Annotated in this window: 41 protein-coding genes and 1 pseudogene (2 of these 42 cut by a window edge); 15 read left to right on the top strand and 27 right to left on the bottom strand. The window is 70.3% G+C overall.

The features are described from left to right. Window positions 1-4,117: the 3' portion of a sacsin N-terminal ATP-binding-like domain-containing protein gene (locus CP978_RS25450; RefSeq protein ID WP_150478309.1), read on the top strand. It extends 1,289 nt beyond the left edge of the window; 4,117 of the gene's 5,406 nt are visible here — the last part of the coding sequence; the start codon falls outside the window, past its left edge; the stop codon is at window positions 4,115-4,117. Window positions 4,118-4,525: 408 nt separating this feature from the next. Here the strand turns inward: CP978_RS25450 and CP978_RS25445 are convergent, their stop codons facing one another. Then, a complete protein-coding gene (locus CP978_RS25445; RefSeq protein ID WP_207312877.1) occupies window positions 4,526-5,809 on the bottom strand; it encodes a hypothetical protein in 1,284 nt (427 codons plus the stop codon). A gap of 623 nt (window positions 5,810-6,432) precedes the next feature. Between CP978_RS25445 and CP978_RS25440 the strand changes: the two genes are divergently transcribed. Continuing rightward, window positions 6,433-9,621 (top strand): hypothetical protein, encoded by a 3,189-nt coding sequence (locus CP978_RS25440; RefSeq protein WP_052454270.1) that lies wholly within the window; start codon window positions 6,433-6,435, stop codon window positions 9,619-9,621. A gap of 111 nt (window positions 9,622-9,732) precedes the next feature. Here the strand turns inward: CP978_RS25440 and CP978_RS25435 are convergent, their stop codons facing one another. Further along, window positions 9,733-11,862: a hypothetical protein gene (locus CP978_RS25435; protein ID WP_144401485.1), complete on the bottom strand. Its 2,130-nt coding sequence runs from the start codon at window positions 11,860-11,862 to the stop codon at window positions 9,733-9,735. Window positions 11,863-12,525: 663 nt separating this feature from the next. Between CP978_RS25435 and CP978_RS25425 the strand changes: the two genes are divergently transcribed. Together CP978_RS25425 and CP978_RS35800 are read left to right on the top strand one after the other, a co-directional pair. Then, window positions 12,526-12,996 (top strand): hypothetical protein, encoded by a 471-nt coding sequence (locus CP978_RS25425; protein WP_043444638.1) that lies wholly within the window; start codon window positions 12,526-12,528, stop codon window positions 12,994-12,996. A gap of 620 nt (window positions 12,997-13,616) precedes the next feature. Then, a complete protein-coding gene (locus CP978_RS35800; RefSeq protein WP_242647102.1) occupies window positions 13,617-14,699 on the top strand; it encodes a hypothetical protein in 1,083 nt (360 codons plus the stop codon). A 3-nt stretch (window positions 14,700-14,702) separates the two neighbouring features. Here CP978_RS35800 and CP978_RS36240 read toward each other — a convergent pair. Beyond that, window positions 14,703-14,899: pseudogene (locus CP978_RS36240) on the bottom strand (VapC toxin family PIN domain ribonuclease); the annotation flags it as partial. A 261-nt stretch (window positions 14,900-15,160) separates the two neighbouring features. Between CP978_RS36240 and CP978_RS25410 the strand changes: the two are divergent. Then, complete coding sequence (locus tag CP978_RS25410) at window positions 15,161-18,538, top strand: type ISP restriction/modification enzyme (protein ID WP_052454268.1); 3,378 nt, start codon at window positions 15,161-15,163, stop codon at window positions 18,536-18,538. 648 nt (window positions 18,539-19,186) lie between these two features. On the opposite strand, the gene CP978_RS25405 is transcribed toward CP978_RS25410, so the two are convergent. Further along, window positions 19,187-20,515 (bottom strand): class I SAM-dependent RNA methyltransferase, encoded by a 1,329-nt coding sequence (locus tag CP978_RS25405; RefSeq protein WP_043444633.1) that lies wholly within the window; start codon window positions 20,513-20,515, stop codon window positions 19,187-19,189. A 134-nt stretch (window positions 20,516-20,649) separates the two neighbouring features. Further along, the gene (locus tag CP978_RS25400) at window positions 20,650-22,701 is read right to left on the bottom strand and encodes an APC family permease (protein ID WP_043444631.1); all 2,052 of its coding nucleotides are present in this window, start codon (window positions 22,699-22,701) and stop codon (window positions 20,650-20,652) included. 395 nt (window positions 22,702-23,096) lie between these two features. On the opposite strand from CP978_RS25400, the gene CP978_RS25395 reads away from it, so the two are divergent. Beyond that, entirely contained in the window at window positions 23,097-23,768 is a 672-nt protein-coding gene (locus CP978_RS25395; protein WP_043444629.1) for a potassium channel family protein, read from the top strand. Beyond that, window positions 23,768-24,439: a potassium channel family protein gene (locus tag CP978_RS25390; RefSeq protein WP_043444627.1), complete on the top strand. Its 672-nt coding sequence runs from the start codon at window positions 23,768-23,770 to the stop codon at window positions 24,437-24,439. Before CP978_RS25395 ends, CP978_RS25390 begins: the two co-directional genes overlap by 1 nt. Window positions 24,440-24,541: 102 nt before the next feature. On the opposite strand, the gene CP978_RS25385 is transcribed toward CP978_RS25390, so the two are convergent. The 7 genes from CP978_RS25385 to CP978_RS25355 all read right to left on the bottom strand — a co-directional run bounded on the left by CP978_RS25385 (window position 24,542) and on the right by CP978_RS25355 (window position 31,160). After that, window positions 24,542-25,288, bottom strand: coding sequence for a DUF3159 domain-containing protein (locus CP978_RS25385; protein WP_043444624.1), 747 nt, complete (start codon window positions 25,286-25,288; stop codon window positions 24,542-24,544). 3 nt (window positions 25,289-25,291) lie between these two features. After that, window positions 25,292-25,690 carry an OB-fold nucleic acid binding domain-containing protein gene (locus CP978_RS25380; protein WP_079162309.1) on the bottom strand — a complete coding sequence of 133 codons (399 nt, stop codon included), beginning with the start codon at window positions 25,688-25,690 and terminating at the stop codon, window positions 25,292-25,294. 97 nt (window positions 25,691-25,787) lie between these two features. After that, on the bottom strand, window positions 25,788-26,474 hold the full coding sequence (locus tag CP978_RS25375) for a response regulator (RefSeq protein WP_043444620.1): 687 nt from the start codon (window positions 26,472-26,474) through the stop codon (window positions 25,788-25,790). Next, entirely contained in the window at window positions 26,471-29,014 is a 2,544-nt protein-coding gene (locus tag CP978_RS25370) for a sensor histidine kinase (RefSeq protein WP_043444618.1), read from the bottom strand. Before CP978_RS25370 ends, CP978_RS25375 begins: the two co-directional genes overlap by 4 nt. Window positions 29,015-29,297: 283 nt before the next feature. Continuing rightward, window positions 29,298-30,062, bottom strand: a complete 765-nt coding sequence (locus CP978_RS25365) for a DUF3710 domain-containing protein (protein WP_043444616.1) — start codon at window positions 30,060-30,062, stop codon at window positions 29,298-29,300. Window position 30,063: 1 nt separating this feature from the next. Further along, on the bottom strand, window positions 30,064-30,579 hold the full coding sequence (gene dut / locus CP978_RS25360) for a dUTP diphosphatase (RefSeq protein ID WP_043444614.1): 516 nt from the start codon (window positions 30,577-30,579) through the stop codon (window positions 30,064-30,066). Continuing rightward, window positions 30,576-31,160, bottom strand: a complete 585-nt coding sequence (locus tag CP978_RS25355) for a PaaI family thioesterase (protein ID WP_043444611.1) — start codon at window positions 31,158-31,160, stop codon at window positions 30,576-30,578. The genes dut and CP978_RS25355 overlap by 4 nt, the downstream gene beginning before the upstream one ends. A gap of 58 nt (window positions 31,161-31,218) precedes the next feature. On the opposite strand from CP978_RS25355, the gene CP978_RS25350 reads away from it, so the two are divergent. After that, window positions 31,219-31,701 (top strand): DUF3093 domain-containing protein, encoded by a 483-nt coding sequence (locus tag CP978_RS25350; RefSeq protein WP_043444609.1) that lies wholly within the window; start codon window positions 31,219-31,221, stop codon window positions 31,699-31,701. 84 nt (window positions 31,702-31,785) lie between these two features. Here the strand turns inward: CP978_RS25350 and CP978_RS25345 are convergent, their stop codons facing one another. From CP978_RS25345 to CP978_RS25330, 4 genes are all read right to left on the bottom strand, one after another. Further along, window positions 31,786-32,709 (bottom strand): hypothetical protein, encoded by a 924-nt coding sequence (locus tag CP978_RS25345; protein WP_079162308.1) that lies wholly within the window; start codon window positions 32,707-32,709, stop codon window positions 31,786-31,788. A 13-nt stretch (window positions 32,710-32,722) separates the two neighbouring features. Beyond that, on the bottom strand, window positions 32,723-33,019 hold the full coding sequence (locus CP978_RS25340; protein WP_003993510.1) for a DUF4193 domain-containing protein: 297 nt from the start codon (window positions 33,017-33,019) through the stop codon (window positions 32,723-32,725). Window positions 33,020-33,413: 394 nt separating this feature from the next. Continuing rightward, complete coding sequence (locus CP978_RS25335; protein ID WP_043444607.1) at window positions 33,414-34,646, bottom strand: sensor histidine kinase; 1,233 nt, start codon at window positions 34,644-34,646, stop codon at window positions 33,414-33,416. Window positions 34,647-34,650: 4 nt separating this feature from the next. Next, window positions 34,651-35,304 (bottom strand): response regulator transcription factor, encoded by a 654-nt coding sequence (locus tag CP978_RS25330; RefSeq protein ID WP_043444605.1) that lies wholly within the window; start codon window positions 35,302-35,304, stop codon window positions 34,651-34,653. Window positions 35,305-35,719: 415 nt separating this feature from the next. Here CP978_RS25330 and CP978_RS34980 point away from each other — a divergent pair, with 415 nt between their 5' ends. Continuing rightward, the gene (locus tag CP978_RS34980) at window positions 35,720-35,893 is read left to right on the top strand and encodes a hypothetical protein (RefSeq protein ID WP_167748018.1); all 174 of its coding nucleotides are present in this window, start codon (window positions 35,720-35,722) and stop codon (window positions 35,891-35,893) included. Between the two features lie 230 nt (window positions 35,894-36,123). Here the strand turns inward: CP978_RS34980 and CP978_RS25325 are convergent, their stop codons facing one another. Then, entirely contained in the window at window positions 36,124-36,954 is an 831-nt protein-coding gene (locus CP978_RS25325; RefSeq protein ID WP_107070448.1) for an inositol monophosphatase family protein, read from the bottom strand. Further along, window positions 36,951-38,078 carry a ferrochelatase gene (locus CP978_RS25320; RefSeq protein ID WP_043444601.1) on the bottom strand — a complete coding sequence of 376 codons (1,128 nt, stop codon included), beginning with the start codon at window positions 38,076-38,078 and terminating at the stop codon, window positions 36,951-36,953. The genes CP978_RS25325 and CP978_RS25320 overlap by 4 nt, the downstream gene beginning before the upstream one ends. 238 nt (window positions 38,079-38,316) lie before the next feature. Between CP978_RS25320 and CP978_RS25315 the strand changes: the two genes are divergently transcribed. The 3 genes from CP978_RS25315 (at window position 38,317) to sepH (ending at window position 42,319) form a co-directional block, all read left to right on the top strand. Next, window positions 38,317-39,555, top strand: coding sequence for an MFS transporter (locus tag CP978_RS25315; protein ID WP_043444600.1), 1,239 nt, complete (start codon window positions 38,317-38,319; stop codon window positions 39,553-39,555). Beyond that, window positions 39,515-40,834 (top strand): D-arabinono-1,4-lactone oxidase, encoded by a 1,320-nt coding sequence (locus CP978_RS25310; RefSeq protein WP_043444599.1) that lies wholly within the window; start codon window positions 39,515-39,517, stop codon window positions 40,832-40,834. The genes CP978_RS25315 and CP978_RS25310 overlap by 41 nt, the downstream gene beginning before the upstream one ends. Window positions 40,835-41,287: 453 nt before the next feature. After that, window positions 41,288-42,319: a septation protein SepH gene (sepH, locus tag CP978_RS25305; protein ID WP_043444597.1), complete on the top strand. Its 1,032-nt coding sequence runs from the start codon at window positions 41,288-41,290 to the stop codon at window positions 42,317-42,319. Between the two features lie 69 nt (window positions 42,320-42,388). On the opposite strand, the gene CP978_RS25300 is transcribed toward sepH, so the two are convergent. After that, a complete protein-coding gene (locus CP978_RS25300; protein WP_043444595.1) occupies window positions 42,389-43,240 on the bottom strand; it encodes a sulfurtransferase in 852 nt (283 codons plus the stop codon). Between the two features lie 303 nt (window positions 43,241-43,543). Between CP978_RS25300 and CP978_RS25295 the strand changes: the two genes are divergently transcribed. Beyond that, complete coding sequence (locus CP978_RS25295) at window positions 43,544-44,347, top strand: VOC family protein (protein WP_043444593.1); 804 nt, start codon at window positions 43,544-43,546, stop codon at window positions 44,345-44,347. Between the two features lie 43 nt (window positions 44,348-44,390). Here CP978_RS25295 and CP978_RS25290 read toward each other — a convergent pair whose 3' ends face one another. The 4 genes from CP978_RS25290 to CP978_RS25275 form a co-directional block, all read right to left on the bottom strand. Further along, window positions 44,391-45,041: a thymidine kinase gene (locus CP978_RS25290; RefSeq protein WP_043444592.1), complete on the bottom strand. Its 651-nt coding sequence runs from the start codon at window positions 45,039-45,041 to the stop codon at window positions 44,391-44,393. A 73-nt stretch (window positions 45,042-45,114) separates the two neighbouring features. Next, window positions 45,115-46,305: an alkaline phosphatase family protein gene (locus CP978_RS25285; protein ID WP_043444590.1), complete on the bottom strand. Its 1,191-nt coding sequence runs from the start codon at window positions 46,303-46,305 to the stop codon at window positions 45,115-45,117. Further along, the gene (locus tag CP978_RS25280; RefSeq protein WP_043444589.1) at window positions 46,305-46,901 is read right to left on the bottom strand and encodes a DUF5998 family protein; all 597 of its coding nucleotides are present in this window, start codon (window positions 46,899-46,901) and stop codon (window positions 46,305-46,307) included. Before CP978_RS25280 ends, CP978_RS25285 begins: the two co-directional genes overlap by 1 nt. A 40-nt stretch (window positions 46,902-46,941) precedes the next feature. Then, on the bottom strand, window positions 46,942-49,749 hold the full coding sequence (locus tag CP978_RS25275; protein ID WP_043444587.1) for a bifunctional acetate--CoA ligase family protein/GNAT family N-acetyltransferase: 2,808 nt from the start codon (window positions 49,747-49,749) through the stop codon (window positions 46,942-46,944). 157 nt (window positions 49,750-49,906) lie between these two features. Between CP978_RS25275 and CP978_RS25265 the strand changes: the two genes are divergently transcribed. Beyond that, on the top strand, window positions 49,907-50,188 hold the full coding sequence (locus CP978_RS25265; protein WP_043444585.1) for an HPr family phosphocarrier protein: 282 nt from the start codon (window positions 49,907-49,909) through the stop codon (window positions 50,186-50,188). A 170-nt stretch (window positions 50,189-50,358) separates the two neighbouring features. Here CP978_RS25265 and CP978_RS25260 read toward each other — a convergent pair whose 3' ends face one another. From CP978_RS25260 to CP978_RS25245, 4 genes are all read right to left on the bottom strand, one after another. After that, window positions 50,359-51,069 (bottom strand): GntR family transcriptional regulator, encoded by a 711-nt coding sequence (locus CP978_RS25260; protein WP_043444582.1) that lies wholly within the window; start codon window positions 51,067-51,069, stop codon window positions 50,359-50,361. 157 nt (window positions 51,070-51,226) lie between these two features. Continuing rightward, complete coding sequence (locus CP978_RS25255) at window positions 51,227-52,000, bottom strand: M23 family metallopeptidase (RefSeq protein ID WP_043444580.1); 774 nt, start codon at window positions 51,998-52,000, stop codon at window positions 51,227-51,229. Window positions 52,001-52,470: 470 nt separating this feature from the next. Continuing rightward, complete coding sequence (locus CP978_RS25250) at window positions 52,471-53,859, bottom strand: M16 family metallopeptidase (protein WP_043444578.1); 1,389 nt, start codon at window positions 53,857-53,859, stop codon at window positions 52,471-52,473. Then, window positions 53,856-55,214, bottom strand: coding sequence for a M16 family metallopeptidase (locus CP978_RS25245; RefSeq protein ID WP_079162307.1), 1,359 nt, complete (start codon window positions 55,212-55,214; stop codon window positions 53,856-53,858). Before CP978_RS25245 ends, CP978_RS25250 begins: the two co-directional genes overlap by 4 nt. A 334-nt stretch (window positions 55,215-55,548) precedes the next feature. Here CP978_RS25245 and CP978_RS25240 point away from each other — a divergent pair, with 334 nt between their 5' ends. Next, window positions 55,549-57,671, top strand: partial view of a DNA gyrase/topoisomerase IV subunit A gene (locus CP978_RS25240; RefSeq protein WP_043444574.1) — the 5' portion only. The gene runs 337 nt beyond the window's last position; only the first 2,123 of its 2,460 coding nucleotides appear in the window; the start codon lies at window positions 55,549-55,551; its stop codon lies off the right edge, out of view.

Below are 57,671 nucleotides of genomic sequence, written 5' to 3'. Positions count from 1 at the left end.
CGCGGCAGCCCGGCGAGTACACGGCAGCGATCTCGACGACGTGCCACTCGTTCCTGTTCTCGCCGCCGATGACGCCGAGCGGGAGGCGGCCTGGGCATCACCCCGGAGTGCGATCCTCTGGCCTGACCCCGAGCTGACCGTCCTCACAGCGCACCGCGCCCACGCGGCAGGAGTCGTGGTGGCGGACCCGGCCGTGGGCGGCGAGCGCCTGCATCGGCTGGCGGCTACGTGCAAATCCCTCGCGCGCCCACTGGAGCCGGACCGGGAGACACTCGCCGGGCATGTGGAGCGGATGGTCGCAACCCTCCCCCGTCCGACCTCCCACCCCGCTCGTTCATCCCCTGCCGCACCCCGTCCCCGTTCCGCGCCCCGTCCCGACGCGGTCCTCGACCAGTGGAGCGAGCTGTACGAGGATCTGACCGTGCTCTTCCAAGACGACGGGCACGTCCTGCGCGGCAGGAAGTTGCTGCTTGCGGAGGACGGAACGCTGCGCCACGCCAACCACCCTGCGGCCAGGGCAGGTTCACCGCGCAAGGTGAGTGGTCGGGGAGCCCGGCGCGAGGCATTCTTCCAACCGGTGCGCGCGGACATGAACCTCGCAGAGGCACCCTCCGTCCCTGCCCTGCTCGGCAAGCGGCTCTTCTCCCTGCATCCCGGGCTGGTCTGGAACGACCACAGCAAGCGTGGGCGGAGGCTACCGGCCCGCACGTTCCTCGAGGACGCGGGGCTTGTCCGGCCGTTCGACATGAGGGGCCTGCTGGACCACGTCCGGCAGGCGCTCGGTGCGAGCACCGACCACCGGCTCCGGCAGCAGACCCTGCGGTTCGTCTTCCGGCTGTGGCAGCCGCGGCGCTCGTTGGGCGGCACGACTGTCTCGTCGCTGGGGCTGTACGTACCGTCCGTGGACGGCAGGCTGATCAAGGCGAGCGACGGTGTGTTCGGCAAGGGCTGGGGCCGTGGCTCCGTCGGCGAGGACCTGGCAACGGTGGTCGCTGCTGGGCAGGATGTGTCAAAGAGTCTCAAGGTGATCGCTGAACACCTCATCGCCGCGCCGGATGAGTTCGTGAAGCGGGGCGATACCGCGGACGAGTGGCGGGCATTCCTGACGGAGTCAGGGGTGGCCGACGGACTCGTGCCAGTTTCCTCCCCGGATGCCCAAACGTGGGCGGACGGCCAGGAGCTCACCACCCGGCGGTTGGTCCGCATGGCCAAGGTGGGCTTAACGGTGCGGGAGCAGTGGGAACCGCATATCGACCGCCCTTGGTCCAATGCTTCCTACCCTCGGACGTCCTACCGAGGTTCCCCCGCCTATCAGCTTCCCGGTCAGGACGTCGTCGAACGGCTCGGCCACAGTGCCCGGCTGGCCTACGCGCGCCTGGTTCTGCATGGCCTGGTGCACTGGGAAGACATGTATTTCACCAGCACCTGGACGAGTGCGGGGAGCCGAAGCACGGACAGGGAACGGGCGCTGACCCCTCTCGCCGCCTTCGTTCGGGAGCAGCCATGGCTTCCGGTGCGGGGGCGTGACCGCGCCGTCAGATTCGTACGGCCGGCCGACGTGTGGCACTGCCCGCCCGGGCTGGAGGAGGAGCCCGCCTATGCGCCAACCGTCGACCACCGAGTGCGCCATCTGCTAGAGTGGGACAAGGCCCGTGACCGGCTGCGTGAGATGAGGATGCCGACCTGGGACGACCCCCGCGACAGCGCTCGCGCCCTTGCCGCGCTGGGTCTGCTCGCGTCGGAGGGCGCGCTGGGGGCCGAGGACCGGCCTGCCGCGCAACGCGCCAACGAACGCGCCTGGAAGCACCTGGTACAGCAGCCACGCCCGGCACTGCCCAGCGACACGACTCTGCTCGTCGAGTCCGGGGAACAGCTCATCGGCATGCCGTTGTCCGCCCTGGACGACGGGCGGACCGTGCTCTACATCAGTGACCAGCGCGATGGCCTGACCGCGCTGCTGGTACGCGAAATGGCGTGCCCCTTGCTCGTCGTTCCCGGTGTCGCGGCGAAGGCTGCCGGACTGCTGGCACCTGGCCGTCCCGAGACTGTCCGTCACACCGACGACGTGACGTTCACCGTGACCGTGGACGGCCAGCAGGTAGACCCCATCACCATGGGAGAGCCACTGGTCGATCAACTGCCCTGGCTCGCCCTGGCGGTGGGTGTCCTCGCCGATCACCTGGCCCGCGGCCCCCGGGCGAGTGAGGCGGAACTGAACGAGCTGACCTCTGCGGTGAAGAGCATGCGCCTGCACCGCTACCGCTCGTGGAAAATCGAGCTGGACGGCCAGCCCGTGACCTTGCCGGCCCGTCTCGGCGGAGTGCTGCCGCTGCCGGATCCGAAGCACCCCCTTCTCCTCGCCCCGGAGTCCGAACCGAGCTGGCACGAGACGACCCGCATGGTGGAGGCAACGGCCGAGTTATTGAAAAGGCGGGAGTTCGGCATCCGGCTCCGCCTGGCCACCCACGTCCTCGCCGCCCGCCATGCCAACCTGACCGACCCCGGACAGGACGAGCTCGCCGATGCCCTGGAAGTCACCGTCCACCAGATCGAGGAGACGAGCCGGCGCATCGACGGGGCCATCGGCGTGGTTGTGGAGCGCTGCCGCCCCTTCCTCGTCCACCTGCTCGGCGCGACGACAGCTGACACTCTGCTCGTGCCGCCACCGGCCGACACGCGGGAGCTCCAGGCCGGCCTGGAGAAGCATGCCGCTCAACTCTCGCTTGCAGCCTCGGAGTTCATAGCCCAAGCCCGTGCGGCCCGCAGCACGGACGAGCTGCGGCACGCTCTGGGCGTCGGCTTCGCCGAGCTGAACGACACTCTGCGTTCCATGGCACCGCCCATGGAACCGATCAGCCACGCGGAGGAGCACCAGGAGGCGCTCCACACCTACCTGGACCTCCACAGGAAGGATCTCGTGAACCGGCTGCGCTGGGCGGCACTGAAAGATTTCGACGCCCGGCGCCCGATGCCCCACTGGCCGTTGCTGACGACCCTAAAGTGGATCAGCGTACCTGCGGCGTGGTCCTACACCGTGGATACGGCCGACACCGAGCGCCTGGAGAGGCACGTCGAGGAGGAGCTGACACGAGAGCTGGGCCGCCCGGCACCCCGCGCAGGTGAACGCCTACCCGCCCTCGACCAGGTCCGCAGCACGAACCTCCGTACGATCACCGACCTGGCCGCCGACCTCGCGATCCTGGTCAAGGCCGCCCGGCACCCACGGCCACCAGCACTGGCCGGCGCCGAGCCCGCCACCGAGGTCATGGCACGACTGGAAGCGGCGGGCGCCCTGGACTTCCGCCCGCTGGCTGCCGACGATGTCGTCGCCTGGCTGGCCGTCCTCGGTCAGTGGCCCGCCGGGATGCCTCCCACAACGGATCTCGACCGGCACAGGTTGACCGAGTTCGACCTGGACCGGGTACGCGACGCCGCCGAATACGCCCGCCGCGAACAGGAGTGTCAACGGCGGTCGATCTCCGTCGGCGGCCGAGCCTTCGACGTGCATGACGGCGACTTCACCACCCTGACCCGCGAACTCCAGCGCGTCCTCGAAAACGGAGCCATACCGGGAGTCGCCGCCGGGCCGCTCCGCTTCACCGATCCCCAGACACTGACCGGCGCCCGGCGGGCATCCTCTGCCGGTCGTCCGCGCGGCGGGCGATGCGGCGGCAGCGCGGACAGCGGACTAACCACGGCTCAGCGGGAAGCCATCGGGTACCTAGGTGAGTGGTATGCCTACCACTGGCTGTGCGCGCACTACCCCGACAGCATGGACGCGACCAGCTGGGTGTCGACGAACCGCCGCAAGGCTTTCCCCGGCCCGCCCGGCGACGACGGCCTCGGCTACGACTTCCGGATCGGCTCCGGTCGGCGGCCCTACATGTACGAAGTAAAGGCGACCCAGGGCGACGGCGGGCGCTTCGAGCTGGGAGAAAGCGAGGTACGCGCGGCACAGCAACACGCGGGCAACGACCGCTGGCGCCTCCTCATGGTCACCCACGCCCTTGCTCCGGGCCGGATGGACATCCACATGCTCCCCAACCCCTTCGGAAAACGCGGACGCGGACGCTACCGGGAGGAAGGCGGCGCGCTGCGCTTCTCGTACCGGCTTTGAGCCCCACGGTCCCGATGGCGTACACGTCATGCAACGGGGCCTGAGCCACGACGCAACCGAGGGTGTCACCGTGCAGACTCGTATCGACGTTAAGAGGGCAGTCGCACAGGCGATCGCCGCGCGGATTCTGTCGAGCGACTCGTCCAGTTCGTTGCTCAGGCAAAGAAGTTCCGCGAGCTGGAGCGAACAACCGTAGGTTCGGGCTGGGTGGACGCCGCACTCCGTCGGAGCCCGCTCCGTGCAGAATCTCCGTCGGGATGGTTCCCGACGGAGATTCGCCGTATCACCAGCTATCACACCACCTGTCACGAACTGGGCGGACCCTCCCGAACGAGAAGGCCCTGACCTGCTGTTTCATGCCCGCGATGGAATAGCTGGACGCCCGTGGACGGTCGTTACAACCTGCCGCTACTGGTGCCGTCCGCCGCTCCACCACCGGCGCCGCTGAGCGGCTAGCGGTTGCGGCGGGTTCACTGGCGTCGCCGACTGTGCGGTCGCGGCCGCGTCTCCCAGCATGGCCGTGCGGATCGCCGTCCAGTCGGCGGCGCGCCACCAGTTGAACAGCTCCACCGTGCTGATGACCGTCACCGGTAGTGAGTCGAGCGAGGCGACGAACTCGGGCCGCGCGTACACCGCTGCCGCCCGCTCCGACGGGTGCAGCTTGTGCTGGTGGTTGACGATCAGTACGCCGTCGGAGACCGGTTCGTCGGGCCGCAGCTGCGGCCAGGTCTCCAGATGCCGCTGGAGATGCCCGACGAGATGCTCCTGTGCAGGACCGGATGCGCCCTTGACCTCGACCAGGCGCGATGCCACACCGTCGGCGCCGACGAGCAGGTCGGCTGACTTCGTCCCGCCGAGCTCCTCGTCCAGGTCCACGGTGTGCATTCCCGCCGCGGTCAGCACCCGCGCGACCGCATGGACCAGGTCGGTTCCGCTGCCGTACAGCAGCCCGTACCGCACCGGCTCCGCAGTCTCCTTGGCCTGTCGCAGTTCATCCTCCAGGCGCTGCTTCTCGACCGCGTACCGCGCCTTCAGGTCCTCCAGCGCGTCGCGAGCGCTCTGCTCACCGACGGTCTGCAGATCGGGGTCGATGAAGAACGGTGACCGGGCCCGGCGCAACACTGCGGGCACGTACTCCGGCAGTGCCCGGTGCACCAGCCAGCCCAGGACGCTCTCCCAGCGAGTGGCATCGGGGATCAGGTACCACCGCTGGTCGCCCTCCGACGACGTCCAAGCGGCGACCACCGGTTCCCCGAGCGAGTCGACGAGGATGGGATGCAGCTCGCCCACAGGGGGCTGGTCCACCCTGCCGGAACCGTCGCCGTTGTACGACTGAGAGCCGTACAACTCCAGGCTCCACCACGGCGCACCCTCGGGGCGGGTCAGCAGCCGGATCGCCAGATCACGGTCGGCGCCCTCCAGACCCGGCGCGATCGCGGGCCGCATCCCCTTGGGCAGGCGCCGACCACCGGCGCTGGTGGACTGGTCACCGAGGTGCACGGAGGCGTCCACCGACGAGAACACGTTACGGGGACGGTCCCCTTCGGCGTGGCCGATGACGGCGAAGATCAGAGCGACCTCGCCGCGCTGCCGTGCACCGCCGAGGAAGCGCTGGAACTCCTCACGGCCCTGCCCGAGAAGAAGCCCGGCTCCACGGCCACCGGACAGTCGCTGCTCTCCATGCCCCACCATCGCGGCACGAGGCCGTGCTGCTGCCAGGGCACGTCGCCGGGGACACGCAGCGGCTCTGGCGGGCCCATCCGGTTCAGAGCTCGCTCCCTGCGAAGCAGCAGCCCTTGCTCTTCTTCGGAGCCGGGCTCAGGCTGGCCAATGTGCACCGGCACCAGGCCGGTGGTTGAGCTGCTCATCGCCGCAGGCTAGCACCCTGTTGACACCCGGTCGGCGTACGACCGGCTCATCAGGCAGCCCGCCTGAGATCAGCTGATGAGTAGCCAAACCAAAAGGAGTTCACCGCTCGAAAACCCTCAGTCGGCTACGCGGGCGCGCGCCGGATCACGAACACACTCTCCAGACGTTCGGGGTCGACGACACGGTCGGCGGGCTGACTGCCTGTAGCTGGTTGCTTCCTACGCCATGGGGGCTGCGAGTACGCCGATCATCGCTGTTCCTTGCTGCATGGATATGGCTGTGCTCCTCTTGCGACAGATAATCTCATCGGGCGGCCCAAGATGTCGCTGCACCGTCGGGACGTGTGTGACTGCGCAGGCGCAAGGGGTGCTCCGGGGCACGGTGTCCGCGCCGGGTGTGTGTCTCCTTGGGTGGGTGGGTTCTGACTGTTTTCGGAGGAACTGCTGGTGGCGCAGATCGACTTCCGTCTCGTCCAGACGGCGGTCATGGGAGGCCGGGATTCGGACCAGCCGGTCATCCTACCCGAGGAGCCGCACAATCTGGATGAGTTCCGCCGCCAGTTCGACAAGGACGACTTCTGGTGCGGGACGCTGCTCGGTGGCTGCGGCGAGCGGCTAATGACCAAGCGCTACGAAACGAAGGTCTGTCACTTCTCCCATTTCCCGGACCGCGACGGAAGCCGGGCGGCTTGTCATCGCACGGCCAACGGCGTCGACAGTGCAGATCACCTGTTCGTCAAGGCGCACGTGACGCAGTGGCTGGCGAGCCAGGGGCACGCGGCGCAGGCCGAGTTGTGCAGCCTCGGGCACGGGCCCGGGGATGCCGTGGACTTCGTGCTGCGTGCCACGAATCAACGCTTGCGCTTCGAGCTGCGGCCCAACGACTACCGCAGCTGGCGTGGAACGGCGGACAGCCTGGCCGCCAAGGAAGGGCATGTCGAGTGGGTCTTCGGGCTGGAGAGCGCCATCACCCGGGATATGACGGCCCGCTACGGCTATGCCCTGCGGGTGCGGTGCGAAACCGACGGCAACAGCCGTCGGGTTCTGATCGGCACCGTCACCGAGAACCGCCCCGTCGCCTGGTCCCCGCTCGAGCGGTGCCGGATGACCGGCGACGGCCTCATCACCCCCGACCTCGACGAACTGCGTAACCGCGGGCTGATCCGCGAGGGCGCCGCGCGCTACGACGCTGTGGCCGGCAGCCTGCCGCTGCCCGGCGCCGAGATCGTCTTCGCGATCGACGGCGAGGCGCGGCCGGACACCGACTCGCCCCTCGTGGAGGGCGGCCGGTACCTGATGTCCGGCTTCATCAAACCGGCCGGACACCGGATCCTCAGGGCCCAGCTCTCCTTGCCCCACGACACACCTCGCCCCACCGAACAGTACGTGTACCGGCTGGCGGGCGCGGTGCGCCTGCTGGTCACCGAAGCCGACCGGCCGGGTGAGAACACCCGCTGGGCGGTGCGCGCGGACAGCCTCATCCAGCTCAAGGGCCTGGACGCGGAACGTACCGGCCTGTGGCGTCCCCCTGTCGCCCTGGACGAGCCCCTGCCCACGCCGAAGCCCGCCACGCGGACCGCTCCGGCCCCCACCGTTCCGGTGCAGTCCCAGGGCAGCGGCACCGCCACACTGTTGCGGCGGGCTCTCGAAGACGTGGCGCGGGAGGGGGCCACCACCACGTGGCATCAGCTGGCCGAGCGGGTCGGCCTGGATCTCGCGCACCTGCCTGATCCCAAGCGCCGGGACCTCCTCGTGGAGGTCGACAAGCCGCAAGATGGGAACCGGTCGCTGTTGTGCGTCCTGGTCCGCGCGCCCTCCGGCCGTCCCCTGCCCTATCTCGCCACCGCGCTGCGCCTGCTCCAAGTCACCGCCCCGGCCTCGGAGTCCGCGCTGTACCGGTGGAGCGACGAGCAGATCCGCGCTGCGCATACGGCGTACGGCCACCGCACTCCTCCCCCACCGGCATCGGCTGCCATTGCGGAGGCGCCCCGCCCCGCGGAACCGCGGGGCGCCCAGGAACAACTGACCCTCCTCAAGGCCCAGTTGGCCGTGGGCCGTGCCACGTTGCCCCGCGCCACCGGCCGCCGCGCCGCCCGCCTGGCCACCACGGTCAAGGACGGCGAACAGCACCAACGGCTCTACGAGAGTGTCTGGGAGCGCAGGCAGGAACTGCGCGCGTGGCAACGCGAGTGCGAGCGGCTCCTGGACGACCTCGCCCGCCTCATTGGCCACCCTCTGCCGGCGTCTGCTCCCCCGAAGAAGAGCATGCCCGCCGTCCCGCCCGTCGCCGCGAAGAGCCCCGTCTCGCCGGGGAAGGACAAGCGTACGTTCCAGGCACAGGCAACGGCAGACATTGCCCGTCTCACGCAGCTGTTCAAGCAGGCCCGTGATGCCGACGACCTGAACGAGGCCAGACGGATCCGCAAGGAGGTCTCACGGATCGCCACGGATCGCCTGTCCGGTGAGCCACGGCAGAACCTCCTACTGCTCCGCACCGACCTGCAGACCTGGATCAACAGCCGTGAAGCAGCAGCCGCCCACGCGGCGCTGCGTACCTTGTTCACCGACCTCGCGACGGCCGACCCCGGCCCCACGCCTCTCGCCCTGCGCAGTGCCCTGGCCCACTCGAAGATTCTCAAACGACGCTGCCCCGGCCCCCTGCCGCAGGACCTCCACACGGCGCTCACCCGCCTGGAAGACCAGGTCAACGGCGAATCGGTGACTCCAGACGGCGAAGCCCCTCTGCCGGCGACCCACCCGTCACCCAGCGACGCGCCGCCTTCCGGATCTGCCGCTTTCGTAGAAGCCCGAGCGGAGTTCGCCTGGCTCGTGAAGGAGATCCGTACCGCGCAGGAGGCCGGCGACCTGGCTGCGGTCCAGACCGCGCGCCACTTGGCCGGACCTATCTACGGCCAGCGTCTGTCGCCCGAAGACCGCGCCGCCTACACGCCGTTGATGCGCGAGGTGAAGGCGTGGTGCCAGGAACAGGATCCGAACACGGACCCGATCCTGCGCCGTATCCGTCAAGTCCTCGCCGAACTCGGCCGTGCCGACAACGGCCTGGCCACCGAGCAACTCGCCGCATTCCTCGACGAGATCAGCTCGCTGCGCCGTCAGTTGGGCCGGCGCCTACCAGTGCTCGAAGAGGTTCAGGTCAAGCGGTGGAAGCGCCAGCTCAAGGCCCGCACCTGGAGCGCGCCGCGTCGTGCCGCACCGCGCGCGGCGGACCCGGTCACGGCCGTCCCCGGTCCCAAGGCCACCGCACCGTCTCCCCCGGACCGTCTGCCGATCGAGACCATCGACAAGCTGGCCGCCATCGCCCGGGACGTCCTCAAGGACGCGGCGCGCAGCGGCGGCTCACTTCTGACGTGGGGTGACCTGCGGCTGCGGATGGCGGGCGGGCTGCCGCACCTGCACCCGGACGACCAAGGTGAACTCCTGGTCGCCGTCGACCGGGAGACACCGGTCGGTGAACCGCTGCTGTCCACACTCGTCGCGAGCTCGGACGCCTCGCTGCACTGGCTCTACCGCCACGTCCGCTTCAGCCTCGGCCGCGAACGCATACCCGAACCAGACCTTCCCGCCCACTGGGCCACCGAAGTCCTGCGCCTGCGCCAAACCTGGCGCCACCGCTGACCTGGCGCACTCAGCTCACGGCGTCCGGGCCCGGCCCACCCGCCGTTCAGCTCGGTCGCGGACACCCGCCGGCCCCGGCTCGCTGCACCGGTCCGCCACGACTGCTCGCGGCTACGGGTAAACACCGAGCTCGTAGTGGCGCACCCCGGCGTACACGGTCACGGTGCCGTCGTCGTGCATCTCGCCCCAGGGGCGCTCCGGGAGTGAGATGTCCAGGCAGCTGCCGGAGCAGCCCTCGCAACAGTCGAAATGGTCCTGCCACGCTGTCACGTCCGCTTCGGTGCGAGGGTTGCGCATCGTATGGACGTCGTGACCGCTGCACTCGTCGTTCGGGCACGGTGCGCCGTGGCCACAGTCCGCGGTGCCGCACGGGCAGGGACGGTCGCACCCGGCCGGTTCCCAGTCCTGGGTGATCACGGCGCGTTCTCGGGGTGACCTTCGATTCGCTGTCAGGGCTGCCACGACGTCCTGCCGGGACGCCCCGGTCGCCTTCTGCACGGCGTCCGTGAGCGCGACCACGTTGCCGAGGCCGGGATCAGTGCCTGAAAGCCATACGGTCGGTGAGCCGGACGAGTCGGCCTCGTTGCGGTACAGCCTCGCGAAGAACGAACGCGTCCCCGTGTCGTATCCCCAGTCGCTGCCCCGCTCCCAGCCGCGAAGCGGCAGAGCGAGGGTGAAGTCCTCGACGATTCGCTGCCCTTGTGGCACATAGAGCGCGGTCATACGGTGCCAGCGGCAATGCGCCAGATCGCCGTGGGCGATGGCGGTGCAGGCGTCGTTGAGGGCCGGATTCCCTCGGCAGCGCCGCTTGGTGCGATGGGCACGGCAATACGTCTGCGTGGCCTCGATGAGCTGGTCGCACTGCCGTCCCCCCGTGTCGCTGGGTGCCATACAGCGCTGGCGGTGCGCGGCAGCGGGGTGGCGATTGGCCAGCGTGCCGTCGGCCCGCTGCTGTTCGATCTCGCGGTGGATCCGGGCCACGCTCTCATTGCGCGCCGCGCCCTGCAGCGGGTAGACGGTGCCTTTCGTCGTCAGCAGGTTCGTGAAGGTGTCCGGGGCGAGTTGCGGCTCCAGCAGCAGCCGCAGACCGTCCTCGCCGACCGGGTACTCCACCGCTTCACCCGACAGGAGGACGCTGCGCAGGCGCCGGCTGGTGACCAGTTCGAGCCACAGTTCCAGCATCAGTTCGCAGTCATCAGAAATGGGCTGGAAGAACCAGCGCTCCTCCGCGTCACGGATGACGCGGATGCCGCGGTGGGCCTCGGTCCGGGACGCTGTCTTCGCCCGTTCCCGCAGTCCCTGGGCGCCCGCCAGCGTGGTGAGGTCCAGACGCACCGCACGAGATGCGCCGCCGCCGGCCACATGACGGGCGGCATACAGCGTGTCCACCGTCTTCGCGGCCAACACGCCGACGTCCACCACGTCGCCGTAGGTCCGCAGGCATCGGTAGTCGCCGTCGAAGAGATTGTGGCCGATGATCAGGTCGACGTCTCCGGCCACGGCACGGAGGTCCGAAAGATTCTGATCTCGGAACGTGTGAAAGGCTACTTGCCGCCAGTATTCCTGTCCCGGCATGTCGGTGGCGTCCTGTCGTTCCATCACCAAAAAGCCGACGCCGTCGATATCCCAGCGCTCGGGCAGACTCCGGCCCGCTACCCGCGCATAGTCCACATCCAGCACCCCCACCGTGCGGGGAGATCCCGAAGGCAGGCGCCGTACCGCAGGCGTGCGATAAACGGGCGCGTGGCCATACCTGTCGGCGTCCACGACGCTCGGGTCCGGCGCCACAATCGGAGTCCACGCCTCCAAGTCCTCCGCGCTGGCATAGGCGCTGTCACTTCCTCCATGCGTACACACCGAGTGCGCCGCATAGAAGGCAAACCCTCGTCGCCGCAGATCCAACGCACCTGGATCATCGGCGAGTTGACTCTCGGAAAACACCGACAGGTAGACCGGTACAGCCAGGTCGGACCGCAGGTACCACCCCGCCTGGAGCGGCGCCCGAGGGGAATCAACCTGCGGGACGAAATCGGACGAGTACCCGTCGGGAGGCTGCGCCGTGAACTCCAAGAGCGGCTGGCCGGACTCCCGCCCCGCGTCGATCAACGCCTGAAAGGTCCACCCGCGCGACGGCACCCGCGGGCCACCGAGCTTGATCACGGAGGGCAGTTGCTCGTGCGGGGCAACCTCGCCGGTGCGCCGGGCCCGCGACGACGGCTTCTTCTTCCTCTTCTTCGGCATGCGCCGGTACAGTAGCCACCCCCTCTGACAACGGCCGCGCCCTAAAGGCGACCTACCCGACGGCCTGTTGATCTTCCCGGCGTCGGACGAGGACCACGATCATCTCGGTGACAGCTTTCGGCAGCCCGGTGAGTCGAGTGCGCAGTCGTGTCATAGAAAACATCGTCGGGGCACGGCGCGGCCGGGGCATGAGTCGCGGTACTCAGCTGTGGTGCGCAGGAACCCATGGGGCCGATGGGTTCCGAGTCCTGACCGCGCACCGGTCAGACGACCCGGCGCTGGGCCTGTCCGTCCCAGAACTCGACACCGGCGTACCGGGTCTCCCGGGCCGGGACCTTCGCCGCGAACCCGGCAGCCGGTAGCGCTGGCTGTCCCAGTCCGACGCCTTCGGGCTGGCATCCATGCCACCAACAGGATCCGGAAAGTCTGTGTGACGCCGCCTCCAGTTGCTTACAGCAGCACGACCGCGAATCCGATCAACCAACCATGACTCTATGGAGGGCAGCCCCCTGGTCCCGTACGCACCCCGGCGGTCACTCATGGGCAGTATCCGCAAGTTGGCTGACAAGACCATTCTTCTCCACGGCCGCGCGGACACCGCTTCTACGCTGGCCCTCATGCGCGAAGTCGAATACCGGAACAGTGGCGTTCCGTTGGAAGAATATGAACTCACTCGCGGGAACCACCGCCGTCAGAAGCAGAGCGAGGAGGTCGGTTCGGCGTCAGGTCGAGGAGGACAACGCCAAATGCCGGGCAGACCCGGCGAGGGCGGAGCGTCGCCGCCAGGCGTTCGAGAATGTCGCGGAGCTGATGCAGTCCTTCAAGAAGGCAGACCACGAGATCATGCGGTGGCGTGTCCGGTTGTACTGCGGCCACATCATCGAGACCGAGGCGCACTACACGTACACCGACCCCCTCTCCGCCGGGTCATACGGCAGGCGATGCTCTGAGTGCGGGGAAGACCGGCAAACAATCGTGGCCTTCGAACCCATCGGGCTGCGTGGCGAGCCACCGGAACCAACAGAATCCACACCTCCGCCGCCCCCGAAGAAGCCGACACGAGCCGACCTCGAACGACGCGTTAAGACCCTGGAGAAGGAGAACGAACGCTTGCGCACGAAGCTCACTGGCTGAAGGCCCCGACCGCAGCCACGGGCTGACTCGCAGCAGCTCACGGAGGCCGAGCTGACGGCAACGGCGAAGATCGCCGCCGCACGGACACCCAGTTCGCCCGCACGATGGCAGCTCATCGCTGCCTTGGGCGAAGACCCGGCCGGGCACCGGTCGGCGATACGCGCCATCGCCGCCTAGACACGGTCCACGTCAGCCTTCGCTCGTTCGAGCGAAATGGTTTCGAGCCATCTTCCGCCGGCGAACGGAACTGACACCATGCCGCCGTCGCACGTCAACCTCGAGTCGAAGGCGGGCCATTGGAACGGCAGGTCAATGAGCGGCAACTCTCGGTGCTGAAATGGGTGGAAGACAGGTGCCCTGCCGGCGTTTGGGAGACCAGCTCCTACAAGACCACCTGTCAGGCACTGCAGAACCGCGGCCTGGTCCTGGTCTCCCGGAAGGGTGGGCAATGGAACGTCGCCCTGACAAGCGCCGGCCGGCACTACCTGGCGCACGGCACATACCCTCCCCCTGGATCGCGCCCGCGGAAGACCCAGGCCGCCGCTCCGCAACCCCCGTCCCCCCGAGCACAGGAAACTCCGGCCTCCGCGCGAAAACCAAGCCCTCCTCCACAGCGCCGCGTGACATTCACGGAACAGCTGCTGCAAGAGCTCGCGGAGGCAGGCGGCCAGATCGTCAAGCCCGGCAGCGGTCCGGACTCCGAGAAGTGGCCGTCCCGCATCGCCGCGGCGCGCAGATCCGGAAGGATTCCGCAGACGAAGGAGCTGTACGGGGGTTGGTGCCGTGGCGGGTACGAGATCAAGCTCGTCGACATCCCCGCCTGGCGCCTTGCCGTCCTCGAACCCGTCCCCGTGCCCGCCCGGCTCACCCGCCCGCACACCGTGGTCCGGGCCATGCAGAACGAACAGCAGCCGCTGGGCCTAACCAGGCCCGTCCAAGGACGTGCTCTCCGGCTCATCCAGGCGCTGATCACCGCTGCCGAGGCCGAAGGACACTCCAGTTCGGCGGGAGCGACCGGCTTCGCGCCACCGTCTCATCGCCGCCGCAGAGCATCTCCCCACTTCACCATCACCGCACAGGGCCAGACCGTGGGGTTCCTCGTCCTCCAGGAACAGGACCGGACCGAGCACGTCGCCACCGAGAAGGAACTCGCCGACGCCAAGAAGCACTCCTGGATCAGGATCCCCCGCTTCGACTACACCCCATCCGAACGCCTCCGCTTCGTCCTCAGCGGCGGCCAACCGCACCGGGCAAGCGAATGGTCCGACGCCCCCGGCCACCCCCTCGAAGGCCAGCTCGCCGAGATCGCGCAGGAGATCACCCTCCGCGGCGAAGCCGCCGAACGCAGACGTCTCGACGAGATCGAAGCCGCACGCCAAAAGCGCATCCGCTGGGAAGCCGCCATGCAAGACGCCCGCATCCAGTACGCCGAGGCGTACCGCTTCAGACACTTTGAAGCGCAGGAAGCGGCATGGCGCCACGCCACCGGACTCACGGAGTACGTGAGCGCCGTACGCACGCGAGTCGAGGCCATGCCCCCGGGGCAGGCCAGAACCGAAGCCGAAGCATGGATCAGCTGGGCAGCATCCAGCGTCGAGCGCCTCGACCCATTGCACACACCACCCCGACTGCCCGACATCCCCGAACCACGAGCCGACGACCTCAGGCCCTTTCTCGGGCACTGGAGCCCCTACGGCCCCTGAGTCGCGATAGCGGGCGCGCACCGACTGGGTGACACCCAGATGATCACCCGTGATCTCGGACAGAACGACACGGCATCGTCGCACCCAATGTCGGATGTCGTCGACCGCGCTGAGCGCCGCTTCACGCCGAGCTCGCGCGTGGCCACGCGGTCGATCTCCGAGAGCAGCAACGGGGACATCACCAGGAGCCCCGCAGCCATGATGGCTTCGTTTGACGCACGCAGCTCCCCGCGATCGCCCCCAGCGTGCCTGCAAGATCGCCGTGCCGTCCACCGATTGCGCTCCGCACGCTGACGCACGCCCGGGATGCACTCCCGGCTCACGCTCCAACCCACCTCCGTCCGCGAGTCTTTGGCGACATATCACCAATCAACCTACATCCACTGGCGTTTGCTGCTTGGGATGTCATGGGCATTCTGTATGGGTCTGATCGTCGGCATGGGTGCAACCTTGGGGGGCCGATGGCAAGAGGGGACGTCTGGGCGGGAAAGGGCACGACCGGATCGGTCGCGAACCTCGTCGCCCAGTTCGGCGAGGAGGTCAGGACCAAGCTGCAAGGTCCCGCAGGGGCGGTCAGCAGTAAGGAGGACAGCCTGACCGCGCCGGTGGAGCATCTGCTGCGCGGCATGGCCTCGCGGCAACGCCTCAAGCTCATCGTCCACGGTCAGAGTCGCATCAAGGAACTCGGGATCCGGCCCGACTTCGCCATCGCCTGCGGCGGCAGGACCATAGGGCACGTCGAGCTGAAGCAGCCGGGCTCGGGGGCCGACCCGGAGAAGTGGTCGGTGAAGAGCCACGACCGCAAGCAGTGGGAGAAGATCAAGGCACTCCACAATGTGCTGTACACCGACGGATACCAGTGGGCGGTCTACCGTTTCGGCGTACAGGTCGGCCCCACCGGAATCCTGGTCGGAGACCTTGATTCCGGTAGCCGGCAACTCGTCGTCGCGGACACCGGGTTCGAGCGCGCCCTCACGCACTTCTTCCTGCCGGCGCCCATCGTCCACGACAGCATCAACGAACTGGTCAAGCGCATCGCGGGAATCTGCGCCCTGCTGCGTGACGAGGTCACCGAACGCCTCACCCGCGAGGAGCACGGGGAGGCTGACGCTGCGTTCTCGATCCTGGCCGACAACTGGAAGGACCTGCTCTTTCCCGATGCTCGCCCGGAGGAGTTCGCGGACCAATACAGTCAGACGCTGACGTTTGCCATGCTGCTGGCTCGTCTTGAGCACATTGATCTGGGCAGGCTCACGCTTCCCGAGGTCGCCATCCGACTGGGCAAGCGGCATTCCTTGATGGGCAAGGCGCTGGCGGTGCTGACTGACGACGCCCTCGACGATCTGCGGGGCATCATCGACCCACTGATCGACGTCTTATCGGCCGTCGACCCCGAGATGTTCAAGGACGAGACCGGAGACGCCTACCTCCACCTGTACGAGGGCTTTCTGAGCGCCTACGACCCGGAACTGCGACGGCGGACGGGTACTTACTACACGGCTGGCGAGGTCGTCCGCTTCATGGTCGGCTTCACCGACGAGGTGCTGCGTGACCGGCTCGGCCAGGAGGACGGCTACGGAAGCGAGGACGTCACCGTCGTCGATCCGGCCATGGGCACCGGGACCTTCCTCATCAACATCATCGACCACGTCGCCAAGTCCCTGTCAGTGAAGTACGGCAGCACGCTCAAGTCCGGGCTTCTCCGGGAGCTCTCCGGCCGACTGGTCGGGCTGGAGAAACAGACCGGGCCGTACGCCGTCGCCGAACTCCGTGTGCACCACGCCTTCCGGTCCCACGATGCCGACATCACGCGCCGCCCGCCGAGGCTTCTGGTGGCCGACACACTCGACGATCCCGCCGTCGAGCACCACCTGGGCTTCATGTACGAGGCGATCGCCCGCCACCGCCGAATGGCGAACAAGATCAAGGCGGACGAGAAGGTCATGGTGGTCATCGGCAACCCGCCCTACCTGCGGGGTGCGAGACAGTCGGGCGTCGGACGCTGGGTCACCGAGGGCAACCCGAACGGCCAGGGCCCGATCCTCGCCCGCTTCCACCCAGAGGACAACGGACGCGTCGGATACGCCCTCGACAACCTCTACGTCTACTTCTGGGCGTGGTCCACCTGGAAGGTCTTCGACCAGTTGACCGCCTCGGGAGCACCGAAGGCCCCCAGCGGGATCGTCGCCCTCATCACCAACTCCGGATACCTGGACAGCGAGGGCTCGGCCGGCATGCGCCACTACCTGCGCGAGGTCGCCGACGAGGGCTGGGTCATCGGTCTCTCCCCCGAGGGCGCCTACTCCGACACGCGCACCCGTGTCTTCCAGGATGTCAAGCGGGAGATCTGCATCGCCGTCTTCGTCCGCCATGGCGCCCCGGACACGGGTACACCGGCGCGGGTCTGGCGACTCGACGTCCCCGCGGGCACACGCGAGGAAAAGTTCGACTGGCTGGAAGGGCTTGGCCTCGACGGCCATCGCGGAGGGACCTCCTGGCAGCTCTGCCCCACACAGTGGACCGCGCCCTTTCACGTCACGTCCGACTCCGAGTGGTCGGCAATGCCACCGGTGGACGCCCTGCTGCCCTGGACGAGCTCCGGCAACAAGAACAACCGCAACTGGCCCGTCTCACCCAGCCGGGACGTCCTGGAGAGGCGCTGGCACAGGCTCGTCCAGGCTCCGGCAGACGCCAAAGCGGAGTTGATGAAGAGCACCGGAGACCGCCGTCCGGACAAGCTGGAACCACCACTGCCCGGCCAGCAGGAGACGGGCAGTCTTGCCGCAGAAAATGAGAGGATTCCGGTCATCGTCAAGTACGGACGGATGACGTTCGACCGGCAGTACATCATCGCGGACCGAAGAGTGATCGACCGACCGCGGCCGGCCTTGTGGTTCGCCCACAACGACCAGCGTCAGATCTACCTGTCCGAACTCCACACAGAATCAGGCCGTCCGGGGCCGGCGGTGAGTTTCACCGCCCTTCTGCCCGACATTCATCACTTCAAAGGCACCGAAGGCGGCCGCGTCGCCCCTCTTTACCGCCACCCCCACCAGGCTGAACCAAACGTCACCCCTGGCCTGCTGCGGCTGCTCACCAAGACGCACGGCGTGACGGTCACCGCCGAGGACCTCTTCGCGTACATCGCGGGGACAGCCGGCCACAGCGGCTACACCCGCCGCTTCGCCGCGAACCTCGCCGAGCGCGGTGCCCGTATCCCTATAACACGCGACCCGGCTCTATGGGCGGAGCTCGTGGAAGTGGGTAGGCGCACGGTGTGGATCCACACGTACGGCCAGCGCTTCGCCTCCCACCACGACAGTTCACCTGGCTCGTCCCCGAGGCTTCCCCCGGAGGAACAACCGGAATGCGTCGTCGTGATCGGAGAGGACGACGGGTTACCTGAGGACATCTCCTACGACGCGTCAACACGAACCCTCACAGTGGGCACGGGCTGCATACGTCCGGTGGCGCCAGAAGTCTGGGACTATCGGATCGGCGGGGTGCAGGTGATCCGCAAGTGGTTCAGCTTCCGCAAGCGCAAGCCAGACGTGGAACGACAGACCCCGTTGAACGACATCCTGCCCCCGACCTGGCCTGCCCGGTGGACCGTTGACCTGCTTGACCTCATCAACGCGCTCGGGCTCCTCGTAGCCCTCGAACCCCGACAGGCCCGGCTGCTGGACGCCGTGAGCAGCGGCCCGCTCATCACCACCGACGACCTACGAGGCGAGGGCATCCTGCCCGTACCTGTCTACGCAACCAAGGAACCGAAACCGCCGCGGAAGTCTCGACGCACCCCCGGCCCTGGTCAGCAGAGCCTCGACCTCTTGGACTGACACCCGCCCGGCCTGAGTGCCTGACGCCCGCAACATCAACGGAATATCTGCACGACGACGCCCCGCCGCAGCAAGCTGGCGGGGGCCCCGCATCAGCTCCCCGTGTACGCAGGCCCCCGCCGGAGCAAGCCGAAGAGGGACCCTCACCTGTCACGAGCGAACACAAACGATCACGGGCGGGTCACCAACCCCGCGGACGTACTCACGCCACAGGGCTCTGACCTGGACTTACGCACTCACCCTGGACCGACTGGACGCCCGTGGACGGCTTCTACGACATGTGCCATGTAGTACCGCACACAAAGCCACGAGACAGGAAAGATCCGGACCATAGGCGGACCAACCGAGCCGCAACGGCCACCTCCTACACCATCACTGCAGTTCAGGGGCTCGCAAGCGCTGTACCACCAGCAGACCAAGAACCTGCTGGGCGCTCTGCCGATGTGGCTGAGCATGACTGTTTGACACCGGAAATCTCCGGCGCCCCTGCCTCGCGGACTTCCCCATCAGGCCAGCTGACCAGCGACGCAACACACCTGACACACCATCAGAACGAGCGTCAAATGAGCGTCACGAGCGTCATTTCAGCGTCAAGATATCGCCCGTAACGCCCACACCGCACATAATGCGCACGTGAAAATCCGCAGGTCAGGAGCCCTTCCCGGCCGGTTCGAGGATCGCCACGCACTCCACATGATGCGTCATCGGAAACAGATCGAACGCCCGCAGCGTCCGCACCCGGTAGCCGCCCTCCCGGAAGTACGCCAGGTCCCGGGCCAGGGCGGCCGGGTCGCAGGCCACGTAGGCGATGCGGCGGGCGGCCAGGGACGCGAGGTGGGCCACCGTCCTGCGGCCCGCCCCCGCGCGCGGCGGGTCGAGGACGATCAGGTCGACCTCGGTGATGCCGGTGCGCGGCAGGACCGATTCGACCTTGCCCTGTTCGATGCGGACACGGTCGAAGTCGGCCAGGTTGTGCCGGGCGTCCTCCACCGCGCGCTTGCCGGACTCGATGCCGAGGACCGCGCCCTGGTCGCCGACCCGGTCGGCGAGGGCGCCCGCGAAGAGGCCGACGCCGCAGTACAGGTCGAGCGCCATCTCGCCCTTGCGCGGCAGCAGCCCCTGCATCACCGCCTTCATCAGCGTGTCCGCCGCCATCGGGTGGACCTGCCAGAAGCCGCCGGCGCCCACGCGGTAGGTACGGCCGTCGGCACGTTCGCGGACGAAGGGGCGGCCGTGGACCCGGTGGACCCCGCCGGACCGCTCGTCGACCCGCAGCACCGACACCGGCCGGTCCAGTTCGACCAGGGGGAGCCGCGCGCCGGGCTTCGGCGTCAGGATGACCTGGCGGTCCCCCGATCCCGACGCGGCGATGGCCTCGACGGAGTCCATGCCCGTCCAGTCCCGCTTCTCGATGCCCAGCTCGCTGACGCCCTCCGCGGCGATCATGCAGTGGTCGACCGACTCCACCTCGTGCGAGCGGTGTCGGCGCAGCCCCGCCCGGCCGGACGGGTCCACCGCGTACTGCACCCGCGAACGCCACTTCGGGACGTCGCCGGCCGGCAGCTTGTCGCCCTCGGCCGGCATCACCGTGCCGTCCCAGCCCGCCTCCTCGGGGGTGAGGCCCGCGAGCCGGCTCAGCTGCTCGGCGATCACCTCGCCCTTCAGCCGGCGCTGCGCTCCCGGCTTGGCGTGCTGCCAGTCGCAGCCGCCGCAGCGGCCGGGACCCGCGTAGGGGCAGGGCGCGTCGATCCGGTCCTTCGAGGCCGCCAGCACCCGCACCGCGTCGGCGCGCAGAAAGCGGGCGCCCTCCTCGCCCTCCGTCACCCGCGCCACGACCCGCTCACCGGGCAGCGCGTGCCGGACGAAGAGGACCTGCCCCTCGCCCGTGCGGGCGATGCAGTGACCGCCGTGGGCGACGGGGCCGACCTCGACCTCGTACTCCTCGCCCACCAGCGACTTCTTCGGTTCTGCCTGCATGGGGGGACGTCTCCAGATGCGAGAGAGGGGGAGGGGGACGGGCACCCGGACGGTGCGGCCGGACAACAGCCCACCAGTCTACGTGGCTGCCGTCCGGCCGTTGACCACGAGCCCGGCCGGCCGGGCTCCGGAGCTCAGCCCCGGGGGGACGACGACTCCCTGGACCGGTCCTCCGCGGGACCCCGGCGCACCGCACCCGGCGCGTTCCAGTCCTGCCGCCTGCGGGCCCGCAGCTTCGCCGCCTCCGAGGACTGCAGCTGGTAGGGCACCGAGGTCACCATGACACCGGGGGTGAACAGCAGCCGTCCCTTCAGCCGCAGCGCGCTCTGGTTGTGCAGCAGATGCTCGTACCAGTGACCCACCACATACTCGGGGATGATCACGGACACGGCGTCGCGCGGGGACTCGCGGCGCAGGCTCTTCACATACTCGATCACCGGGCGCGTGACCTCGCGGTACGGGGAGTCCAGGATCTTCAGCGGTACATCGATGCCGCGCCGCTCCCACTCGCTCCTCAGCGCCTGGGTCTCCGCCGGGTCGACATTGACGCTGAGCGCCTCCAGGCTGTCGGACCGCAGCAGCTTGGCATAGGCCAGAGCACGCAGCGTGGGACGGTGGATCTTGGAGATCAGGACCACGGAATGGACCCGCGAGGGACGGACGCTGTCGTCGTTCGGGCCCTCGGGGGCGGCGAGCTCCTCGGCCACCCGGTCGTAGTGCTTGCGGATGGCGGTCATGGTCGCGAAGAAGATGCACATGCCCAGCAGGGCGACCCAGGCGCCGTGCGTGAACTTGGTGACCAGGACGACGACCAGGACCAGGCCGGTGAGGAAGGCGCCGAAGGTGTTGATGGCGCGGGAGCGCAGCATATGGCGCCGCTTGGCCTGGTCCCTCTCGGTGGCCAGATGGCGGTTCCAGTGCTTGACCATGCCGACCTGGCTGAGGGTGAAGGACACGAACACGCCGACGATGTACAGCTGGATCAGCCGGGTCGAGTCGGCGCCGTAGACCACGGTCAGCAGGATGGCGGCGCCCGCGAGCAGCACGATGCCGTTGGAGAAGGCGAGGCGGTCGCCGCGGGTGTGCAGCTGGCGGGGCAGATAGCGGTCCTGGGCGAGGATCGAGCCGAGGACCGGGAAGCCGTTGTAGGCGGTGTTGGCGGCGAGGAAGAGGACCAGCGCCGTCGCCGCGGCCAGGACGATGAACAGGAAGCTGCCCTTGCCGAAGACGGCCTCGGCGACCTGCGAGATCACCGGGTTCTGCACATAGTCCGCGCCGACCGGGACGCCCTGGTGCAGCAGGTTGACGGCCGGGCGGTCGGCCATATGGACCTTGGTCGTCATGGCCAGCGTGATGATGCCGCAGAACATCGTCACGGCCAGCAGGCCGATCATCGCCAGGGTGCTCGCCGCGTTCCGGGACTTGGGCTTGCGGAAGGCGGGGACGCCGTTGGAGATCGCCTCCACACCGGTGAGCGCGGCGCAGCCGGAGGAGAAGGCGCGCAGCAGCAGGAAGACGAGGGCGAAGCCGGCGAGTCCCTGGTGTTCGGCCTTGAGGTGGAAGTCGGCGGTCGGCGCCCGCATGGTGTCGCCGAGGACGAGTCCGCGGAAGGCGCCCCAGGCGATCATGATGAAGACGCCGGTGACGAACACATACGTGGGGATCGCGAAGAGCGTGCCCGACTCCTTCACCCCGCGCAGGTTCATCAGCGTCAGCAGCACGATCACGGCGACCGCGCACAGCACCTTGTGCTCGACCACGAAGGGGACGGCGGAGCCGAGGTTCTCGATGCCGGAGGAGATCGAGACGGCGACGGTCAGGACGTAGTCGACGAGCAGCGCGCTGGCGACGGTCAGGCCCGCCCTGGGGCCGAGGTTGGTGGTCGCCACCTCGTAGTCGCCACCGCCGCTCGGGTAGGCGTGCACATTCTGCCGGTAGGAGGCGACCACGGTCAGCATCAGCACGGCGACCGCGACCGCTATCCAGGGGCTGAAGTGGTACGCCGACACACCCGCGACGGACAGGACCAGCAGGACCTCGCCCGGCGCGTACGCCACGGAGGACAGCGAGTCGGAGGCGAAGACGGGGAGAGCGATGCGCTTCGGCAGGAGCGTTTCCCCGAGCCGGTCGCTACGCAGTGCGCGCCCGATCAGGATGCGTTTGGGCACGTCGGTCAGTTTGGACACAAGAGAGGATCGTAAGGGCTGGAACTGGGGGTAGCCCACCCGTCGGGGGAGATCTGCCTCACGAGTGAAATCGAAGAGGGGGCGCATTGCGGATTCCGCAGGTGAGGGGTGACCCGTGCCGCTATGACAAAACCCTTTCGGTTGCGGCCCACAAAGGTCCCATGCCTGCGACCGCGGAGTGCATCGGCGCCGTCGGCGCACCCGTCGGCCTCGGAATCCTGACAGTTCTCAGCGTCCGGAGCATCAGCCGCCGCTGATCGCGGGAGGCGGATCCCACGACGCGGACGGCGCGCCTGCACGGGGGTGCCCTGCGTGGACCGCGCATGTGTAGCTTGGTCGGCGGTCTGAGACCCTGTTCGGACCGAGCCGTGACCATTGACTTCGGAAGGACGGTCGTGCACATCGTCATCATGGGCTGCGGAAGAGTCGGTTCCGCTCTTGCCCAGACCTTGGAGCAGCAGGGGCACACGGTCGCCGTGATCGACCAGGACCCCACCGCCTTCCGACGACTCGGCTCCGGGTTCGGCGGCCGTCGGGTGACCGGGGTCGGCTTCGACCAGGACACCCTGCGTGAGGCGGGCATCGAGGAGGCGGGCGCCTTCGCCGCCGTCTCCAGCGGCGACAACTCGAACATCATCGCGGCTCGGGTGGCCCGGGAGATGTTCGGCATCGAGAATGTCGCGGCCCGTATCTACGACCCCCGCCGCGCCGAGGTCTACCAGCGGCTCGGCATCCCGACCGTCGCCACGGTGCGCTGGACGGCGGACCAGATGCTGCGCCGGCTGCTGCCGTCGGGCGCCGAGCCGCTGTGGCGCGACCCCACCGGTGGGGTCCAGCTCGCCGAGGTGCACGCCTCGCCGGCCTGGGTCGGCCACAAGATCAGCAGTCTGCAGGAGGAGACCGGCGTCCGGGTGGCGTTCCTCACCAGGCTGGGTGAGGCGATGCTGCCCAGCTCGCAGACGGTGCTGCAGGAGGGCGACCTGGTGCATGTGATGATGCGGACGGACGACGTCGACAAGGTCGAGGCGGCGTTCGCCGAGGGGCCTGAAGGGGAGGGCGGTCGCTGATGAGGGTCGCCATTGCCGGTGCCGGTGCGGTCGGCCGCTCGATCGCGAGCGAGCTGCTGGAGAACGGGCACGAGGTCCTGCTGATCGACAAGGCGCCGACCGCGATCTCGGTCGAGCGTGTCCCCCAGGCGGAGTGGCTGCTGGCCGACGCCTGCGAGATCACCTCGCTGGACGAGGCGGCGCTGCAGCGCTGCAATGTGGTGATCGCCGCCACCGGGGACGACAAGGTCAACCTGGTCGTCTCGCTGCTGGCCAAGACGGAGTACGGCGTTCCGCGCGTGGTCGCCCGGGTCAACAACCCCAAGAACGAGTGGCTGTTCAACGAGGCCTGGGGGGTGGACGTGGCCGTCTCCACGCCGCGTCTGATGTCGGCGCTGGTGGAGGAGGCGGTGAGCGTCGGCGACCTGGTCCGGCTGCTCCGCTTCAGCCATGGCGACGCCAACCTGGTCGAGCTGACCCTGCCCCCGGAGTCGGCCCTGGCCGGCACGCAGGTCGGGGATGTGCAGTGGCCGGACGACACCTCCCTGGTGACGATCATCCGGGGCGCCCGGGTGCTCACCCCGTCCCAGGAGGACTCCCTGGAGGAGGGTGACGAACTCCTGTTCGTGGCGGCCCAGGCCCGCGAGGAACAGCTGGAGGAGCTGCTCTCGGTACGCCGCGAAGGAGCCTGATTCCTCCGGTAAGCGCATGACGCATGACAAGGGGGGCGCCCGTCGGCTGACGGGCGCCCCCCATTTTCTGTCCACTACCGGCCGATCGGTGGGATGACAGGGCTAGGAATCCCGGCGGTGGCGGCCCGCCGCGCTCTCGCGCTCCCCGGCGGCGGCCTCCCGCTCCCGCTCGGCCTGCTCCTCCGCCTCCATCTCCGCGAAGACATCGATCGGCGCGGGCGCCTTCGCCAGGAAGACCCAGGTGAGCCAGACCGCGAGCAGGAACGGCGGGATCTTCAACGCGACGAGGATCCAGCCGAGTTGGGTGGTGTCGGCCCACCAGTACAGCGGGAACAGGATCATGCACTTGGCGAGCAGGATCAGGCCCCAGGCCCAACTGGCCTTGGCGTACGCCTTCTTGCGGCCCGGGTTACGGGTGCGCCAGGAGAGGTTCTCCTTGAAGACCGGGCCGAGGAGCACTCCGATCAGGGGGACTCCGGCGAGCGTGGTGATGATGTACGCCAGCGCCAGGCCCAGCGTGTAGAGCATGCCCGGCAGATAGAAGTCCTTGGCGTTGCCGGTCATCATCGCGAAGGCCACGCCGAAGGCCACACCGAACACACCGCTGAAGGCGTGCTTGACGGTGTCCCTGCGGGCGAGGCGCACCACCACCAGCAGCAGCGACACCACGAGGGCGGCGATCGCCGACCAGTAGAGATTCTTGTTGATCGTGAAGATGCTGACGAAGAGGAGGCCCGGCACCACGGTCTCGACCATGCCGCGGACCCCGCCGAACGCCTCGAAGAGCGCGGCCTCGGTCACCGCCCGCGAATCCTGGGCGTCTTCGGTCGGCTTCTCGAGTGACGTCACCGGCTACTCCCGTCCGAGTGGTCTGAGTTCGTACTTGGGGTTGAACAGCACTCTGCGGCCCCGGCTCATCGAGATCCGGCCCGACGCGATCAGTCTGCGTCCCGGTTCTATCCCGACGATGGAGCGCCTTCCGAGCCACACCACGTCCAGTGCGGCCGAACCGTCGAACAGTTCGGCCTCCAGTGCCGGGACGCCGGCGCGGGGACGCAGGGTGACCGTGCGCAAGGTACCAGTAACCGTGACGACCTGCCGGTCGTGGCAGTCCCCGATCCGCGTACAGCCCGCGGTCTGGGCGTCCTCGCGGAGTTCCTCGGAGTCCAGGTCCTCCTGTGACGAGGAGAGCCGGTCGAACATGCGCCGGAGGCGGCCGACCGGCCTTCCGGGACGAGGAACAGCGCTCATACCGAAAGCGTACCGGGAGGCATCCGCCCCGGATGCACCACGGCGGCGCCCCGCCGAGGCACCCGCCCGCGCGGGCCCGGTACGCGCGAGGCCCGGCTCACTTCTCGAACCGGTACCCCATCCCGGGCTCCGTGATGAAGTGCTGGGGATGCGACGGGTCCGTCTCCAGTTTCCGCCGCAACTGGGCCATGTACACCCGCAGATAGTTCGACTCCGTCCCGTAGGACGGCCCCCACACCTCCTTCAGCAGCTGCTTCTGGCTGACCAGACGGCCCGTGTTGCGCACCAGCACCTCCAGCAGATGCCACTCCGTGGGGGTGAGGCGTACGTCCTTCCCGGCCCGGTTGACCTTCTTCGCGGCCATGTCCACGGTGAACCCCGCGGCCTCCACGATCACATCCCCCTCGTCCCCGCCCCCGGTCGGCTCGGCCCGGCGGACGGCGGCGCGCAGCCGGGCCAGCAGCTCGTCCATGCCGAACGGCTTGGTGACGTAGTCGTCGGCGCCCGCGTCCAGCGCCTGGACCTTCTCGTCCGAGGAGTGGCGGGCGGACAGCACCAGGATCGGCACCCGGGTCCAGCCGCGCAGGCCCTTGATCACCTCGACCCCGTCCATGTCGGGCAGCCCGAGGTCCAGGACCACGACATCGGGATGGCGGGCGGCGGCGAGCTGGAGGGCGGTCGTACCGTCGGAGGCGGAGTCGACCTCGTACTTGCGTGCCTTCAGATTGATCACGAGGGCACGTACGATCTGCGGCTCGTCGTCGACCACGAGCACCCGGGTCATGTGGTTTGCCTTTCTGCTTCGGCGAGCCGTGCGGGATCCTGGCGTCCCTGGACGGCCCGGAGGGTGAGGACCATGGTGAGCCCGCCGCCGGGGGTGTCCTCGGCGTTCAGGGTGCCGCCCATCGCCTCGGCGAAGCCGCGGGCCACCGCGAGGCCGAGACCGACGCCGGCGCCACGCGGGGCGTCGCCGTGGCGCTGGAAGGGCTCGAAGATGCGTTCCTTCGCGTCGTCGGGCACGCCCGGTCCGCGGTCCACGACCCGGACCTCCACCCGGTCGGCGAGGGCGCTGGCGGAGACCAGTACGGGCGTTCCCAGGGAGCTGTACTTGACCGCGTTCTCGACGAGATTGGCGACCGCGCGTTCCAGGAGCCCGGCGTCCACGGCGACTATCGGCAGGCTCTCCGGGATGTCCAGCTCCACGCTGTCCTCCGGGACCCCGCCGAGCGCCATCGGCACCACCTCGTCCAGGTCCACCTCCCGGATCAGCGGGGTGACGGTGCCGGTCTGCAGCCGGGACATGTCCAGGAGGTTGCCCACCAGGTGGTCGAGCCGGTCGGCGCCCTCCTCGATGGCGGCCAGCAGCTCGGCCCGGTCCTCCTCGGACCACTCGACGTCGTCCGACCGCAGGGAGGTCACCGACGCCTTGATGCCCGCCAGCGGGGTGCGCAGATCATGGCTGACGGCGGCCAGCAGCGCGGTGCGGATGCGGTTGCCCTCGGCCAGCGCGCGGGCCTGTTCGGCCTCCTGCTGGAGGCGCTGACGGTCCAGAACGACCGCGGCCTGGGCGGCGAACGCCGCCAGCACCCGGCGGTCGGAGGCGGGCAGCACCCGCCCCGAGAGCGCCAGCGCCATATGGTCGCCCGCGGGTACGTCCACATCCGCGTCGTCCGGCCGTGCCACCGGCGCGCTGAGGCCCACGCTGCCCGCACAGGTCCAGGGATCGACCTCGCTCGTCCGTTCGAGCAGCGCCGCCGATTCCATGCCGAAGGTCTCCCTTACCCGCTCCAGGAGCGCCTCCAGACTGGTCTCGCCGCGCAGCACGCTGCCCGCGAGGAAGGAGAGGATCTCCGACTCGGCCCGCAAGCGTGCCGCCTGATGGGTGCGCCGGGCGGCCAGATCCACCACCGAGGCCACCGACACCGCGACCCCGACGAAGATCGCTATAGCGACGATGTTCTTCGGGTCGGCGATCGTCAGCCGGTGCAGCGGGGGCGTGTAGTAGTAGTTCAGCAGCAGCGAGCCGAACGCCGCCGAGGCCAGCGCCGGAAAAAGTCCGCCGAGCAGCGCCGCCGCCACGGTCAGGGTCAGGAACAGCAGCATGTCGTTGGCGAGACCGAGGCGGACGGAGTTCAGCAGCAGGGCGAGCACGACGGGGCCGAGGACGCCGGTCAGCCAGCCCGCCACGATGCGGGTACGGCCGAGGCGGGCGCCCCGGGCCACCGGGAGGCCGCGGCCCTTGGCGACCTCGTCGTGGGTGACGATGTGGACGTCGAGGTCGGGTCCGGACTCGCGGGCCACGGTGGCGCCGACGCCCGGTCCGAAGACGTACTGCCAGGCCTTGCGGCGCGAGGAGCCGAGGATGATCTGGGTGGCGTTCACTCCGCGGGCGAAGTCCAGGAGCGCCGCGGGGATGTCGTCGCCGACCACATGGTGGAAGGTTCCTCCGAGGTCCTCGACCAGGGTGCGCTGCACGGCCAGCTCCTTGGGCGAGGCGGAGGTGAGGCCGTCGCTGCGTGCGATGTAGACGGCCAGCACCTCACCGCCGGCTCCCTTCTCCGCCAGCCGGGCGGCCCGGCGGATCAGGGTCCGTCCCTCGGGGCCGCCGGTCAGGCCCACGACGATCCGCTCGCGTGAGCCCCAGATCGTGGACACCTTGTGCTGGCTGCGGTATTCGGTCAGATATTCGTCGACCCGGTCGGCCACCCACAGCAGGGCCAGCTCGCGCAGCGCGGTCAGGTTGCCGGGGCGGAAGTAGTTGGACAGGGCGGCGTCGACCTTGTCGGGCTGGTAGATGTTGCCGTGCGCCATGCGGCGGCGCAGCGCCTGGGGCGACATGTCGACCAGTTCGATCTGGTCCGCGCGGCGCACCACCTCGTCCGGGACGGTCTCGCGCTGCCGGATCCCGGTGATCGACTCGACGACGTCGCCGAGGGACTCCAGATGCTGGATGTTGACGGTCGAGACCACATTGATCCCGGCGGCCAGCAGCTCCTCCACGTCCTGCCAGCGCTTGGCGTTGCGGGAGCCGGGCACATTGGTGTGGGCGAGTTCGTCCACCAGGGCGACGGCGGGGGCCCGGTGCAGCACCGCGTCCACGTCCATCTCGGTGAAGACCGAGCCGCGGTGGACGAGCTCCTTGCGTGGGATCTGCTCCAGGCCGTGCAGCATCACCTCGGTGCGCGGCCGGTCATGGTGCTCCACGAACGCCACCGCGCAGTCCGTGCCACGCTCGACACGCCGGTGAGCCTCGGACAGCATGGCGTAGGTCTTGCCGACGCCCGGTGCCGCACCGAGGTAGATCCGAAGCTTGCCGCGTCCCATGGCCCCATTGTCGTCCCGTCACGGCCGTCGTCCCGTCACAGCCGCGTACGCTGCGTCGACCCTACGGCCAGCAATCCCGACAAATAGGTCGGGGACCGCCGGAAGGGGCATCCTTGACGGAACCCTGACACCCCAGCGGGACCTACCGGCACCGCACACCCTGGGACCGGGCCGGGCAGACCCCGGGGCCGGGTAGGCGGGAGGCCGCCGGTACGCGAAGAGGCCGTACCCCCCGAGCAGGGGCACGGCCTCATGGCGACTGACGTCTCTGTGCGTGGAGCTGTCAGCGGACCTCGGTGATCTCGGGGCCGCGCTGCAGCTGTCCCATGCCGCCCGAGAAGCGGGAACCTTCCTCCTGCTGTACTCCCTCGGGCACCATCTGCGCGTCGTTCGGCAGCTTCAGGACGATCGGATCGCGCGGGGCCATCGGGCCCTCGCCACGGACCACGACCGTGTCCCGGAAGATCTGCTCCAGCAGACCGGCCGCCTGCGGCTGCACCGCACCCTGGCCGGAGATCACGCCGCGCAGGAACCAGCGGGGGCCGTCCACACCGACGAACCGCACGACCTGGAAGCCACCCGTGCCGTCCGGCAGCTGCACCGGCACCTGGGCCCGCAGCTCCCAGCCCAGCGAACCCTCGACCTCGTCGACGATGCCGCCCTGCTGGGTGATGCCGCCGGCGATCTCCTCGCGCACCTCGCCCCAGATGCCCTCACGCTTGGGCGCGGCGAAGGCCTGCAGCTGGATGGCGCTGTCCCGCAGCACGACGGTGGCCGCGACGATCGCGTCGCCCGCGACCTCGACCCGCAGCTCCATGCCCTCGACCCCGGGCACGAACAGACCGCCGAGGTCCACCCGGCCCTCGCCGGGTTCGCGGATCTCGGAGTCGTCCCAGGGGCCGTCGGGCCGGGGCTCCGGTTCGAGCCGCACGCGCTCGCGTTCGACCTCTACCTCTTCGTCCGCCTCAGTGTCGACACCGTCGACGACCTGCTCGGCCTCGCCGGCCGCATCCTCGGCGGCACCCTTCTTCTTGCGACGTCCGAACACGTCACTGTCCTTCCCGGTCGGATACGACCGAAGCGTATCGATTCCCACCCGTTGTGCCGCCCACGGCGGCATGACCGCCGGTGGACCCGAAGCCCCCCTCGGCCCGCGCCGAGCCGGGAAGCTCCGCCACCTCCTGGAAGCGGACCCTCTCGACCTGCTGGACGACCAGTTGGGCAATCCGGTCGAAGCGCTCGAACCGCACGGTCTCGTACGGGTCGAGATTCACCACGATCACCTTGATCTCTCCACGGTACCCGGCATCAACCGTCCCTGGGGCATTGACGAGGGCGACACCGCAGCGCGCGGCCAGACCGGAACGCGGATGCACGAAGGCCGCGTACCCCTCGGGCAGCGCGATGGACACGCCCGTGGGCAGCACGGCCCGCTCCCCGGGCTTCAGCTCATGGCTCTCGGTGGTGCGCAGATCGGCTCCCGCGTCTCCGGGCCGCGCGTACTCCGGGAGCGGCACGTCGGGGTCGACGCGCCGGATCTGCACGTCCAGGGGATCGCGGCTCACGGGTTCACCTCGAAGGCACGCTCGCGCCGGGACGGGTCCGGATCGCTCATGGCGGCCCGGATCTCCTGCGGCCGGCCGTGGTCGATGAAGTGCTCCGTCTTCACCTCGATGAACAGGGCCTGGGCACGGACGGCCACGGGCCCGTCGGGGCCGCCGATCCGCCCGGTGGCCCTGGAGTAGATCTTCCGTCCCGCCACGGCCGTCACCTCGGCCTCCAGATGCAGCACGGTCCCCACGGGCACCGGGAGCACATAGTCGGTCTCCAGCCGTCCGGTGACCGCGACGGTGCGCAGCAGCCAGTTCAGCGAGCCGAGGGTCTCGTCGAGGGCGGTGGCGAGCACCCCGCCGTGGGCGAGACCGGGCGCGCCCTGGTGGGCGGGCTGGACGGTGAACTCGGCGGTGAGGGAGATCCCCTCGCCGGCCCGCGCCTGGAGGCGCAGTCCGTGCGGCTGTGCCTCGCCGCACCCGAAGCACTGCTCGTAGTGCGCGCCGAGCAGCTCCCCGGGGGCGGGGGCATCGGGGTGCCGTACGGGCGCCACGGCGCCGGCGGGGGGTGTCAGAGCTGCGGAAGTACCACTCACAGGCGCAGACCTTACCCGCGCGGGAACGTCCTGCGGACACCGTGCCAAGCTTGGTTTCATGCAGCTCTCCGCGTCACCGTACGAAGAACGCCTCACCGCGCCCCGCTCCTGGTGGCTGATCTGCCTGGCGGCCGGGTTCTCCATGGCTCTGATCCTGGTCCCGTTCGGCACGCTCGCACTGCTCGCCGGGCTGGTGGGCGGCACCGCGGTCGCGGCGGTCGTGGCGAGTTCCTACGGCTCCATCCGTATCCGTGTGGTGGGCGACGCGCTGATCGCGGGAGACGCCCGGATCCCGGTGTCGGCGCTCGGCGGCACGGAGGTCCTGGACCCGGAGGAGGCCCGGGCCTGGCGCATGCACAAGGCCGACACGCGAGCCTTCATGCTGCTGCGCGCCTATATCCCGAGGGCCCTGAAGGTCGAGGTCACGGACCCGGCGGACCCGACGCCCTATCTCTATCTGTCGAGCAGGGAGCCGGAGCGGCTGGCCGCGGCGATCAAGGCGGCGCAGGAGCGCAGCGAGGTCGAGGCCGCGCAGGAGTAGCCGCACGGGGGCAACCCCTCGGGGAGGGGCCGGAGGGCCGCAGCGGGCGCCTTCAGGGCCGCGCGGGCGGTCATTCCCGCGGCGTCATTCCTCCAGCGGCAGGGGATTCTCCGGCGTCTCCAGCGGCGGCAGCTCCGGCAGTTCCTCCCAGGGCACCTGGGACTTCCGCAGATCTCTGCGGATCCGATCGGCGAGCCGCCGGGTGTCCCGCCGGTTCACCACCGCGCCCACGGCGGCTCCCACCATGAACGGCATCAGGTTCGGCAGGTTCCGCACCATCCGCTTCATGATCTGCTGGCGCAGCTCCCGCTTCATCCGGCCGCCGAAGGCCGCGTCCACGCTCGACAGCGCCGCCATGTCTATCCCGCGCTCGTCGGACCAGGACCGCAGATACGAGGTGCTGCGCTGAGTGAGGTTCCCGGGCGGTCTCAGCCCGTACACCTCGTAGAGTTCGGCGATCAGCTTCAGCTCGATCGTCGCCACCCCGGTGATCTCGGCGGCCAGCTCGGTGGGCATGGCCGGCGGCACCGGCAGCATCGCCGCGGCACCCACCCCGGCCCCGACCGTGGCCGTCGCCCGCGCCGCGCCCAGGACGAGCTTGTCGGCGATCTCCTCGGGCCCCTGGCCGGGGAACTGCCGGCGGAGCGTCGCGAGGTCCCGTACCGGAATCCGCGGGGCGGTCTCGATGATCCGGTCGGTGAGAAAGGCCAGGCCCGCTCGGGCATGGCTGCCACCCTTGCGGACGCCTTCCCGGATTCCTTCCCGGACGGCGACCGCATAACTTCGCGCGGTCTCTCCCGCTCCTCCGAAGCCGTAGGTGGGAGCGGTGGGTGCCGGGGGTTCGTCCGGCCCCACCAGGGCCCCGGCGGCGTCCGCCGGTTCGAGCGAGGCTGATCCTTCTTCGGAAGAGCCCCGCTCGTCCGGTACGCCGTGGGAGTCCTCATACGGCTCCGGGTCCGCTTCCCCGTGCGGGAAACGGCGCTTCCGAGGAGGGGTCGAGCCAGTCACGGCCGACCCCGCCTCAGTCGCAGTCGCGGCAGATCGGCTGACCGTTCTTCTCGCGGGCCAGCTGGCTGCGGTGGTGGACGAGGAAGCAGCTCATGCAGGTGAACTCGTCCTGCTGCTTGGGCAGCACACGGACGGCCAGTTCCTCGTTCGAGAGGTCGGCGCCCGGCAGTTCGAGGCCTTCGGCGGCCTCGAACTCGTCGACGTCGACCGCCGAGGCGGACTTGTCGTTCCTCCGGGCCTTCAGTTCTTCCAGGCTGTCGGAATCGACATCGTCGTCGGTCTTGCGTGGGGTGTCGTAGTCGGTTGCCATTTCGCTCTCCCCCTCTGGGTGTCTGCGGGTGTCTCCAGCGCACGTAACGCGTGAGAGGCCGGACTTGTGCCCGCCTCGAGGCGGAGATTTTGCCTCACATCAAGGTCTGTTACTCAATCGACACCCAACCGGACTCCTCAAGAGTGATCGGGTTGGATGGCGAACCGGACCGTACACGGTCCGTGGACCACTCTTCAAAGGCACTCCACCGTGTACTTCCCGTGATCTGAACCCGGGAAAACCCGGATTTTCCGGCTTTGTGCATGCCTCTGAGATCACGGAGAGTAGATGGCCGGAAAGGCATCTCTGTGATCGATCACACAGGACGGGCCCGTATCCTGGACCCGGAAATTCTGCGTACAGCGAACGGCTGCCGGAGCCGGGCGGCCCGGCCTCAGACGGGCAGGACGACCCGCATCACCAGCCCACCCCCCTCACGGGGCTGCGCGGTGATGTGACCGCCGTGGGCACGCGCCACGGACCTCGCGATGGACAGTCCGAGGCCCACGCCCTTGTCGCTGCCGGTGCGCTCGGTACGGAGCCGGGTGAAGGGCTCGAAGAGGTTGTCGATCTCGTAGGCGGGGACCACCGGCCCGGTGTTGGAGACCGTCAGCACCGCCTGACCGTGCTGGAGCTCGGTCGTGACCTCGACCCAGCCGTCCTCCGGGACGTTGTAGCGCACCGCGTTCTGGACGAGGTTCAGGGCGATGCGCTCCAGCAGTACGCCGTTGCCCTGGACGACCGCCGGGGCGCGTTCGCCGCGGATCTCCACGCCCTTGGTCTCCGCCTCGCCGTGCACCTGGTCGATGGCCTGCGAGGCCACCTCCGCCAGATCGACGGGTTTGCGCTCGACGATCTGGTTGTCGCTGCGGGCGAGCAGCAGCAGCCCCTCCACGAGCTGCTCGCTGCGCTCGTTGGTGGCGAGCAGCGTCTTGCCGAGCTGTTGCAGTTCGACGGGTGCCCCCGGGTCGGACAGATGCACCTCGAGCAGGGTGCGGTTGATCGCGAGCGGGGTGCGCAGCTCGTGCGAGGCGTTGCCGACGAACCGCTGCTGGGCCGTGAAGGCCCGCTGCAGCCGCTCCAGCATCTCGTCGAAGGTGTCCGCCAGCTCCTTCAGCTCGTCGTCCGGGCCGTCCAGCTCGATACGGCGCGACAGGTCCGAGCCGGCCACGGCGCGGGCGGTGCGGGTGATCCGCCCGAGCGGCGAGAGCACCCGGCCGGCCATCGCGTAGCCGAAGGCGAAGGCGATCACGGCGAGGCCGAGCAGGGCCAGCAGCGAGCGGCTGAGCAGATTGTCCAGGGCATGCTGGCGCTGCTCGTTGACGCACGCGTTCATGGCGTTGTTGAGGTCGCTCGCCGTGGTCTGGGACGGGAAGTTGCAGGTGTTGCTGACGACCGTCCCCGAGGTGATCCGGAACGGGAGCTGGCTGCCCACGTTGAGGGCGTGCGCCGCGAACAGATAGATGATCGACAGCAGCAGGATGCCGGCGATCAGGAACATGCCGCCGTACAGCAGCGTCAGTCGTATGCGGATGGTCGGGCGCAGCCAGGGGAACGGAGGTTCCGGCCTGCGCGGGTCCCAGGTGGGCTTGGGCGGCGCCGCGGGCGGCGCGGGGGTCGCGGCCATGGCGTCAGATCCGGTAGCCGGAACCGGGCACGGTGACGATCACCGCGGGCTCGCCGAGCTTGCGGCGCAGGGTCATCACCGTCACCCGCACCACATTGGTGAACGGGTCGGTGTTCTCGTCCCAGGCCTTCTCCAGGAGCTGCTCGGCCGAGACGACGGCTCCCTCGCTGCGCATCAGGACCTCCAGGACCGCGAACTCCTTGGGGGCCAGCTGGACCTCCCTGCCCTCGCGGAAGACCTCGCGGCGGTTGGGGTCGAGCTTGATGCCGGCGCGCTCCAGCACGGGCGGCAGCGGCACGCTGGTGCGCCGGCCCAGGGCCCGCACACGCGCGATGAGCTCGCTGAAGGCGAACGGCTTGGGCAGATAGTCGTCGGCGCCGATCTCCAGGCCCTCCACCCGGTCGCTGACATCGCCCGAGGCGGTGAGCATCAGCACACGGGTGGGCATTCCGAGCTCGACGATCTTGCGGCAGACGTCGTCGCCGTGCACCAGCGGGAGATCGCGGTCGAGGACGACCACGTCGTAGTCGTTGACGCCGATGCGCTCCAGGGCGGCCGCACCGTCGTACACGACGTCGACGGCCATGGCCTCCCGGCGCAATCCGGTGGCCACCGCATCGGCGAGCAGTTGCTCGTCCTCGACGACGAGTACGCGCACGTCCCTTGTCCTTCCTCTGTGCACCCGTGCGGCCCCTTGTCGGGCAGCGCGCGGGAAGTCCCCTCATGGATGAAGCTCCATCCTGCCCTTTTCGGCCGTAAACCGGCTGTAAGACGGGGGACCACGCTCGGTGCTGCGGCGCACCGGTCCGGGAATGCGAAATTTTTTCGTGCTGTTGAGGTTTCCGCGGAAGGGAGCGGGGGGAGGACGGTTTACACCCCGCGATCACGCTCTGCATGTGGCACACCACCATGTGGTCGGCTGCTCACCACTTCCCGTAGAGCTGGCGTGGGTGTCCAGCACCGTGCCGGCCCGTCCGGGGCAGCGGTGGGCACCCGAAGGACGTGATCGCCTCTTCCCGACGGCACACCCCCGTGCCACACACGACCCACGACCCAGGACGAGGGGGCGCAGCATGGACGCATTCACCGCAGGACTTCTGCAGCGCATACGGGCGACCGAGTCCGACCTGACGCGGGCTCGCGAATCCGGCGACGACTTCCTCGTGGAGGTCGAGCAGTCGGAGCTCGACGACCTGCACCGCCTTGCCGCCGAGCACGGTGTGGAAGTCGGTGCGACGCGCGTCTGATCAGCTCGCCGAAGCGGGCCCCGGCAGATCCAGGCCGGGGCCCGCTTCGGTGTTCTACGGCGCCTGGAGGCCACCGCGGAGCGCGGGGAACGCCTGTACGCCGTAGGGGTGCCGCGGGGCGGCCCGGGAGGCCACAGGGACCCATAGGGGCCGCGTGGGGACGGGACGGCCCCCACCGGTGACGGCGGGGGCCGCATTGCGTGGGGGCCTGGCCTCCGTGGGGACGGGGGTCAGTCGTGCCAGGCGCCGAGTTCGTCCAGCCTGGTCCGGAGCTGTTCGAACAGACCCGGTGGGGCCGCGATCGTCAGGGCCGGGGAGAGCGGCTCCCCGGGGCGCCCGCCGGTCAGCGCCCCCGCCTCACGGGCGATCAGGTCACCCGCCGCGTAGTCCCAGGGGTTCAGCCCCCGCTCGTAGTACGCGTCCAGCCGGCCCGCCGCCACATCGCACAGGTCGATCGCGGCGGAACCGGCCCGGCGGATGTCCCGGACCTCGGGGATCAGCTGCCGGACCACCTCGGCCTGATGGATCTTGCGCTCGGTGAGATAGCCGAAGCCGGTGCCCACCAGGGCGAAGCCCAGATCGGGCGCGGGGCGCACCCGGACGGGGCGGTCGTTCAGGAACGCCCCCTCCCCCCGGACGGCCCGGAAGATCTCCCCGCGCATCGGCGCATGGACCACGCCGACGAGCGTCTCCCCGTCCTTGCGGGCGGCGATGGAGATCGCCCAGCCGGGCAGCCCGTAGAGATAGTTCACGGTGCCGTCGATCGGGTCGATCACCCATTCGACGCCACTGGTGCCCTCGACGCTGGCCCCCTCCTCGCCGAGCAGGCCGTCCTCCGGTCTGTGGTCGGTGAGCAGCCCGGTGATCAGCTTCTCGGCGGCGATGTCCATCTCGGTGACGACATCGATGGCGCTGGTCTTGGTGGCGGCCACCCCGAGGTCCTCGGGGCGTCCGTCGCGCAGAAAGGCGCCCGCGCGGGTCGCCGCCTCCAGCGCGATCTCCAGGAGTTCGGTCTCCAGCCGGCCGTCCGGCTGTGACTGCTCGGTCACGCTGCTCCTCATGCGTAGGGGCTGTCGGCGCCCGCGGCGGCGGGCTTGGGGGCACGGGCCGGGCAGCAGCCCACCGGACACAGGTCGTGGCTCGGGCCCAGGGTGCCCAGGGCGCAGGGGGTCACCTGCCGACCGCGCTCGGTGGCGGACCGCTCGGCGACCAGATCGCGGATCGCGGCGGCGAACCGGGGGTCGGCGCCCACCGTGGCCGAGCGCCGGACCGGGAGCTCCAGTTCCCCGGCCTTCGCGGTGGCCTCGGTGTCGAGGTCGTAGAGCACCTCCATATGGTCCGAGACGAACCCGATGGGCGCCATCACCACTGCGGGGACCCCGGCGCCGTGCAGCTCCTCCAGGTGGTCGCAGATGTCCGGCTCCAGCCAGGGGATGTGCGGGGCGCCCGAGCGCGACTGGTAGACGAGCCGCCAGGGGTGGTCGACGCCGGTCCGCTCCCGCACCGCGTCGGCGATCAGCCGCGCCACGTCCAGGTGCTGCCGCACATACGCCCCGCCGTCCCCGTGGCCCTCGACCGGCCCGGAGGTGTCCGCGGCGGTGTCCGGGATGGAGTGGGTGGTGAAGGCGATGTGCGCCCCGGCCCGGACGTCCTCCGGAAGGTCGGCCAGGGAGGCGAGGACCCCCTCGGTCATCGGCTCCACGAAACCGGGGTGGTTGAAGTAGTGCCGCAGCTTGTCGACCCGGGGCAGTTCCAGTCCCTCGGCCTCCAGGGCGGCCAGGGCACCCGCGAGGTTCTCGCGGTACTGGCGGCAGCCCGAGTAGGAGGCGTACGCGCTGGTGGCGAGGACCAGGATCCGGCGGTGGCCGTCGAGGACCATCTCCCGCAGGGTGTCGGTCAGGTAGGGCGCCCAGTTGCGGTTGCCCCAGTAGACCGGCAGCCCGAGGCCGTGGTCGGCGAAGTCCTTGCGGAGGGCGTCCAGCAGAGCGCGGTTCTGGGCGTTGATGGGGCTGACCCCGCCGAAGAGGAAGTAGTGCCGTCCCACCTCCTTCAGGCGCTCCTTGGGGATGCCCCGGCCCCGCGTCACGTTCTCGAGGAACGGAACCACGTCGTCCGGGCCCTCCGGGCCTCCGAACGAGAGAAGCAACAGAGCGTCGTACGGGCTGGCGTCGAGTGCGTGGGACATGTCTACGATCCTGCCACCCGGCACCCACGGCGGTCCCGCCACCCACCGGCCGGGGCCTCCCACCCGGGGCGATCGCGCCACCCGCCGACGGCACGGGCTCCGTCCCCAGGACCGGCACCGGACAGCCGGGCATTTACGGACACTGGTGCGAACCCGCCGATCAGTCATACGTTAGGGTTGCCTGATTCGTAAGGTGCATGCTCACATTTCACGCCTTACTGGACTTATCGGAGACCCCGTGCCCAGCCCCTACCGCGCCCTTTTCACCGCTCCCGGCACCAAGGGCTTCTCCGCCGCCGGCTTCCTCGGCCGGATGCCGCTGTCGATGATGGGCATCGGCGTGGTGACGATGATCTCCCAGCTCACCGGGCGGTACGGACTCGCGGGCGCGCTCTCGGCCACCATCGCCCTGTCCGCCGCCGCGCTCGGCCCCCAGATCTCCCGCCTGGTGGACCAGTACGGGCAGCGGCGGGTGCTGCGCCCGGCGACCCTCTTCGCACTGGCCGCCTCGGCGGGACTGCTTCTGGCGGCGCACTTCTCCTGGCCGGACTGGGTGCTGTTCGGGTGCGCCGCGGGCATCGGCGCGGTACCGAGCCTCGGCGCCATGATCAGGGCCCGCTGGGCCGCCCTCTACGGGGGCACCCCGCAGCTGCACACCGCCTACTCGTTCGAGTCGGTGATGGACGAGGTCTGCTTCATCTTCGGGCCGATCGTCTCCATCGGCCTGTCCACCGCCTGGTTCCCGGAGGCCGGCCCCTTCCTCGCCGCGTGCTTCCTCGCGGTCGGGGTGTTCTGGCTGACCGCCCAGCGCGCCACCGAGCCCGTGCCGCACCCGCGTGAGCGGCACACCCGTAGCAGCGCCCTGCGCTCGCCCGGGCTGCAGGTTCTGGTGACCACCTTCGTGGCGACCGGGACGATCTTCGGCGCGATCGACGTGGTGACCGTCGCCTTCGCCGACGAGCGGGGCCACAAGGCGGCGGCGAGCGTCGTGCTGGCGCTGTACGCGGCGGGTTCCTGCCTCGCCGGCCTGGTCTTCGGGCTGCTCCGCTTCACCGGGGCCCCCGAACGCCGGTGGCTGCTGGGCGTCTGTGCGATGGCCGTGAGTATGATCCCCCTCCTACTGGTCGGAAACCTGGCGTTTCTGGCCGTGGCGCTGTTCGTTGCGGGCCTGTCCATCGCACCGACGATGATCACGACGATGGCCCTCATCGAGCGGCACGTACCACGCGCGCACCTGACCGAGGGGATGACCTGGGTGTCCACCGGGCTCGCGGTCGGGGTCGCGATCGGCGCCTCCGTGGCCGGCTGGGTGATCGATGCCGCCGGTGCGGCGGCCGGGTACGGGGTTCCGGCGGTGTCCGGGGCCGTCGCGGTCGTGGTCGGTTTCCTCGGTCATCGCCGGCTGCGCAAGCCGGTGCCGCAGCGGGGAGGGGCCGTTGAGCACCACAGTGAGCGGAAAGAGCGGCACATGGCGTAACTGGGCGGGGAACGTCACCGCCCGGCCCGTACGAGAGGTCACCCCCGCCTCGGTGGACGAGCTCCGCGCCGCGGTGCTCCGGGCCGCCGAGGACGGGTTGCGGGTCAAGGCCGTCGGCACCGGCCACTCCTTCACGGCCGCCGCGGCGACCGACGGTGTGCTGATCAGCCCCCGGCTGCTGACCGGGATACGCGCGATCGACCGGGCGGCCGGCACCGTCACCGTCGAGGCGGGCACCCCGCTGAGAAGGCTGAATGTCGCGCTGGCCCGCGAGGGACTCTCGCTGGCGAACATGGGCGACATCATGGAGCAGACCGTCTCCGGCGCCACCAGCACCGGCACGCACGGCACCGGCCGGGACTCGGCCTCGATCGCCGCGCAGATCACCGGCCTTGAACTGGTGACCGCGGACGGCTCGTTGCTCACCTGCTCCGAGCGGGAGAACCCCGAGGTCTTCGCGGCCGCCCGGATCGGCATCGGCGCCCTGGGCGTCGTCACCGCGCTCACCTTCGCGGTGGAGCCGGTCTTCCTGCTCACGGCCCGCGAGGAGCCCATGCCCCTCGACCGGGTCCTCGCCGAGTTCGACCAACTGTGGGCCGAGAACGAGCACTTCGAGTTCTACTGGTTCCCGCACACCGGGAACACCAACACCAAGCGCAACAACCGCAGCGCCGGACCCGCGCGACCGGTGGGGCGGCTGAACGGCTGGCTCCAGGACGAGTTCCTCTCCAACGGTGTCTTCCAGGCGGTCAACTGGGTCGGACGGGCCGCCCCCGCCACCGTCCCGTCGATCGCCCGGATCTCCAGCCGCGCCCTGTCGGCCCGCACCTACACCGACATCCCTTACAAGGTCTTCACCTCCCCCCGCCGGGTGCGGTTCGTGGAGATGGAATACGCCGTTCCGCGCGAGGCCCTGGTGGACACACTGCGCGAGATCAAGGCGATGATCGACCGCTCACCCCTCCGTGTCAGCTTTCCCGTCGAGGTGCGCACCGCCCCGGCGGACGACATCGCGCTGTCCACGGCATCCGGCCGGGACAGCGCCTACATCGCCATACACATGTTCCGCGGTACGCCCTATCAGGCGTACTTCACCGCCGCCGAGCGGATCCTCACGGCCCATCAGGGGCGCCCCCACTGGGGCAAGGTGCACACCCGCGACGCCGAGTACCTCGCCGGGGTCTATCCGCGCTTCGCCGAGTTCACCGCCCTGAGGGACCGTCTGGACCCGGACCGGCGCTTCGGGAACGACTATCTGCGCCGGGTCCTGGGCGCATAGGCGGGCGCCGCGCCCGGTCCGCCGCCGGTCAACGGGCCCCGGTCCCGGCGGGATTGGCACGCTTCCTGCCGGTGAGTGACATGCACCACGTTTGACGTCCGCGAAAACGGCGCATCGGACAGCCGGGACACCCCTCCCGACGGAACTCGGGCGGCGCGCCGATCCGCGAAGGTGGCCCGAATGGAGTACTGTTGCGAACCCTGGGTCCGGCCTCCCGCCAGGGTGTCCGCGGCCCTTGCCGGAACGCCGGGAGGGGGCTTGTTGCACAGGGTGACGCGCTTCGTCACTGAGCGTTGCGAATAGGTAACCGTGCCATAACGGCGAGCCGGGGCCCATGCCCGACACGCCGGGCAACTCGGCAAGGTTGTGGCAGGCTGCACCCGGGCAGGCCACACTCGACTAGCGGAAGCAGCGACGCACGTGACGTCGGCAGGCACCACCCGGGAGGTCCCCATGCCCGAACTGCGTGTCGTGGCCGTCTCCAATGACGGCACACGGCTGGTGCTGAAGGCTGCGGACAGCACGGAGTACACGCTTCCGATCGACGAACGGCTCCGCGCCGCCGTGCGCGGCGACCGTCCCCGCCTCGGCCAGATCGAGATCGAGGTGGAGAGCCATCTCCGCCCCAGGGACATCCAGGCGCGGATACGTGCCGGCGCGTCCGCCGAAGAGGTGGCGCAGCTCGCCGGGATCCCCGTCGACCGGGTACGCCGCTTCGAGGGACCCGTGCTCGCCGAGCGCGCCTTCATGGCCGAGCGGGCCCGCAAGACACCCGTGCGCCGGCCCGGCGAGAACGCCGGCCCCCAACTGGGCGAGGCCGTCCAGGAGCGGCTGCTGCTGCGCGGCGCCGAGCGGGAGACCGTCCAGTGGGACTCCTGGCGCCGCGACGACGGCACCTGGGAGGTGCTGCTCGTCTACCTGGTCGCGGGCGAACCGCACTCGGCGAGCTGGACGTACGACCCGCCCCGGCGACTGGTCCAGGCGGTCGACGACGAGGCGCGCTCGCTGATCGGCGAGTCCGACGACCTCTCCTCGCCCGAGCCCAGCTACCCCTTCGTACCGCGGATCGCACGGCTGCCGCGCGAGGGCCGGCCGGACCGCTCCCCCGAGCGCCCGACGGACCGCCCCGCCCTGCCGTCGCCGGAGCCCGCCGAGGAGGGCACCGGCGAGCGGGACTCGCTGACCAGCCTGCTGGAGGCGGTGCCCAGCTTCCGCGGCGATCTGGTGGTGCCGGAACGGCCCGCGGATCCCCCGGAGGAGCCCGCCCAGGAGCCCGAGGCGGAGGAGCCTCCCGCGCCTGCGGCCTCGGCCGGTTCCGCGTACACCGACGTCCTGATGCCGCGCACCGTCGGCAGCCACCGCGACCGGCTGATCGGTGCGACGGACCGCCAGGCGGAGGCGGACGGTGTCCGTCCGGGCCGCCGGGCGGCGGTTCCCAGCTGGGACGAGATCGTGTTCGGGACCCGGCGCAAGAAACAGGACTGACGGGGGCGGCGAGGACCGGCCGGGCGGAACCGGACAGGGCGACCGGCCCGGTCCCCGCCCGGTATGCGCTCACTGCGGATCGGGGCCCACCGCCACCGGGCGACCACTGTCCCCCGACCACTCCGACCAGGACCCCACATACAGCGCCGCCGGGATCCCCGCGAGGGTGAGCGCCAGCACCTGATGCGCGGCGGAGACGCCCGAGCCGCAGTAGACACCGACCTCGGTGCCCTCCTCTGCACCCAGCGCCCGGAAACGGTCGGCCAGTTCGGAAGCGGGCAGGAAGCGGCCCGTTCCGGTCACATTGCCCGCCGTCGGCGCCGACACCGCTCCGGGGATGTGACCGCCCACCGGATCGATCGGCTCCACCTCGCCCCGGTAGCGCTCGGCGGCCCGTGCGTCCAGCAGCAGCCCCGTGCGGGCGAGCGCCGCGGCACCGTCGGCGTCCAGCAGCGGCAGCGCCCCCGGTACGGGACGGAAGTCGCCGGGGGCGGGCTCCTCCGTCCCCGAGGCCGAGGGTCCGTCCCATGCGGCCAGTCCCCCGTCGAGCACCCGTACCTCCGGGTGTCCCGTCCACCGCAGCATCCACCAGGCGCGGGCGGCGGCCCAGCCCTGCCCGCCGTCGTACACCACCACCGGCCGGTCCGAACGGACCCCGGCGGCGCGCATGGCCGCTCCGAAGTGCTCCACATCGGGCAGCGGATGCCGCCCGGACGGTCCCGGCGGACCCGCCAGATCGGCGTCCAGATCCACGAAGACGGCGCCCGGGATGTGCCCGGCCGCATGGGCGGCACGGCCGTCGAACGGAGGGGCGCCCGCCGCGGTCGCGACGGACATTTGCCAGCGGACGTCCAGGAGCGTGGGCGGGTGCGGTCCCGCCAAGTCGCCCGCGAGTTCGGATGCGGAGATGATGGCCTTCATGGCTCCCATCCTTGCGCACGGGGTGGCCGAGTCGCCCAGGTCCGGCTATTCTGCTCGGCCGGACAGGTTCGATCACCCGGTGTACGGAACCGGGCACACACCGTGCAATCGATGGACAGCACACGGCGATCGCGTGCCGACGAGCGAGGACCCGGTATCGGGCGTCCCGCGCCCGTGGGGCCCGAGCGAGGTGATGCGGCCGGTGCTGCGGACATCGGCACGGAGCGTGCACCCACGCGTGCGCGGCGCGGGGCATGCACGGAAGCTGAACGGTCACCATGAGGGGCCGAGGAGAGAGTGACCATGACCGAGGCACGGGGGTCGGCGCGCCGGACCGGCACGACGCACGAGAGGCACGCACCCGGTACACCGTGCTGGGTGAGCCTGATGGTGCACGGAATGGCCGCGACCCAGGACTTCTACCACGCGTTGTTCGGCTGGGAGTTCCAGCCGGGACCACAGCCGCTGGGACCCTATGTGCGGGCCCTGCTGAACGGCTACGAGGTGGCGGGCATCGGCCGGCTGCCGCTGGACCGCCATCTGCCGATCGCCTGGACGCCCTATCTCGGCTCGGACGACGTGGACGCCACGGCCGAGCAGGTACGCAGCTGCGGCGGGACGGTGGGCGTCGGCCCCCTGGACGCGGCCCAGGCCGGACGGCTCGCCATCGCCTGTGACCCCATGGGGGCGGTGTTCGGCGTCTGGCAGGCCGACGATCACCTCGGCACCAACCTGACCGGGGTGCCCGGCACCCCCGTCTGGAACGAGCTGCTCACCTATGACACGGCGAGCGTCGCCCCCTTCTACCGGACCGTCTTCGGCTATGAGGAGGAGCCGGTCGTCTCCCCCGACTTCGACTATGTGACCCTCCATATCGAGGGCCGTCCGGTGGCCGGCATCCATGGCGTGGGCCATGCCCTTCCCCGGGACCGGGGTGCGCACTGGATGACGTACTTCCAGGTGGTGGACGCCGACAAGACGGCCGAGCGGGTCGCCGATCTGGGCGGGCACATCGTGCGGGCCCAGTGCAACACGGCCCTGGGCCGCATGATCACGGTCGCGGACCCGGAGGGCGCGACGTTCTCAGTGGTCAGTCCGCTCGGCTGAACCGTCCGGCGGGACGGAACGGACCGCGGGGACGGCGCGGCGGTCAGCCCGCCGACACGGGCAGGACGTCCGGGGACAGCGCCGCCGCACGGGAGGGCGCGGCCGTCATACGGCGCCGGTGGTGACGACGGCACAGCACTTCGTAGCCGACCTCGTCCGCGGACCGGTTGACGTCGCCCACGACCACCTGAGCGCCCTCGACGACCATCTCGCCGCCGACCGTGCGGGCGTTGTGCGTGGCGCGGGCACCGCACCAGCACAGGGCCTCCACCTGGAGGACCTCGACCCGGTCGGCCAGTTCCACCAGGCGCTGGGAGCCGGGGAAGAGCTTGGTGCGGAAGTCGGTGGTGATGCCGAAGGCGTAGACGTCGACGCCGAGGTCGTCGACCACACGGGCCAGCTGGTCTATCTGCTCCGGGTCCAGGAACTGCGCCTCGTCGGCGATCACATAGTCCGCGCGCCCGCCCTGTGAGAGATGGTCGACGACGAACGCGTACAGGTCCTGCCCGTCGGCCACCTCCACCGCGTCGGTGACCAGACCCAGCCGTGAGGAGAGCTTGCCCTCGCCGGCCCGGTCGTCGCGGGTGAGGATCATCCCCTGAAGCCCCCGCGCGGACCGGTTGTGCTCGATCTGGAGAGCCAGCGTCGACTTCCCGCAGTCCATCGTTCCGGAGAAGAACACCAGCTCGGGCATGGGTGGTGGAGAACCTTTCGGGGAGGGCAGGCGTTCGGATTCGGCGGTGTACGGCGGCGGGGGCGCGCCGCGCTCAGGTGCGGACCTCGAGCAGGGGCACCAGCTGTTCCGCGGCCGTCATCGAGCCGTGGTTGCCGACCATCGCCGACTCCTTGGGCTCCCGCTCGGAGGCGATGATCAGCACGCGGTCGCGGGCCGCCGCGAGCACATCGCCGAGGCGCCGGTACACGCGGTCGTCGACGCGCGGTCCGAACCAGCCCGCCTCGATCGCCTCGTCCCGCGAAGCCACCCAGAACTGCTCGCCGAGCACCTCGCGCCAGCAGGTCAGCACGTCGTCCTCGGCGCCCGGCACCGCGTAGACGTGCCGGGCCCGGCCCTCGCCGCCCAGCAGGGCGACCCCGGCGCGCAGCTCCCAGTCCTCGTCGAAGTCGATCCGGTGCTGCTCGTCGAAGGGGACGTCGATCATGCCATGGTCGGCGGTGACATACAGGGCCGAGCGCGCCGGCAGCTGCTCGGCGAGCCGCTGGACGAGCCGGTCGACATACATGAGCCGCCCGCGCCAGGCGTCCGAGTCGACACCGAAGCGATGGCCGGCGCCGTCCAGCTCGGCGTAGTACGTGTAGACCAACGAGCGGTCCCCGGCGGCCAGTTGCTCGGCGGCCAGGTCCATGCGCTCCTCGCCGGTCAGCCGTCCGTGGAAGGTGCCGCCGCTGAGCGCGATCCGGGTGAGCGGGGTGGTCTCGAAGGCCGGGGAGGACACCTGGGCGGTGTGGACACCGGCGGCGTCCGCGAGCTGGAACACCGTGGGGTACGGCTGCCAGAGGTGCGGGTCCGTCCAGGGCTGCCAGCGGAGCTGGTTCATCAGGGCGCCGGTGCCCGGATCGCGGACGGTGTAGCCGGGCAGACCGTGCGCGCCGGGCGGCAGGCCGGTGCCGACGGAGGCGAGCGAGGTGGCGGTGGTCGCCGGGTAGCCCGCGGTGATCGGACGGCCGGTGCCGCCGCGCGAGGACGCCAGCAGCGAGGTCAGGAAGGGCGCCTCGTCGGGGTGCTCCCTCAGCTGCTCCCAGCCGAGCCCGTCGACCAGGAAAACACAGGTGCGGTCGGCGGCGGCCAGCTCCGTGATGACCGGGGTCCGACCCGGCACCCCCATGCCCGCGGCCAGGGTGGGCAGCAGGTCGGCCAGGGAGCCGCTGCCGTACTCGGGGACCGGCGCCGAGCCGACGGCGAGCGGCTCCGGGTGATCGTCCCAGGTGGACAGCGCCATCAGCGGGTGGGGTCCGCGGTCGCCTCGGAGAGGGACTGCGCGAAGGCGAGCGCCTCGCGCACCGTCTCCGGTCCGTCCCCGGCCTCGCTGACGCGGAGGCTGAGGTCGTCGGCCGTGGAGCTGCCCGTGTAGCCGTGGTCCGCCTCGCAGTTGGGGTCGCCGCAGGCGGCGGGCTCCAGGTCGATGCGGGAGACGGCGCCCCAGCCGATGGTCAGGACGACCTCGCGGGGCAGCGTGCCCGGAGTGTAGGACTCGGGGTTGGCGACCACCCGGCTGACGACGACCGAGGAGATCCGGTCGAGCTTCACCGACTCCGTGGACGTGGTCGCATACGGTGTCGGGGAGGTGTCGTCGGCCGCCTGCTCGTCGGTGTGGCTGACGATGAAGCGGGTGCCGGTGAGGACCAGCACGGTCACATGGCGGCGCACCTCGTTCGCGTCGAACGTGGTCTCCTGGTGGACCAGATACGAACGGATGGGCTCACCGCCCACCGCGGCCTCCACCGCCTCTGCCACGAGAGCCGGGTAGTAGCCGCTGCGCTCGATCGCCGTGCGCAGCCCCTGGGTCGTCGTACTGGTCTTGGCCATGACGTCCATCCTACGGGGGCGTACCGACTGCGAGGCACCGCTCGTGCCCTCAATACACCGGGAGCGTCCTCGGACCGAGATCGTCGCGGGCGGGCGGGGGCGCGAGCCGCACGGTGGCGCCGAGCACGCTCAGCCCGCGCGGGGCGACCACGACCGGTTCCAGGGTGACCGCGACGACCTCCGGATGGTCGTCGACCAGCCGGGACACCCGCAGCAGCAGCTCTTCGAGCGCGGGAGTGTCCACGGGGTCGGACCCCCGCCAGCCGAACAGCAGCGGGGCCGTCCGGATCGACCGCACCAGGGAGGCCGCGTCCCGGTCGGTGACCGGGATCAGCCGGTGCGCGGTGTCGTCGAGGAGCTGTGAGGCGGCCCCGGCCAGTCCGAAGGACAGCACGGCCCCGGCCGCCGGATCGATGACGGTCCGTACGACGGTGTCGACGCCGCGCGGCGCCATCCCCTGGACGACCGGCAGCAGCGCCTCGGACGGCCCGAACAGCTCGGTCAACTCGGTGTAGGCGCGTCGCAGTTGCTCCTCGTCGGCCAGATCGAGGCGCACCCCGCCCAGGTCGGCGCGGTGCCGCAGATGGGGGGCGGTGGCCTTGAGGGCCACCGGGTAGCCGAGGGTGTCGGCGGCCGCCACGGCGGCATCGGGTGTGGGCGCGGGCAGCGCGCGGTGCACCTGGATGCCGTACCGGGCGAGCAGACCGCAGGTCTCCTCGGCGCCGAGCGTCAGCCCCTGGTCCCGCTCGAGCAGCCCCCGGATCAGCCCGGCGGCGCCCTTCTCGTCGATGTCGTCGTACTCGGGCACCCTGCCCGGTTCGGCGGCGTCCCGCCGCCACTGGGCGTATCGGACGGCCTCGGCGAGGGCCCGCACGGCGCGCTCGGCGGCGGGGTAGGCGGGGATGAGGCGGGCGTCTTCGGGTGCCTGGACCGCCGGGGCGGGCGAAGCCTGTACCGCGGTGGGGAGCTCGCCGCGCGGCATCCCCGGTGAGGTGCCGGCCGCCGTGGACAGCGCCGCCGCGATGCCGCCCATCTCCACATGGACCACAAGCACCGGCTTGGCGGGGGCGGTGGCCGCCGCCGAGCGCAGGGCCTCGGCCAGTGCGGCGTCGCCCGCCGGGCTCTCGCCGACCGCCGGGATCACCGTCACCACCACGGCGTCGCAGGCGTCGTCGGCCAGGGCGGTGGTCAGGGCCCGGTGGAAGTCCTCCGGCGAGGCCGCCGTCGTCAGGTCCAGCGGTGGCAGCGGGTGCAGCCCCTCGGCCAGGCAGGCGTCGTAGGTCAGCAGCCCCAGCGACTCCGAGTTCCCGAGGATCGCCACCCTCGGCCCGGGCGGCAGCGGCTGGCGGGCCAGCAGCAGTCCGGCGTCCACCAGCTCCGTGATGGTGTCCACCCGGATCACCCCGGCCTGCCGCAGCAGCGCGGAGACCGTGGCGTGCGGCAGCCGGGTGGCTCGCCCGGTGTGGCCCTGCGGGGCGCCTCCGTAGCGCGCCCCCTGCACCACGACCAGCGGCTTGACCGCCGCGGTGCGCCGGGCCAGCCGGTTGAACTTGCGCGGGTTGCGGATGGTCTCGAGATACATCAGGGCGACATCGGTGTCCGGGTCGTCGTACCAGTACTGCAGGACGTCGTTGCCCGAGACGTCCGCCCGGTTGCCGGAGGAGACGAAGGTCGAGACGCCGGTGACCCCGGTGACCCCTCCGCCGCGGCGGTCCAGCCGGGACAGCAGGGCGATGCCGATGGCGCCGGACTGCGCGAACAGCCCGATGCGCCCGGGGCGCGGCATCTCGGGCGCCAGGGACGCGTTCAGCCGGACCTCGGGCGAGGTGTTGACGATCCCGAAGGTGTTGGGACCGATGATCCGCATCCCGTACGAGCGGGCCTGCCGTACCAGCTCCCGCTGCCGCTCGCGCCCCTCGGGGCCGCTCTCGGCGTATCCGGAGGAGATGACCACCAGTCCCTGCACCCCGTGCTCCCCGCATTCGGCGACCACCTCGGGGACGCGCTCGGCGGGGACGGCGACCACGGCGAGGTCGACCGGCTCGGCGATGTCACGGACGGAGCGGCGGGCGGGCACCCCGTCGAGTTCCCGCTGCTCCTCGGGGAACGCCTTGTTGACCGCGTACAGGCGGCCCGGATAGCCGCCGTCCCGGAGGTTGTCCAGGAGGCTGCGGCCCACTCCCCCGGGCGCCCGGCCCGTGCCGATCACGGCGACCGAACCGGGGGCCAGCAGCCGCTGCACGGACCGCGCCTCGGCCCGCTGCTCCCGGGCGCGCTGCACCGCCAGCGACCGGTCGGTGGGCTCCAGATCGAGCTCCAGACGGACCACGCCGTCCTCGAAGCTGCGCTTCTGCTGGTATCCGGCGTCCGTGAACACCTTGATCATCTTGGTGTTGGCGGGCAGCACCTCGGCGGCGAATCTGCGGATGCCACGCTCCCGGGCCACCGCCGCGATGTGTTCCAGCAGGGCGGAGGCGACCCCGCGCCCCTGGTGCGCGTCCTGCACCAGAAAGGCCACCTCGGCCTCGTCGGAGGGCGCCGAGGCGGGCAGGCCTTCGGGACCTGTGCGGTCATACCGTACGGTTGCGATGAACTCGCCGCCGACCGTGGCCGCGAGTCCGACCCTGTCCACGAAGTCGTGGTGGGTGAAGCGGTGGACGTCCTTGGCGGACAGTCGCGGGTACGGCGCGAAGAAGCGGTAGTACTTCGACTCGTCCGAGACCTGCTCGTAGAAGTGCACCAGGCGCTCGGCGTCATGGACGGTGATGGGCCTGATACGCGCGGTGCCGCCGTCGCGCAGCACCACGTCGGCCTCCCAGTGGGCGGGGTAATCGTGCCGGTCCGACGGGGTCTGCATGGGCCCCAGACTAAGGCTCGCCCCCGTCAGCGACGCGAGGCGGGCTGAGGGAACCGCTTCGGGCCCTGCCGGGCCGTCGTCGCCCCGATTCCTGGGCACGACCCACCTGTGGAACACTGGTCTAGACAACCCTGATACACCGGAAGGGCAGCATCACATGGCTGAGCGCCGCGTCAACGTCGGCTGGGCCGAGGGCCTCCATGCCCGCCCCGCCTCCATCTTCGTCCGGGCGGCCACGGCCTCCGGCGTCCCCGTGACCATCGGCAAGGCCGACGGCACCCCCGTCAACGCCGCGTCCATGCTCGCGGTCCTCAGCCTGGGCGCCCAGGGCGGCGAGGAGATCGTCCTCGCCTCCGACGCGGAGGGCTCGGACGCCGCGCTGGACCGCCTGGCCAAGCTGGTCGCCGAGGGGCTCGAGGAGCTTCCCGAGACCGTCTGACCCCGCTGCCCTTTCGGGCGCATGTCCGCCCCCTACGGGCGGCACCGCACGGCACAGCCGCGTCGGCCTGCACGGCGGACGCGGCTGTGCCGTGTTCCGGGACGTGTCGACCCTGTGACTCGGGACACATGGCCGCTCTCGACGGTCCGCACCCGGGAAGCGCGCACGTGTCAGTGCCGCGTTCTCGACATGTCGACGGCATGTCGCGAGGTCCCGAGCCGGTCCGTGCGGTCTTTCGGAGAACGGTCTCCGGGCGAGGGGCGGCGCAGCCGGTGGGCGGCGGTCGCGCGCCCGGTGTGCAGCGCCATGATCGCCCGGGCCCGCTCCCCGTCCCCGCGCGCCACGGCGTCGACGATGGCGCCGTGTTCCGCCCAGGACTCCACCGGGTCGGGCGGCGCGTCGACCGTGTACAGCCATGTGATCTTGTATCTCAGCTGGACGAGCACGGAGGTCAGGGCGGGACTCCCGCACGCCCCGGCGAGGGTCTCGTGGAACCATCCGCCCAGGAATCGCAGCTCCTCGCCGTCACCCCTCCCGGCCCGTTCCTGCCCCAGCCCGACCAGGCCGCCCAGCAGCTTGAGGTGGGCCTCGGTACGTCGCTGAGCGGCCCGCGCCGCCCCCAGCGGCTCCAGCAGCAGCCGCATCTGAAGGAGGTCGGCGGCCTCCTGCTCGGTGGGCTCCGCCACGCAGGCGCCTGCGTGTCTGCGGGTGACGACGAATCCTTCGGCCTCCAGGGTGCGCAGCGCCTCGCGCACGGGGACGCGGGAGACGCCGTACCGGCGCGCGAGAAGGTCCTCGGTGAGCCGGCCGCCGCGCTCATGGACGCCCGCGACGATGTCGTCCCGGATCGCCGTGCACACCGAATGCGCTGGAACAGGCATCTCCGACCTCCGCCCTGATCCCGCGGAATCCCACCGATCGCCATGTTTTCACCATGTGCTCCATCGACTCTAGGACAGAGGGGCGGAAGGTCCGACGGCGATCCGGGTGCCGGGGTCGTGGACGCGATGCCGGGAGGACGCGGTCGGGGCGGGTCCGTCAGATGTTCACACCGTGTGACCGCAGATAGGCGACCGGGTCGATGTCCGAGCCGTAGTCCGGGGAGGTGCGGGCCTCGAAGTGGAGGTGCGGGCCGGTGACATTGCCGGTGGCCCCGGAGAGGGCGATCCCCCGGCCCGGGACGACCCGCTCACCCACATGGACACCGATGGACGACAGATGGGCGTACTGGGTGTAGGTGCCGTCGTCCATCCTGATGACGATCTGGTTGCCGTAGGCACCGCCCCAGCCCGTCTCGACGACCGTGCCGGAGCCGACCGCGTGCACGGGCGTTCCGGTGGCGGCGTGGAAGTCGATACCGGTGTGGCTGCCGGAGGACCACAGGGAGCCGCCGGCGCGGTAGCCGGTGGAGACATAGGAGTGGGAGATCGGCGCCACGAACGCGTTCAGGCGCCGGCGCTCGGCCTCGCGGGCGGCGCGCTTCTCGGCCTCGCGCTCCTCGGCCGCACGCTTGCCGGCGGCCTTCTCCGCGGCCCGCCGGCGCTCGGCCCGGGCCTGCTCGGCCTGCTTCCGCTCGGCCGCCTTCTGCTGGGCCGCGGCCTGGGCGTCTATCGTCCGGGCGACCGAGTCGCCGAGGGTGACGATGCCCAGCAGGCCGGTCCCCTCGACAGGGGGGCCGGCGGCGAACGCCGGGCCGGCCAGGGTGCCGATGACACCGGTGGTGGTGAGCGCCGCGACGCCCATGGCGTTCACGGTCCTGCGCTTGGCGCGGCTAGGGCCACGATGCTTCCCGGAGGCGCAACTGAACGCCATGAGGTGGCTGGTCCTTCCTTCCCTCTCGCCTACCGGGTCAGCCATGGGGGTCCCCCAGGCCGTTCGGGCTCTGGGGGAGAGTTCGGAGCAGGGAGGTCTCCTACGGGCTCGCGCCCGATTCACCCCAGGGACGTACGTCCCGCCGGTCGCGGAGAAGGCGCCCGGACGGTGGGTCCCCGGCTCCCCTGGCTCGCGCCGTACGGGGACTCGGCGATGGCTGTCCGGTGCCGCGGGTGCGGCGCAAGATCCGACGGACAACCCGCACGACGCTAGGAAAACCCCCTTCAGATGGGCAAACCGATCAGCGGGTTTGTAGCGCATCCCACAGGTCAGAGAGGCAACCTCTATGGCAATTCGGGCAAACCGCTGAGCAATGGGGCCCCGGTGACGAAAGAGTCACCGGGGCCCCGACGCGTTCACCGACGGGCGCGTGCGCCTTCACCGGCCGCCCGCACGTCCGTGGGATCGGCCTACTCGGCCGGTACGACGCTCACTGCGCCGATGCCGAGCGCCTTGACGGGCTCCTCGATCTGCGCGGCGTCACCCACCAGGACGGTCACCAGACGGTCCACCGGGAAGGCGTTCACCACGGCGGCCGTGGCCTCCACCGTGCCCGTGGCGGCGAGCTCCCGGTACACCCTCGCCTGGTGGTCGTCCGGAAGGTACTGCTCGACCTGGTCGGCGAGCGTGCTGGCGACCGCCGCCGCGGTCTCGAACTTCAGCGGTGCCACACCCACCAGGTTCTGCACGGCGACATCGCGTTCGGCGTCCGTCAGCCCCTCGGCGGCAAGGGTCCGCAGCACCTTCCAGAGGTCGTCCAGCGCCGGACCGGTGTTCGGCGTGTCGACGGAGCCGCTGATGGCGAGCATCGCGGCCCCCGTGCCGTCGGGGGCGGAGCGCAGCACCTGGCCGAACGCCCGCACCCCGTAGGTGTAGCCCTTCTCCTCGCGCAGGACGCGGTCCAGACGCGAGGTGAGGGTGCCGCCCAGGCAGTAGGTGCCGAGCACCTGGGCGGGCCACACCCGGTCATGGCGGTCGGCGCCGACCCGTCCGATGAGCAGCTGCGTCTGGACGGCGCCGGGCCGGTCCACGATGATCACGCGACCGGTGTCGTCGGCGGTCACCGGGGGCACCGGACGCGGCTTGGCGGCGACGCCCGTCCAGGCGCCGAGGGTCTCGCCGAGAAGCTCGTCGAGGTCGATCCCGGTGAGGTCGCCGACCACCACGGCGGTGGCCGTCGAGGGCCGCACATGGCGCTGGTGGAAGGCGCGGACGGCCGCCGAGTCGATGGCCTCGACCGTCTCCTCGGTGCCCTGACGGGGGCGGGACATCCGCGAGGAGGCCGGGAAGAGCTGCCTGGAGAGCTCCTTGGCGGCGCGTCGGGCCGGGTTGGCGGTCTCGTGCGGGATCTCGTCGAGGCGGTTGCTGACCAGACGCTCCACCTCGCTGTCCGCGAACGCGGGCGCCCGCAGGGCGTCGGCGAGCAGCCCGAGCCCCTTCGGGAGGCGGGAGACGGGCACCTCGAGGGAGAGGCGCACACCGGGGTGGTCGGCGTGCGAGTCGAGGGTGGCGCCGCAGCGCTCCAGCTCGGCGGCGAACTCCTCGGCGGAGTGCTTGTCGGTGCCCTCGGAGAAGGCGCGCGCCATGATGGTGGCGACTCCTTCGAGACCGGCCGGCTCGGCCTCCAGGGGCGCGTCGAGGAGCACCTCGACGGCGACGACCTGCTGGCCGGGGCGGTGGCAGCGCAGCACGGTCAGGCCGTTGTCGAGCGTGCCGCGCTCGGGCGCCGGGAACGCCCAGGGCCTGGCCCGGCCGGGCTGGGGCTGCGGGTGGAAGTCCATGGTCGCGAGCTCGGTCACTTCGCCGACTCCTCGTTCTCCTCGGTGGTTCCGGCGGCTTCCGGGGCCTCGGCCGCCACCGGCTCGTACACCAGCACCGCGCGGTTGTCGGGGCGCAGCCGGGACGCGGCGATCTCCCGCACCTCCTCGGGGGTGACGGCGAGCACCCGCCGCACGGCGGTCAGCGCGAGCTGCGGGTCGCCGAACAGCACGGCGAACCGGCACAGTTCGTCGGCGCGGCCGGAGACGGTGCCGAGCCGGTCCAGCCACTCGCGCTCCAACTGGGCCTGGGCGCGCTCCATCTCCTCGGCAGTGGGGCCCTCCTCGGCGAACCGGGCGAGCTCCTCGTCGATGGCCGCCTCGATGACCGGCACCTCGACATCGCCGGAGGTCTTCACGTCCAGCCAGCCCAGGGAGGGCGCTCCGGCGAGCCGCAGCAGACCGAAGCCCGCGGCGACGGCGGTGCGGTCGCGTCGCACCAGCCGGTTGTACAGGCGCGAGGACTCGCCGCCGCCGAGGACGGTGAGCGCCAGGTCGGCCGCGTCGCATGCGGCGGTGCCGTCCTGCGGCAGCCGGTAGGCGGCCATCAGGGCGCGCGCCGGGACCTCCTCCTCGACGACCTCGCGCAGCTGCTCGCCGATGACGTCGGGCAGCGAGCCGTCGCGCGGCGCGGGCTTGCCGTCGTGGGACGGGATGGACCCGAAGTACTTCTCGATCCAGGCGAGCGTCTGCTCGGGGTCGATGTCACCGACCACGGAGAGCACCGCGTTGTTGGGCGCGTAGTAGGTGCGGAAGAACGCGCGGGCGTCCTCCAGGGTGGCCGCGTCCAGATCCGCCATCGAGCCGATCGGGGTGTGGTGGTACGGGTGGCCCTCCGGGTAGGCGAGGGAGGTCAGCTTCTCGAAGGCGGTGCCGTAGGGGACGTTGTCGTAGCGCTGGCGGCGCTCGTTCTTCACGACGTCCCGCTGGTTCTCCATGGACTCGTCGTCCAGGGCGGCGAGCAGCGAGCCCATGCGGTCGGCCTCCAGCCAGAGCGCCAGCTCCAGCTGATGGGTCGGCATGGTCTCGAAGTAGTTGGTGCGTTCGAAGCTCGTCGTGCCGTTCAGCGAGCCGCCCGCGCCCTGGACCAGCTCGAAGTGCCCGTTGCCCGAGACCTGGCCCGAGCCCTGGAACATCAGGTGTTCGAAGAGGTGGGCGAGACCGGTGCGCCCCTCGACCTCGTGGCGGGAGCCGACGTCGTACCAGAGGCACACCGCGGCGACCGGGGTCAGGTGGTCCTCGGAGAGCACCACGCGCAGGCCGTTGGACAAGCGGTGCTCGGTCGCTGTCAGGCCTCCGGAGCCTGCCTCGGCTGTGGCCGTGTGACCCATGGGCATGTACGTCCCTTCGCTGCGGAAGCTGTCGCGGAAACCACTGTTCTCCGCCGTCCTGTCACTGTATGCAAGCGTGCGGACCGATGGCGAAGTTCCCGCTCGGCGTACGCGTACGCCGAGAGCGAGATACGGACGGCGGATCCGGGAGACGGAACCTGACGGAATCGGGGAACGCGACCTTACAGGGCCGGGGCGCGCGAGCGGTCCGGAACGGTCCGCCGCCCGGGCCGAGGGGCCCCGGGAGAAGGGTGCTGGTCCACGTTGTCGGTGCGGAGGTCCACAATGGTCCGCGTCAGATTCGTTCTTGCCAGCACAGACCGTGAAGGAGCCGGCAGCGATGGCCCGCCGCAGCACGAAGACCCCGCCGCCCGACGACACGTACGAGGAGAAGATCCTCGACATCGACGTCGTCGACGAGATGCAGGGCTCCTTCCTGGAGTACGCGTACTCGGTCATCTACTCCCGGGCCCTGCCGGACGCACGGGACGGCCTCAAGCCGGTGCACCGGCGGATCGTCTACCAGATGAACGAGATGGGCCTGCGCCGGGAGCGCGGCTATGTGAAGTGCGCCCGCGTCGTCGGCGAGGTCATGGGCAAGCTGCACCCGCACGGAGACGCGTCGATCTACGACGCCCTGGTGCGCATGGCGCAGCCCTTCTCGATGCGGGTCCCGCTGGTCGACGGCCACGGCAACTTCGGCTCGCTGGGCAACGACGACCCGCCGGCCGCCATGCGGTACACCGAGTGCCGTATGGCCGAGGCCACCAGCCTGATGACCGAGTCGATCGACGAGGACACGGTCGACTTCGCGCCCAACTACGACGGCCAGGAGCAGGAGCCGGTGGCCCTGCCCGCCGCCTTCCCGAACCTCCTGGTGAACGGCGCGTCGGGCATCGCGGTCGGGATGGCGACCAATATGCCGCCGCACAACCTCGGTGAAGTCATCGCGGCCGCCCGCCATCTGATCCGCCAACCCACCGCGGATCTGGACACCCTGATGAAGCACGTCCCGGGCCCCGACCTGCCCACCGGCGGCCGGATCGTGGGCCTCTCGGGCATCCGGGACGCGTACGAGACGGGCCGCGGCACCTTCAAGATCCGGGCCACGGTCGCGGTGGAGACCGTGACGGCGCGCCGCAAGGGCCTGGTCGTCACCGAGCTGCCCTTCTCGGTCGGCCCGGAGAAGGTGATCGCCAAGATCAAGGATCTGGTCGGCTCGAAGAAGCTCCAGGGCATCGCCGACGTCAAGGACCTCACGGACCGTGAGCACGGACTGCGCCTGGTCATCGAGATCAAGAACGGCTTTGTGCCGGAGGCGGTCCTGGAGCAGCTCTACAAGCTCACGCCGATGGAGGAGTCCTTCGGCATCAACAATGTGGCACTGGTCGACGGCCAGCCGCTCACGCTGGGGCTCAAGGAGCTGCTGGAGGTCTATCTCGACCACCGCTTCGATGTCGTCAGGCGTCGCTCGGAGTTCCGCCGCAGCAAGCGGCGCGACCGGCTCCACCTGGTGGAGGGCCTGCTCACGGCCCTGGTGGACATCGACGAGGTCATCCGTCTGATCCGCTCCAGCGAGAACTCCGCGCAGGCGAAGGAGCTCCTGATGGAGCGCTTCTCCCTGAGCGAGATCCAGACGCAGTACATCCTGGACACCCCGCTGCGCCGGCTGACCAAGTACGACCGCATCGAGCTGGAGTCCGAGAAGGAGAAGCTCACCGCCGAGATCGCGGAGCTGACCCGGATCCTGGATTCGGACGCGGAGCTGCGCAAGCTGGTCTCCGCCGAACTGGCCGTGGTGGCCAAGAAGTTCGGCACCGAGCGGCGCACGGTGCTGCTGGAGTCCTCCGGTGCCCCCGCCGCGTCGGTCCCGCTCCAGGTCGAGGACGCCCCCTGCCGGGTGCTGATGTCCTCGACGGGCCTGCTGGCACGCACGGCGAACGGCGACCCCTTCACCGAGGACACCGAGGACAAGCGTGCCCGGCACGATGTGATCGTCTCGGCCGTCCCGGCGACGGCGCGCGGCGAGGTGGGCGCGGTGACCTCCGCCGGTCGGCTGCTGCGGGTGAACGTCGTCGACCTTCCGCAGCTGCCGGAGACGGCGGCGCGGCCGAGCCTGTCCGGGGGCGCTCCCGTCTCGGAGTTCGTCTCCCTGGAGGCCGACGAGACGGTGGTGTGTCTGGCGACGCTGGACGAGTCCTCCCAGGGCATCGCGCTGGGCACGGAACAGGGCGTGGTCAAGCGTGTGGTGCCCGACTATCCCGCGAACAAGGACGAGTTGGAGGTCATCACCCTCAAGGAGGGCGACCGGATCGTCGGCGCGGTCGAGCTGCTCACCGGCGAGGAGGACATGGTCTTCATCACGGATGACGCACAACTGCTGCGCTACCCCGCGTCCCAGGTGCGTCCGCAGGGCCGGCCCGCGGGCGGCATGGCGGGCATCAAGCTCACGGACGGCGCGAA

Source organism: Streptomyces nodosus, from assembly GCF_008704995.1.
Lineage (GTDB): Bacteria > Actinomycetota > Actinomycetes > Streptomycetales > Streptomycetaceae > Streptomyces > Streptomyces nodosus.
Note: the sequence above shows the minus strand (reverse complement) of the source record. Positions and strands in the feature narration are given on the sequence as shown.

Excerpts from the sequence above, each read along its gene's own strand:
- CP978_RS25325 (WP_107070448.1), bottom strand. The coding sequence starts at position 36,954 with ATGAGGAGCAGCGTGACCGAGCAGTCACAGCCGGACGGCCGGCTGGAG.
- CP978_RS25380 (WP_079162309.1), bottom strand. The coding sequence starts at position 25,690 with ATGAGCGCTGTTCCTCGTCCCGGAAGGCCGGTCGGCCGCCTCCGGCGC.
- sepH (WP_043444597.1), top strand. The coding sequence starts at position 41,288 with ATGCCCGAACTGCGTGTCGTGGCCGTCTCCAATGACGGCACACGGCTG.
- CP978_RS25375 (WP_043444620.1), bottom strand. The coding sequence starts at position 26,474 with ATGACCCGGGTGCTCGTGGTCGACGACGAGCCGCAGATCGTACGTGCC.
- CP978_RS34980 (WP_167748018.1), top strand. The coding sequence starts at position 35,720 with ATGGACGCATTCACCGCAGGACTTCTGCAGCGCATACGGGCGACCGAG.
- CP978_RS25405 (WP_043444633.1), bottom strand. The coding sequence starts at position 20,515 with ATGCAGGCAGAACCGAAGAAGTCGCTGGTGGGCGAGGAGTACGAGGTC.
- CP978_RS25350 (WP_043444609.1), top strand. The coding sequence starts at position 31,219 with ATGCAGCTCTCCGCGTCACCGTACGAAGAACGCCTCACCGCGCCCCGC.
- CP978_RS25300 (WP_043444595.1), bottom strand. The coding sequence starts at position 43,240 with ATGAAGGCCATCATCTCCGCATCCGAACTCGCGGGCGACTTGGCGGGA.
- CP978_RS25295 (WP_043444593.1), top strand. The coding sequence starts at position 43,544 with ATGACCGAGGCACGGGGGTCGGCGCGCCGGACCGGCACGACGCACGAG.
- CP978_RS25265 (WP_043444585.1), top strand. The coding sequence starts at position 49,907 with ATGGCTGAGCGCCGCGTCAACGTCGGCTGGGCCGAGGGCCTCCATGCC.
- CP978_RS25285 (WP_043444590.1), bottom strand. The coding sequence starts at position 46,305 with ATGGCGCTGTCCACCTGGGACGATCACCCGGAGCCGCTCGCCGTCGGC.
- CP978_RS25280 (WP_043444589.1), bottom strand. The coding sequence starts at position 46,901 with ATGGACGTCATGGCCAAGACCAGTACGACGACCCAGGGGCTGCGCACG.
- CP978_RS25245 (WP_079162307.1), bottom strand. The coding sequence starts at position 55,214 with ATGCCCATGGGTCACACGGCCACAGCCGAGGCAGGCTCCGGAGGCCTG.
- CP978_RS25255 (WP_043444580.1), bottom strand. The coding sequence starts at position 52,000 with ATGGCGTTCAGTTGCGCCTCCGGGAAGCATCGTGGCCCTAGCCGCGCC.
- CP978_RS25335 (WP_043444607.1), bottom strand. The coding sequence starts at position 34,646 with ATGGCCGCGACCCCCGCGCCGCCCGCGGCGCCGCCCAAGCCCACCTGG.
- CP978_RS25260 (WP_043444582.1), bottom strand. The coding sequence starts at position 51,069 with ATGCCTGTTCCAGCGCATTCGGTGTGCACGGCGATCCGGGACGACATC.
- CP978_RS25435 (WP_144401485.1), bottom strand. The coding sequence starts at position 11,862 with ATGCCGAAGAAGAGGAAGAAGAAGCCGTCGTCGCGGGCCCGGCGCACC.
- CP978_RS25445 (WP_207312877.1), bottom strand. The coding sequence starts at position 5,809 with ATGGTGGGGCATGGAGAGCAGCGACTGTCCGGTGGCCGTGGAGCCGGG.
- CP978_RS25390 (WP_043444627.1), top strand. The coding sequence starts at position 23,768 with ATGAGGGTCGCCATTGCCGGTGCCGGTGCGGTCGGCCGCTCGATCGCG.
- CP978_RS25275 (WP_043444587.1), bottom strand. The coding sequence starts at position 49,749 with ATGCAGACCCCGTCGGACCGGCACGATTACCCCGCCCACTGGGAGGCC.
- CP978_RS25425 (WP_043444638.1), top strand. The coding sequence starts at position 12,526 with ATGAACTCACTCGCGGGAACCACCGCCGTCAGAAGCAGAGCGAGGAGG.
- CP978_RS25410 (WP_052454268.1), top strand. The coding sequence starts at position 15,161 with ATGGCAAGAGGGGACGTCTGGGCGGGAAAGGGCACGACCGGATCGGTC.
- CP978_RS25320 (WP_043444601.1), bottom strand. The coding sequence starts at position 38,078 with ATGTCCCACGCACTCGACGCCAGCCCGTACGACGCTCTGTTGCTTCTC.
- CP978_RS25340 (WP_003993510.1), bottom strand. The coding sequence starts at position 33,019 with ATGGCAACCGACTACGACACCCCACGCAAGACCGACGACGATGTCGAT.
- CP978_RS25290 (WP_043444592.1), bottom strand. The coding sequence starts at position 45,041 with ATGCCCGAGCTGGTGTTCTTCTCCGGAACGATGGACTGCGGGAAGTCG.
- CP978_RS25370 (WP_043444618.1), bottom strand. The coding sequence starts at position 29,014 with ATGGGACGCGGCAAGCTTCGGATCTACCTCGGTGCGGCACCGGGCGTC.